General features: G+C 69.9%; 48 protein-coding genes and 1 pseudogene (1 of these 49 running past the window's edge). 14 read left to right on the top strand and 35 right to left on the bottom strand.

The genetic code is table 11. The features are described 5' to 3' along the window. The 6 genes from OU415_RS16720 to OU415_RS16695 all read right to left on the bottom strand — a co-directional run. Nucleotides 1-1,562: the 5' portion of an AAA family ATPase gene (locus tag OU415_RS16720; RefSeq protein ID WP_270949733.1), read on the bottom strand. It extends 355 nt beyond the left edge of the window; the window shows 1,562 of its 1,917 coding nt (coding positions 1-1,562); it begins with the start codon at nucleotides 1,560-1,562; its stop codon lies beyond the left edge, outside the window. Further along, a complete protein-coding gene (locus OU415_RS16715) occupies nucleotides 1,559-4,228 on the bottom strand; it encodes a tetratricopeptide repeat protein (protein WP_270949732.1) in 2,670 nt (889 codons plus the stop codon). Before OU415_RS16715 ends, OU415_RS16720 begins: the two co-directional genes overlap by 4 nt. A gap of 87 nt (nucleotides 4,229-4,315) precedes the next feature. Beyond that, nucleotides 4,316-6,322 (bottom strand): CHAT domain-containing protein, encoded by a 2,007-nt coding sequence (locus OU415_RS16710; protein WP_270949731.1) that lies wholly within the window; start codon nucleotides 6,320-6,322, stop codon nucleotides 4,316-4,318. Next, nucleotides 6,312-6,704, bottom strand: coding sequence for an effector-associated constant component EACC1 (locus tag OU415_RS16705; protein WP_270949730.1), 393 nt, complete (start codon nucleotides 6,702-6,704; stop codon nucleotides 6,312-6,314). The genes OU415_RS16710 and OU415_RS16705 overlap by 11 nt, the downstream gene beginning before the upstream one ends. A 113-nt stretch (nucleotides 6,705-6,817) precedes the next feature. Then, the gene (locus tag OU415_RS16700; protein WP_270949729.1) at nucleotides 6,818-7,360 is read right to left on the bottom strand and encodes a kinase; all 543 of its coding nucleotides are present in this window, start codon (nucleotides 7,358-7,360) and stop codon (nucleotides 6,818-6,820) included. Nucleotides 7,361-7,462: 102 nt separating this feature from the next. Continuing rightward, nucleotides 7,463-8,740 carry a M20 family metallo-hydrolase gene (locus tag OU415_RS16695; RefSeq protein WP_270949728.1) on the bottom strand — a complete coding sequence of 426 codons (1,278 nt, stop codon included), beginning with the start codon at nucleotides 8,738-8,740 and terminating at the stop codon, nucleotides 7,463-7,465. A 350-nt stretch (nucleotides 8,741-9,090) separates the two neighbouring features. Between OU415_RS16695 and OU415_RS16690 the strand changes: the two genes are divergently transcribed. The 4 genes from OU415_RS16690 to OU415_RS16675 all read left to right on the top strand — a co-directional run bounded on the left by OU415_RS16690 (nucleotide 9,091) and on the right by OU415_RS16675 (nucleotide 15,189). Then, complete coding sequence (locus OU415_RS16690) at nucleotides 9,091-10,140, top strand: LacI family DNA-binding transcriptional regulator (protein ID WP_270949727.1); 1,050 nt, start codon at nucleotides 9,091-9,093, stop codon at nucleotides 10,138-10,140. A 422-nt stretch (nucleotides 10,141-10,562) separates the two neighbouring features. Continuing rightward, entirely contained in the window at nucleotides 10,563-13,481 is a 2,919-nt protein-coding gene (locus OU415_RS16685) for an FAD-binding and (Fe-S)-binding domain-containing protein (RefSeq protein WP_270949726.1), read from the top strand. Nucleotides 13,482-13,588: 107 nt separating this feature from the next. Continuing rightward, the gene (locus OU415_RS16680; RefSeq protein ID WP_270949725.1) at nucleotides 13,589-14,932 is read left to right on the top strand and encodes a TRAP transporter large permease subunit; all 1,344 of its coding nucleotides are present in this window, start codon (nucleotides 13,589-13,591) and stop codon (nucleotides 14,930-14,932) included. Nucleotides 14,933-14,943: 11 nt separating this feature from the next. Then, nucleotides 14,944-15,189 (top strand): hypothetical protein, encoded by a 246-nt coding sequence (locus OU415_RS16675; protein WP_270949724.1) that lies wholly within the window; start codon nucleotides 14,944-14,946, stop codon nucleotides 15,187-15,189. 65 nt (nucleotides 15,190-15,254) lie between these two features. On the opposite strand, the gene OU415_RS16670 is transcribed toward OU415_RS16675, so the two are convergent. The 14 genes from OU415_RS16670 to OU415_RS16605 all read right to left on the bottom strand — a co-directional run bounded on the left by OU415_RS16670 (nucleotide 15,255) and on the right by OU415_RS16605 (nucleotide 29,306). Further along, nucleotides 15,255-15,968, bottom strand: coding sequence for a GntR family transcriptional regulator (locus OU415_RS16670; protein ID WP_270949723.1), 714 nt, complete (start codon nucleotides 15,966-15,968; stop codon nucleotides 15,255-15,257). Nucleotides 15,969-16,243: 275 nt separating this feature from the next. Next, nucleotides 16,244-16,744: a quercetin 2,3-dioxygenase gene (locus OU415_RS16665; RefSeq protein WP_270949722.1), complete on the bottom strand. Its 501-nt coding sequence runs from the start codon at nucleotides 16,742-16,744 to the stop codon at nucleotides 16,244-16,246. A gap of 33 nt (nucleotides 16,745-16,777) precedes the next feature. Then, nucleotides 16,778-18,001 carry a beta-ketoacyl synthase N-terminal-like domain-containing protein gene (locus OU415_RS16660; RefSeq protein WP_270949721.1) on the bottom strand — a complete coding sequence of 408 codons (1,224 nt, stop codon included), beginning with the start codon at nucleotides 17,999-18,001 and terminating at the stop codon, nucleotides 16,778-16,780. Next, complete coding sequence (locus OU415_RS16655; RefSeq protein WP_270949720.1) at nucleotides 17,998-19,716, bottom strand: polyketide synthase; 1,719 nt, start codon at nucleotides 19,714-19,716, stop codon at nucleotides 17,998-18,000. Before OU415_RS16655 ends, OU415_RS16660 begins: the two co-directional genes overlap by 4 nt. Next, on the bottom strand, nucleotides 19,713-20,462 hold the full coding sequence (locus tag OU415_RS16650; protein ID WP_270949719.1) for a polyketide synthase: 750 nt from the start codon (nucleotides 20,460-20,462) through the stop codon (nucleotides 19,713-19,715). Before OU415_RS16650 ends, OU415_RS16655 begins: the two co-directional genes overlap by 4 nt. Beyond that, nucleotides 20,459-21,205: an enoyl-CoA hydratase/isomerase family protein gene (locus tag OU415_RS16645; RefSeq protein WP_270949718.1), complete on the bottom strand. Its 747-nt coding sequence runs from the start codon at nucleotides 21,203-21,205 to the stop codon at nucleotides 20,459-20,461. Before OU415_RS16645 ends, OU415_RS16650 begins: the two co-directional genes overlap by 4 nt. After that, nucleotides 21,193-22,428 carry a hydroxymethylglutaryl-CoA synthase family protein gene (locus OU415_RS16640; RefSeq protein ID WP_270949717.1) on the bottom strand — a complete coding sequence of 412 codons (1,236 nt, stop codon included), beginning with the start codon at nucleotides 22,426-22,428 and terminating at the stop codon, nucleotides 21,193-21,195. Before OU415_RS16640 ends, OU415_RS16645 begins: the two co-directional genes overlap by 13 nt. Before the next feature lie 56 nt (nucleotides 22,429-22,484). Further along, nucleotides 22,485-22,742 carry a phosphopantetheine-binding protein gene (locus OU415_RS16635; RefSeq protein WP_270949716.1) on the bottom strand — a complete coding sequence of 86 codons (258 nt, stop codon included), beginning with the start codon at nucleotides 22,740-22,742 and terminating at the stop codon, nucleotides 22,485-22,487. Nucleotides 22,743-22,750: 8 nt separating this feature from the next. Beyond that, entirely contained in the window at nucleotides 22,751-22,996 is a 246-nt protein-coding gene (locus tag OU415_RS16630; RefSeq protein WP_270949715.1) for an acyl carrier protein, read from the bottom strand. Nucleotides 22,997-23,263: 267 nt separating this feature from the next. Continuing rightward, nucleotides 23,264-24,277 (bottom strand): 3-oxoacyl-ACP synthase III family protein, encoded by a 1,014-nt coding sequence (locus OU415_RS16625; protein ID WP_270949714.1) that lies wholly within the window; start codon nucleotides 24,275-24,277, stop codon nucleotides 23,264-23,266. Then, the gene (locus tag OU415_RS16620; RefSeq protein ID WP_270949713.1) at nucleotides 24,274-24,915 is read right to left on the bottom strand and encodes an SRPBCC family protein; all 642 of its coding nucleotides are present in this window, start codon (nucleotides 24,913-24,915) and stop codon (nucleotides 24,274-24,276) included. The genes OU415_RS16625 and OU415_RS16620 overlap by 4 nt, the downstream gene beginning before the upstream one ends. Further along, nucleotides 24,912-26,585 carry a thiamine pyrophosphate-binding protein gene (locus OU415_RS16615; RefSeq protein ID WP_270949712.1) on the bottom strand — a complete coding sequence of 558 codons (1,674 nt, stop codon included), beginning with the start codon at nucleotides 26,583-26,585 and terminating at the stop codon, nucleotides 24,912-24,914. Before OU415_RS16615 ends, OU415_RS16620 begins: the two co-directional genes overlap by 4 nt. Then, nucleotides 26,572-27,762 carry a valine--pyruvate transaminase gene (locus OU415_RS16610; RefSeq protein ID WP_270949711.1) on the bottom strand — a complete coding sequence of 397 codons (1,191 nt, stop codon included), beginning with the start codon at nucleotides 27,760-27,762 and terminating at the stop codon, nucleotides 26,572-26,574. Before OU415_RS16610 ends, OU415_RS16615 begins: the two co-directional genes overlap by 14 nt. Next, nucleotides 27,759-29,306 carry a coproporphyrinogen-III oxidase family protein gene (locus OU415_RS16605; RefSeq protein ID WP_270949710.1) on the bottom strand — a complete coding sequence of 516 codons (1,548 nt, stop codon included), beginning with the start codon at nucleotides 29,304-29,306 and terminating at the stop codon, nucleotides 27,759-27,761. Before OU415_RS16605 ends, OU415_RS16610 begins: the two co-directional genes overlap by 4 nt. Nucleotides 29,307-29,995: 689 nt before the next feature. Between OU415_RS16605 and OU415_RS16600 the strand changes: the two genes are divergently transcribed. From OU415_RS16600 to OU415_RS16590, 3 genes are all read left to right on the top strand, one after another. After that, on the top strand, nucleotides 29,996-31,279 hold the full coding sequence (locus OU415_RS16600) for a cytochrome P450 (RefSeq protein ID WP_270949709.1): 1,284 nt from the start codon (nucleotides 29,996-29,998) through the stop codon (nucleotides 31,277-31,279). Nucleotides 31,280-31,365: 86 nt separating this feature from the next. Further along, the gene (locus OU415_RS16595; RefSeq protein ID WP_270949708.1) at nucleotides 31,366-32,733 is read left to right on the top strand and encodes an NAD(P)-binding protein; all 1,368 of its coding nucleotides are present in this window, start codon (nucleotides 31,366-31,368) and stop codon (nucleotides 32,731-32,733) included. 124 nt (nucleotides 32,734-32,857) lie between these two features. Then, complete coding sequence (locus tag OU415_RS16590) at nucleotides 32,858-33,724, top strand: NmrA family NAD(P)-binding protein (protein ID WP_270949707.1); 867 nt, start codon at nucleotides 32,858-32,860, stop codon at nucleotides 33,722-33,724. A 3-nt stretch (nucleotides 33,725-33,727) separates the two neighbouring features. Here OU415_RS16590 and OU415_RS16585 read toward each other — a convergent pair whose 3' ends face one another. The 6 genes from OU415_RS16585 to OU415_RS16560 all read right to left on the bottom strand — a co-directional run bounded on the left by OU415_RS16585 (nucleotide 33,728) and on the right by OU415_RS16560 (nucleotide 41,153). After that, a complete protein-coding gene (locus OU415_RS16585) occupies nucleotides 33,728-34,669 on the bottom strand; it encodes a hypothetical protein (protein WP_270949706.1) in 942 nt (313 codons plus the stop codon). Nucleotides 34,670-34,699: 30 nt separating this feature from the next. After that, nucleotides 34,700-35,392 (bottom strand): DUF4386 domain-containing protein, encoded by a 693-nt coding sequence (locus tag OU415_RS16580; protein ID WP_270949704.1) that lies wholly within the window; start codon nucleotides 35,390-35,392, stop codon nucleotides 34,700-34,702. Nucleotides 35,393-35,514: 122 nt separating this feature from the next. After that, nucleotides 35,515-35,997: a MarR family winged helix-turn-helix transcriptional regulator gene (locus OU415_RS16575; RefSeq protein WP_270949702.1), complete on the bottom strand. Its 483-nt coding sequence runs from the start codon at nucleotides 35,995-35,997 to the stop codon at nucleotides 35,515-35,517. Between the two features lie 61 nt (nucleotides 35,998-36,058). Continuing rightward, the gene (abc-f, locus tag OU415_RS16570; protein ID WP_270949701.1) at nucleotides 36,059-37,651 is read right to left on the bottom strand and encodes a ribosomal protection-like ABC-F family protein; all 1,593 of its coding nucleotides are present in this window, start codon (nucleotides 37,649-37,651) and stop codon (nucleotides 36,059-36,061) included. 204 nt (nucleotides 37,652-37,855) lie between these two features. Next, nucleotides 37,856-39,364, bottom strand: a complete 1,509-nt coding sequence (locus OU415_RS16565; RefSeq protein WP_270949699.1) for an NCS1 family nucleobase:cation symporter-1 — start codon at nucleotides 39,362-39,364, stop codon at nucleotides 37,856-37,858. A gap of 295 nt (nucleotides 39,365-39,659) precedes the next feature. Continuing rightward, nucleotides 39,660-41,153 (bottom strand): MFS transporter, encoded by a 1,494-nt coding sequence (locus OU415_RS16560; RefSeq protein ID WP_270949697.1) that lies wholly within the window; start codon nucleotides 41,151-41,153, stop codon nucleotides 39,660-39,662. Nucleotides 41,154-41,244: 91 nt separating this feature from the next. Here OU415_RS16560 and OU415_RS16555 point away from each other — a divergent pair, with 91 nt between their 5' ends. Next, the gene (locus tag OU415_RS16555) at nucleotides 41,245-41,793 is read left to right on the top strand and encodes a TetR/AcrR family transcriptional regulator (protein WP_270949696.1); all 549 of its coding nucleotides are present in this window, start codon (nucleotides 41,245-41,247) and stop codon (nucleotides 41,791-41,793) included. Between the two features lie 65 nt (nucleotides 41,794-41,858). On the opposite strand, the gene OU415_RS16550 is transcribed toward OU415_RS16555, so the two are convergent. Both OU415_RS16550 and OU415_RS16545 read right to left on the bottom strand, forming a co-directional pair. Then, nucleotides 41,859-43,391 carry a purine-cytosine permease family protein gene (locus OU415_RS16550; protein WP_270949695.1) on the bottom strand — a complete coding sequence of 511 codons (1,533 nt, stop codon included), beginning with the start codon at nucleotides 43,389-43,391 and terminating at the stop codon, nucleotides 41,859-41,861. Nucleotides 43,392-43,681: 290 nt separating this feature from the next. Then, nucleotides 43,682-43,996 carry a hypothetical protein gene (locus OU415_RS16545; protein WP_270949694.1) on the bottom strand — a complete coding sequence of 105 codons (315 nt, stop codon included), beginning with the start codon at nucleotides 43,994-43,996 and terminating at the stop codon, nucleotides 43,682-43,684. 483 nt (nucleotides 43,997-44,479) lie between these two features. On the opposite strand from OU415_RS16545, the gene OU415_RS16540 reads away from it, so the two are divergent. The 4 genes from OU415_RS16540 (at nucleotide 44,480) to OU415_RS16525 (ending at nucleotide 48,057) form a co-directional block, all read left to right on the top strand. Continuing rightward, a complete protein-coding gene (locus OU415_RS16540; RefSeq protein WP_270949692.1) occupies nucleotides 44,480-45,331 on the top strand; it encodes a hypothetical protein in 852 nt (283 codons plus the stop codon). A gap of 258 nt (nucleotides 45,332-45,589) precedes the next feature. Beyond that, complete coding sequence (locus OU415_RS16535) at nucleotides 45,590-45,964, top strand: hypothetical protein (protein ID WP_270949690.1); 375 nt, start codon at nucleotides 45,590-45,592, stop codon at nucleotides 45,962-45,964. A gap of 98 nt (nucleotides 45,965-46,062) precedes the next feature. Then, nucleotides 46,063-47,379: a hypothetical protein gene (locus OU415_RS16530; RefSeq protein ID WP_270949688.1), complete on the top strand. Its 1,317-nt coding sequence runs from the start codon at nucleotides 46,063-46,065 to the stop codon at nucleotides 47,377-47,379. A gap of 240 nt (nucleotides 47,380-47,619) precedes the next feature. Next, nucleotides 47,620-48,057, top strand: a complete 438-nt coding sequence (locus tag OU415_RS16525) for a hypothetical protein (protein ID WP_270949687.1) — start codon at nucleotides 47,620-47,622, stop codon at nucleotides 48,055-48,057. Here the strand turns inward: OU415_RS16525 and OU415_RS16520 are convergent. The 7 genes and pseudogenes from OU415_RS16520 to OU415_RS16490 all read right to left on the bottom strand — a co-directional run. Further along, a complete protein-coding gene (locus tag OU415_RS16520; protein WP_270949686.1) occupies nucleotides 48,048-49,466 on the bottom strand; it encodes a selenium-binding protein SBP56-related protein in 1,419 nt (472 codons plus the stop codon). The two genes, OU415_RS16525 and OU415_RS16520, sit on opposite strands and share 10 nt — an antisense overlap. A gap of 63 nt (nucleotides 49,467-49,529) precedes the next feature. Beyond that, on the bottom strand, nucleotides 49,530-50,048 hold the full coding sequence (locus OU415_RS16515) for a DinB family protein (protein WP_270949684.1): 519 nt from the start codon (nucleotides 50,046-50,048) through the stop codon (nucleotides 49,530-49,532). 55 nt (nucleotides 50,049-50,103) lie between these two features. Then, complete coding sequence (locus tag OU415_RS16510; protein WP_270949683.1) at nucleotides 50,104-51,849, bottom strand: sensor histidine kinase; 1,746 nt, start codon at nucleotides 51,847-51,849, stop codon at nucleotides 50,104-50,106. Between the two features lie 40 nt (nucleotides 51,850-51,889). Beyond that, nucleotides 51,890-52,528, bottom strand: coding sequence for a response regulator (locus tag OU415_RS16505; protein ID WP_270949682.1), 639 nt, complete (start codon nucleotides 52,526-52,528; stop codon nucleotides 51,890-51,892). 40 nt (nucleotides 52,529-52,568) lie between these two features. Then, nucleotides 52,569-52,994: an FHA domain-containing protein gene (locus OU415_RS16500; protein WP_270949681.1), complete on the bottom strand. Its 426-nt coding sequence runs from the start codon at nucleotides 52,992-52,994 to the stop codon at nucleotides 52,569-52,571. 219 nt (nucleotides 52,995-53,213) lie between these two features. Next, nucleotides 53,214-53,354, bottom strand: a complete 141-nt coding sequence (locus OU415_RS16495) for a nucleoside triphosphate pyrophosphohydrolase family protein (protein ID WP_270949679.1) — start codon at nucleotides 53,352-53,354, stop codon at nucleotides 53,214-53,216. Between the two features lie 46 nt (nucleotides 53,355-53,400). After that, nucleotides 53,401-53,895: pseudogene (locus OU415_RS16490) on the bottom strand (N-acetyltransferase family protein); the annotation flags it as partial. A gap of 249 nt (nucleotides 53,896-54,144) precedes the next feature. Here OU415_RS16490 and OU415_RS16485 point away from each other — a divergent pair. Both OU415_RS16485 and OU415_RS16480 read left to right on the top strand, forming a co-directional pair. After that, nucleotides 54,145-55,842 (top strand): serine/threonine-protein kinase, encoded by a 1,698-nt coding sequence (locus OU415_RS16485; RefSeq protein ID WP_270949678.1) that lies wholly within the window; start codon nucleotides 54,145-54,147, stop codon nucleotides 55,840-55,842. Between the two features lie 125 nt (nucleotides 55,843-55,967). Then, nucleotides 55,968-57,617 (top strand): DUF222 domain-containing protein, encoded by a 1,650-nt coding sequence (locus OU415_RS16480; RefSeq protein ID WP_270949677.1) that lies wholly within the window; start codon nucleotides 55,968-55,970, stop codon nucleotides 57,615-57,617. Nucleotides 57,618-57,671 lie beyond the last annotated feature (54 nt).

Here is a 57,671-nt window from a genome sequence, read left to right as displayed (position 1 = left end):
TCGCGGATCTCGGACTCCGCCGCGTCGTCCAGTCGGCCGTCCTCGACCGACGCGGCCGGTGGCGCGACTTCGGACCCCAGGTTGGAGGTGAGGACGACGACGCAGCCGCGTCCGTCGCGGGTCGGGCCGGCCGGGTCGTCGATCAGCCCTTCGTCGAGGAAGCGCAGCAGCGCGGGCCAGACGTCCTCGTGCGCCTTCTCGATCTCGTCGAACAGCACCACGCTCAGCGGCTTGTCCCGCAGCCCGTTGGTCAGCTTCCCCTCCCCGTAGCCGACGTAGCCGGGTGGTGCGCCGATGAACACGTTGAGGCTCTCCTTGGTGGCGAACTGCCCCATCTCCAGCATCAGCAGGTGCTCGTCGGATCCGTAGACGACGCGGGCGAGTTCCTTGGCCAGCTCGGTCTTGCCGCTGCCGCTCGGCCCGAGGAACAGCAGCACCGCGGCCGGGCCGCGATCCCGCGGGAACCCGAACCGGAGGCGCTTGATCCACGGGAGGATCCGGGCGACGGCGTGGTCCTGCCCGAGGATCCGCTCCCGCAGCCGGTCACCGATCTCCGCCACCGGGGTGAGCTGCTCGTCGACGTCGTCTTCGTCGGCGGGCTCGGCGTGTTCGAGGTAGTCCCGCAGCTTGGCCGGGTCGAGCCCGCGGCCCGCGAGCCAGTCGGCGATCACACCGCGCTCCTGGGCCACGGCTGCGCGGGCGATGTTGACCTCCCCGGGCTTGGCGCCGAAGCGGGCCGCGCCGGCGACCGCCTGCTTGAGCACCTCGACCACAGCCGGGTACAGGGTCTCCCCGCTCAGCTCCGGACGGTCGACCCGCTTGGCCGCAGGACGGCGGAGCTGCAGCGCCAAGGCGCTGTGGACCTCGCGCAGCGGGTCGATTCCCTGGAACTGCAAGGCGTTCTGCAGCATCCCGCTGTCGATCCCGACCAGCGCGTAGAGCAGGTGCAGCACGGTGGCCCGCCGGCAGCCCAGCGCCGCCATCTCCTCGCGCAGCAGGGTCAGCACCCGCTTGCCCGAGCCGTCGAAGGCCTCGCTCTGCAGCACGCCGGTGGTCGGGTCGAAAAGTTCGGCTGGTGAGGACGCACGCCCCAAGTCCTTCAGCCGCCCCAGGAATTGCTCGAAGGCCTCGTCCGAGCCAGCGATGGCCACCAGCAGCGGACGGGCTTGCGGCACGAGGTCGAGCAGGGTCAGGACGAACAAGCCCTCCCCCGCCCGGACGGTCCCCGATGCGTTGGCGCGCTGCGCGAAGAGGTCGAGCAGCTGGCGCGACGCCTCGGACATCGCTTCCGCGCCGGTTCCGGTCGGCATCCCGGGTTCCCGGTCCTCGTCGAGCGCTCGGCCGTAGAGGAGCTCGCAGAACCGGGTGGGATCGACCCCGCGCGGCCGGAAGAACGTCGTGTGCAGGATCGTCCCGCTGCCTCGGGCGAGGAGTGCCAGGAAGTGCGCCGGTTCGACGAACCGGCACCCGGTCTCGGCGGCCTCGGCGGCCAGCTCCGAGCCGTCGCCGAGCACCGCGGCGAGCTCGGGTTCGACGTCCACGCCCCAAGCGTCGGTGATCATGCCGGCTCCTGGAGGAGGGTGCGGGCCTGGTCGATGTCGCGCAGCGCCCGGCGGATGTCCCGTTCCGAGCTGCGGACCGCCCGTCTGGCGTAGGCGATGCCCATCGCGCGGCGCACCTCCGGGTTGGCGAGATCAGCGAGTTCGTCCGGCAGGTGGCCGTCGATGACCGCGTCGAGGTTCCCGGTGCGCAGCCTGGCCTCCGTCGCCGCCAGGTAGCCCGCCACGGGCGCGCAGGGCAGCGTTAGGAGGTCTTCCTCGATTCCGCCGTAGGCGGCCAGGAATTCCCCGTCCTCCCCGAGGGCATCGGCGATCAGGCACCGAATCGCCGGGTGCGCGACGGGCTGGGTTTCGAGCGCTCGTCGGGCATGTCGGGCACCGAGCTCGCGCTGCTGCGGGTCCGCGGCGAAAACCGAGAGGAGACCCGATAAGAGCCTCACCGCGCCGGATCGGGAGTCGTCCTCCATCGTCGGCAGCGGGGGCGCTTCTGCGGCCGATTCGGGGTGGAGCAGCAGTTTCGCCGTCCCAGCCCAGAACGCGAGCACCGGGTCGTCGGCCTCGGAGCGCAGTTCTTCTTCCAGCGCAACCAGTTCCGCTCTGGCCGAGCCGCCTGGTTCGGCGAGGCAGAACTCCCTGATCAGGCGGGAAGCGCGCACGGACAGCGCCGCCCGGACCAGATCCGGATCCCCGTCGGCGGCCCACCTCTGCAGGGCTTCGCCGACGGCGTCTTCGCCTGCCTCGACGGCACGCCGCGCGACGAGCAGCCTCAGCACAGGATCGGCCGGTCCCGGGTCGAGCAACGCCCGCAGCGGCTCACCTGTCACGCCGTCGAGGCAATCCCGGACCACCAGCAGCGGAGCCGCCCAGGTCCGTTCGAGAGAACTGCTGTCCAGCAACGGTTCTGGCGGAATCTCCGCCCCGTCGTAGCGCTGGCGCAGCCACACCCTCGCCAACCGGGCAGCCGCGACCGGGTCCTCCGGCCGGTTCGTCAGCGCCTGGCGGTACCGCCGGGTCGCCTCGGTGACCTCGCCTTTCACCTCGTGCAGCCGCCCCAGCATCCGGTGCCCTGCCGCGGCATAAGCCCCGGCGGCCGCTTCCCTGCCCGCGAAGCCGTCCACCAGGCGCTCCGCTTCCTGCACCTCGCCGCTGCGTCCGGCGAGGAGGGCGGCGAGGTAGTCCGCCGAAGCCGGACGTGGCGCTGAGATCGTCTCCAGAAGCTGCGCCGCCTCGGTGGTTTCCCCTGCTGCGACGGCGAGCAGACCGAGCTGCGCTCTTGCTTCGCGTGCTTTGACTCCGTGCGCGCAGCGCTGGAGGAACTCCGCAGCTTGCCGCGTCTGACCGGCGTGCGCGAAGGTCACGCCTTCCCAGTAGTCCAGGAGGGGCTCGTAGCGCAGTCGTACGAGACGTGCCACCAAACCTCGGCCGGTGAGCCCAGGTCTCGCACGTGCGAACCATTCGAGCGCTGCATCGGTCTGACCTGCTCGCAGCGCCAGCCGGGCTTCCAAGTAGCCGCGCTCGACCGCCTGCTCCTGGGCGGCCACCCGCTGGAGGCACCCGTCGACCGGCCACCACGGGCAAGGACTGGGTTCCGAGCGGGATGCCGCCGCTGCCGTCGACGAGTCCTCGCTCAAGGCGATCCGCAGTTCGACGAGCCGTCCCCAGGCCGTCCCGTCGGTGAAGCGAGCGCCGAAGTCGGTTAGCTGTGCCGGCAACGCCCGTGCGACCTCGTCCGATAACAGTGGGCGTAAGTCCTGCACGTTCCCCAGGCGCTGCCAGATCAAGGCCGGCTGCCCCCGCTCGGGCGCGTGATCGGACAGGACGGCAGTGGCCTCGTCCTCGGCGTACCGCAGGCGGCCGCACAACCACTGCCCCCAGGCACAACCCTCGAGCGCGGTCTGCTGGACGCGAGGCGGTCCCCCGTGTATCGCGGCTGCTAACACGGATTTCAACGCGGACAACTGCGGGATCGTGCGGACCAGGGACCCGCTGGCTTCCCCGAGCACCGCACCGAACTCGACGTCCTGGACGGGGCGATCATCCCGCAAGCACTCGAACACCCCTGCCACGAAGCGGAAGAACCGGAAGTCCTGGGCGAAGTGCGCATCGACGGCCGCGCTGGACAGGCACCGGCCGAGCGAAGCCGGGTCGCCGAAAGCAGCAGCGCAGGCCGCGCCGAGCAGCACAGGCGGCCAGCTTCCGGCGGGCGCGGTCGCACCAGCCGCGAGATACCTGGAGGCCAGCCCGAACTGCCCGGTCTGCATGGCGTACACCGCGAGGTTGTAGAAACCCCAGGGCAGTGCGCCCGCGACCTGCATCAGCCGACCGGTCAGCTGCGCGACGTGGGCGATCAGCTCCCACGAGGCTCCCGGCACGATCCGGAGCACCGGCTCCAACGCGCGGGTGGCCACCTCGAACGCCTCCGCGGCGTACCGACCGTCCCGGTACCGCTCGAGCAGGGCAACGCACCTGCTGGCGTCGGACAACGTCTGCGTGGCCATGACGGCAGCGACCGCCGCGAGGGTTTCGGCGGTTTCATCGCCGACGGCACCGGGATGGTTCAGCTCCTGCAGCGCGTCGTTCGCACGTCCGTCCTGGAGGGCGGCCAACGCCCGGCGAGCTCGGCGCTGCCGCACGAGTCGCCACTGCCCGCGTTTCGTCGCTGATGCCATGACGAAGCCTCACCGCTCGTGTTCCACGTCACAACCACCCTCCGCGCGAACTCTACTTGTCCGGGACGACGACTTCGCCGATGTTCCTCATTCCCGGTCCGGCCGGCGGAGGTCCTCGATCAGCCGCACGCCGTCGACACCGAGTCCTTCCAGCACTTTTCGGGCTCCGGACGCCTCATCGGCCAGCAGCGCGAGCAGCAGTGAGACCTCATCGGCGGGTGCTCCGGTCGCGGCGGGCTTGGCCGTGCCCAACGCCGTGAGCGAGCGCTCGGAGAAGTGCTTGCGGCGCGGCGTCGGGGACGAAAGCGCGCGGACAGCCCGCTTTCCGACGTCCCCCTGCTTCTCCAGCGCGGCGCGCAGCACGGCGCTGCCTGCGATTCCGAACCCCTGCAGGAAGGTGTCCGAACCGATGGCAGTGCGCCTCCCGGCAGCGAGCAGGAGTGCCGCGCGGAGGGCCCGGACAGCGGAATCGTCGAAGGCGTCGGTGCGCAACCGCCCGTCGTCGTCGAAGCACTGCGCGGCCAGACCCGACGAGGTTCGCGTCGGCGCCTGCTGCGACTCGGCGCGCGCGCTGTCCGGCGGGAGCAACTGCTGCAACGACACGTTGATGATCTCCAGCAGCCGGGCCGAGCTACCGCCGCCGGTCTCGACGTACGCGGCGGCGATGTCCTGCGGGGTCACCATGGAACGGCCGTCGGCCGAGGCGATCTCCTTGGCCTTGACCAGCGCCGCCTCCACGCTGTCGGACCGCTGCACGTCGGGCGCTCGGCCGTTGGTGCTGCCCGGGCGCGCGTCCACCCCCACATCCGCCCCGATCACGCCGTAGAGCGTCGCGGTCAGGACCGCCAGGTTGGTCGATCCGATGGTGCGCCGCATGGACGGCTGCAGTTCCGGGCACGTGACCAGCCCGAAGAGGAGGTCCGTCGAGGTGACGATGCCCTTGGCCGCGGCGTTGACGCGGTCCAGCAGCTCGACCGCCTCGGGCGAGTACTCCCCCCGCTCCTGCACCCGCGGACGGGCCGGCGCCGGGTTCCGGCCGGTGATGTGCACGCTCGGATTGCCGTAGAGCAGGAAGGACGCCCACGCGCAGTCCGGCTCGCTGAGCACCGCGCGCCGGGCTTCCCGCATCGCCGAACCGGCCGTCTTGTCGTCCAGCAGCTCCCGGTAGAAGGTCTCGGCGAACCGCTTCGCGCTCTCCTCCCCCACTTCGGCACGGGTGCCGATCACGACCTTCGAGCCCAGGGTCATGAAGGACAGGCACAGGTTCGCGACCGGCCCGACGGCCTTGCATCCGTTGACGAAGACGACCGGGGGCGCGCCCACCACCGCAGCCGTCTCCAACGCGTGCTCGTCGAGCAAACGCCGCTGGTGGAGCAGCAGACCGCTCTTCGCGGGGTCCGAGCGGACGGTGACGTGGCCGCAGTAGTGCAGGAGGTCGTACTGGGTCGACGTGAGCTCGCGGACCACGTTCGCCAGCGTCGCCTTGGACCCCCGCAGCACCGTGCACTCGGCGCCGCGCGCGGTGAACCACTCGGCAACGCGCGCGGCTTCGTGGCTGGCCGCGGGCAGGTCCTCGAGCGGGTCACCGATGATCAGCGCCTTCTCGACCGGGCCGATCTCGCGGCCGGGGTGGGGCGAGGTCCGCACCACCGAGCCCTGGCCGAGGTCGTGGGTGAGCCCGAGGAAGTCGGTCCCGTCGTGGAGCAGCTCCCACGGCACGAGGGTCTCGTTGCTCCGCACCATCAACGGGCCTTGCGACTCGCGGACCTTCGTGATGAGCGCGGGCTCGTCGGTGCCCTTCACCGGGCGGAAGAGCTGGCTGTACAGCGTCTGACCGGTCCTGACCAGCTCGTCGCGGAGGTCCGACCCGCTGGACGGCGTCCCGCCGAGGGATGCGTCGAGCGCCGATTTGAGAATCCCGTCGATCTCCTCGCACAGATCGCGCACCAGGCTCTGGCTGACGACCAGCGAGTACTCCTGTTCCAGCGCACCGAATTCGGTCCCGCCGGAAGTCCGCAGCTCGTAGCGGTAGCGAGTGCCGCCGTCCTCCTCGCTGACCGTGACGCTCAGGACCGCGAGCGGGTCATCGCTCATGGTCGGCCCGGCCTTCGCGCCCGTCGATGAGCTTCTGCAGCGCTTCGAGCTCCGCCGGGGTCGGCACCTCGCTGAGCGTCACGGTGACGCCGTCGACCGTCAAGGTGAGCGTTTTATCGGTTTCGTCCCGCTTCTTCTTCCGCTGCCAGCCCTGCATGACCTGGATCGCCGCGGCGAAGGTTCCGGCGAACTGCACGACCAGCCCGATGATGTCGACGGCCGCCGACCGGCGCCCGGGCTCGGGCTGGTCGACGTCGACCTCGTCGGCCCGAACGGCTCCGGCGTCCAGCAACGCATCCCGCAGGTCACCGCGGAGCCGCAGCGCGTCCTTCCGGCGCTCGGCAGCCTGCAACCTCACCTCGAACTCCAGAACCGGGCTCATAGCCGGAGATCTTCCCAGAGGAACACCCCCGATCGCACCAAGTTCAGCCAGGTCGATCACGACTCATCACGAGCACCAGCCCTCGAACCCGCGCAGGTGCACGTGAATAACATTCACGACTTGGTCGCGTTGCGGGGTTGCTCGCCGAAGGCTTCGGCGAGGATTCGGTGGGTGGTCTGCTCCAGGCTGGAGGTCTCCGGGATGACTTGTTCGGCGGGCAACCGGAGGACGTCGTGCTCCCGGTACCAGGCTCGCATTTCTTCGGGACCGAACTCGGCGGCCTTCGGTCGGGTTTCGTGGCGGCGGAGGGTTTCCTCGAACGAGACGTCGAGGTAGTAGAACGCGGTGGTGCCGCGGTGATCTCGTGCGAGCTGGGTCAGCATCGTCGCGTAGCGCTGGGCGGTGAGGATCCCCTCGACGATCACGTGGTATCCGCAGTCGAGGGCGTATCGCGCGACGGTGCTGATCAGACCGATGTTGAAACCGTTGGCCACATCGCGTTCTTTCAGCACCGTCCGCCGCATCACGTCTTGCGGGACCAGCGCGCACGTTCGCCCCAGCGCCTCTCGCACCGCCGTCGCGACGGAGCTCTTGCCGCTACCCGAGTTCCCCCGGATCACCACCAAGCGCGTCCGCGAAGAGCCGACCAATCCCATTCACCGGAGACTAGCGATCCCTGCCGGCGATGACGACCGGCATCCCGGTACATCTCTCCATTGTGGACTCTTTCTCCGGAGGGCGAGGGCGGGCAGGTGCGCTCACCGGCTGGCCGCGAAGCCGTTGTCCACAGTGGTCTCCTGGTCCATGCGGACCAGGGTGGTCGCGAGCAGGTGGACGCCGGTGGCGATCTGGTCCGCGTCGGTCCACTCCTCGGGGCAGTGGCTGCGGCCTTCCCGGGAGGGCACGAAGATCATCCCGGCCGGGCAGCGGGCCGCCAGGTGCGCGGCGTCGTGGCCGGCGCCGCTCGGCATCGCCATCCACGGGAGGCCGAGTTCGTCGGCGGCGGCCGACGTCAGGTTCTGCACGGACGGATTCGTCGGGACGACCGGGTTGTCCACGGTCCAGTCGATCAGCACTTCGACACCGTTCTCGGCGCTCTCCCTGGCGATCTCCTCGACGATCCGCCGACGGACACCGGACAGCCAGACCTGGTCCTCGCTGCGGAACTCGGCCGCCAGGCGCGTCCGGCCGGGCACCACGTTCTCCGCACCCGGTTCGACCAGCAGATCACCGCAGGTGGCGACCGCAGCACCAGGCCCCGCGCACCCCTCGCGCTCGACGGTCAGCACCGTCCTGGCGGCTGCGACCAACGCGTCCCGCCGATCGTCCATCCGCCGGGTCCCCGCGTGGTCGGACCGGCCGGTGAACGTGGCGAGGAAGCGCTCGATGCCGACGATCGCGGTGACGATCCCGATGCCGACACCGCGCTGCTCCAGCGTCGGCCCCTGCTCGATGTGCAGTTCGAGGTAACCGTGCAGCGGTTTCGTCGCCCAGGTCGGCGTGAGCATCCCGCCGGGGTCCAGCCCGAAGGACGTCGCCACGTCGCCGAGCCGATTGCCGCCCGCGTCCACCCGATCCAGGTTCTCCGTCGTGAGCACCCCGGTGGCCGCCTGGCTGCCGAGGCAGCTGCCGCTGTAGGGGTTGGACTCCTCGCCGAGGAAGTCGACGACGAGGAGGTCGTGGTCGAGCCGGGTCCCCGTTTCCCGCAGCCGCCGCGCGACCTCGATGCCGCCGAGCACCCCCACGATCCCGTCGAACCGCCCGCCGCCCTGGACGGTGTCCGTGTGCGAGCCGGTGACCAGCGGCGCGCCACCGTGCCGCCCCGGAAGCCGACCGACGATGTTGCCCGCGGGATCGACGGTGACCTCCAGCCCGGCGTCGCGCATCCGGCCGCGCACCCAGTCCCGGGCCGCCCGGTACGGCTCGCTGAAGACCCGGCGCGTCCAGCCGTCCGAATCCGGCTCGGTCAGCCGCGCGAGATCGTGCAGATCGGACCACAGCCGTTCGTGGTCTGGCGCCAGCAGTTCGACGTTCACTCGATCACCTCCAGTGAGGCTTTTCCATCCTGCTCGGGCAGCGACCGCGAAGCACGACCGGCACCGCGCGGCGAGGGTCGCATGCGCCGCAGGCGCATAACCCACCCTCGCAACCGGCACCGCCGCGGGTTCTCAGCGTTCGCCTGGCGAGGACGGCCAAGCCGCCGTGTATTGGCATACATCAGGGTTGGCACCCGCAGACCAGGCGGGCGCTGAGGTTCCGCCACCCGCACCGCCACGCAAAACGAGGATGGAAAACCCTCAGTGCACCCAAACGTTTGCCCCAAACGTTTGGGTGACTATGCTGGTCTTGTCCGCCAGGAGTCAAGGGGCTGGGTAGAGTTCCTCCGATGTCGACGCAAGACGCGCCTCGCGGAGCGCCGCTCAAGCCGCGCCGCCCCGCGACGTTGCGCGCCATCGCGGAGGCCGTCGGAAGCCACTCCTCGACGGTTTCCCGCGTGCTCAACGGAACGGCGCAGGAGCGGCGCGCGGCAGCCTCACCGGAACTCGCCGAGCGGATCCGCCAGATCGCCGAGGAGCTCGACTACCGGCCCAATCCGCACGCGGCCAGTTTGCGCACCCGGCGGAGCGGCTTGATCGGCGTGCTCGTCCCGCGCCTGTCGGACCTCGTGCTCGCCATGGTCTACGAGGGGATCCACGCCGCAGCAGCGGATGCCGGCCTGTCGACGTTCGTGACCAACACCGACGACCTCGCGCAGCGGCAGCGATCCGCGGCCGACGTGATGCTCGCCCGCCGCGTCGACGGGATGATCTTCGGCGACGCCCACCTCGACAGCGAGTTCCTCACCGAGTTCGCCGATCGGGGCGTCCCGTTCGTGCTGGTCAACAGGTGGTCGGGCAGCTTCCCGGCCGCGACCTGCGACGACTACCTCGGCGGCCGGCTGGTCGCGGAGCACTTCCTGGACCGCGGCTTCGAGCGCGCCGCGTTGCTGGCCGGGCCGGAGTTCGCGAGCACGGCCCGCGACCGCACGGCCGGATTCCTCGACCGCTACCGGGAAGCGGGCATCGAGGTGCCCGAGAACCGGATCGTCCGGGCAGGTCTCGACGTCGCGGAGGGCCACCGGGGCGCCGACGAGCTGCTAGCCCGCGGCCCGGCGCCGGACGCGATCTTCGCCGTCAACGACTTCGCCGCGATCGGCGCGATCGGGTCCCTGCGCGACCACGGCATCCGAGCGGGCGAAGACCTGGCGGTCGCCGGCTACCACGACACCCCGCTGGCCGCCGAACTGCCGATCCCGCTGACCTCGGTGCGGACCCCGGTGAAGCAGATGGGCAAGGCCGCCGTCGACATGCTCGCGCGGGCCATGGCCGGGGATGAGCCGGAATCCGTGCGCCTCCCCCCGACCCTGGTGATCAGAGCCTCCACCGACCCGAGCTGAGCACGGGTTATCAGCCGCTGACCTTTGCGCGCCTCGCGCCCTTGCTCGTGATCGCCTGCCTTCTCTCGCTCTGACCGGATTGCGTCGCGGCACCCAACGCACTGGAACCGCGCACACCGGACGGCAGGTCCACTTCGGACTGCTCGATCGCGGATCCGTTCCAGGAGGCGGATTTGCGCATCAACTCGACCAGCGGTCCTTCGACCGCTGCTGCCGCGGCGTTTCAGCGGGCGCACGTCGGCGCGGTCCGGGCAGGGGGACGTGGCCGAGCTGGGATCACGAACCGCGTGGTTGCCAACCTCCACGAGTAACATGTTACTGTCCTGCCGCCGGTGACTTCCCCCACGATTCGAGTCGGGCGCCCTCCGCGCAGGCCCGCCTGCGGACGTCACCACCGATCACCCCCGAAGGGAGAGACCGCGGTGACGACAGCGTCCAACGAGGACATCCGCGCGCGCTTGCGGACCGACCGCGCCGCGCTGGGCGCATACGTTTCCGACGCCTCGATCTTCCGCCGCGTCCCCCGAGCTGTCCTCGAACCCCGGACCCGCGCTGAGATCCGGGCCGGGGTGCGCATCGCGCAGGAGGAGGGGTGGCCGATCACCGTCCGCGGCGGCGGCACCTCGGTGGCCGGGAACGGGATCGGCGAGGGCCTGATCATCGACACCTCGAGGCACTTCAACCGCATCCTCGAAATCGACCCGGAGGCGCGCACCGCCCGGATCGAACCCGGCGTCGTCTGCGACGCCCTGCGCGAGGCGGCGGCTCCCCACGGCCTCACCTACGGACCGGACCCCTCGACCCACAGCCGGTGCACCGTCGGCGGCATGATCGCCAACAACGCCTGCGGATCCCACTCGCTCGCCTGGGGAACTGCCGCGGACAACGTCGTCGAGCTCACCGTCATGCGCGCCGACGGCGAGCTGGTCACGTTGAAGCGAGGCGGGACGAGCGATCCCGAACTCGACCGGGCCCTCCTTCGCTTGCGGGACGAGAACCTCGCGCTGCTGCGCACCACCCTGGGTCGATTCCCCCGGCAGGTCTCCGGGTACGGGCTGCACCACCTGCTCCCGGAGAACGGCTTCGACACGGCCAAGGCCTTCGCCGGCTCCGAGGGAACCCTGGGCATCATCGTCGAGGCCGTCGTCCAGCTCGTCCCCGTGCCGGAGGCCACCGCCCTGGCCGTCCTCGCTTTCCCCACCGTCTTCGACGCTGCCGCGGCCGCGCCGCTGACCCGGCGCAACGGCGTGGTGACCTCCGAGGGCATGGGCGGAGACCTCCTCGACGTGCTGCGGATCAGCCAGGGCCGCGATGCCGGTGACATCCTCCCGGGCGGTGTCGGTGATCCGCGCCCGGCAGGTGGCTGGCTCTACTGCGAGACGACCGGCGAGACGGCCGAAGACGCCCGGATGCGCGCCGAGGAACTCGTGGCCGAATTCGATTCGCACCCCCAGCACCGCACCGTGGACGCGGTGATCGTTTCCGATCCGGTCGAGATGCGGAAGCTCTGGCGGATCCGGGAATCCGCGGCGGGTCTCGTCACGCGCCTGCCCGACGGCGGCGAGGCCTGGCCGAACTGGGAGGACTCCGCCGTGCCGCCCGAGCAGCTCGCCGACTACCTCCGCGATCTCTACGCCCTGCTGGACGAGCACGGTCTGCGGGGCATCCCGTTCGGGCACTTCGGCGAAGGCTGCGTCCACATCCGCATCTCCTTCGAGCTCGGCACCGAGGACGGCCTCGATGTCTTCCGGGCCTTCATGTCCGATGCCGCCGCCACCGTCGCGGCCCACGGCGGTTCGCTCTCCGGCGAGCACGGCGACGGTCGGGCTCGGTCCGCTCTGCTGCCGCACATGTACCCGCCCGAGGCGCTCGCGGCCTTCGCCGCGTTCAAAACGGCCTTCGATCCGGACTGCGCCCTCAACCCGGGTGTGCTCGTCGACCCCGATGCCGTCGACGTCGGGATCCGCCCGGCACCGGGGCAGCGAAGCAAGGAGTTCGTCCCCGTGCACGCGCTCAGCCGCGACCGGGGCTCACTCGTCAACGCCGTCAACCGATGCGTGGGCGTCGGCGCCTGCCGCTCGGACGAGGGGGCGATGTGCCCCTCCTTCCAGATCACCCGCGACGAGGTGCACAGCACTCGCGGCCGAGCCCGCATCCTCTCCGAGATGTTCCGCGGCGACCTCCACCCGGAGGGCACCGGCTCGGAGGACGTCAAGGACGCGCTCGATCTGTGCCTCTCGTGCCGGGCGTGCGCCTCCGAATGCCCCGTCAACGTGGACATGGCCACTTACAAGTCGGAGTTCCTCCACCAGCACTACGCGGGTCGGCGCCGCCCCATGGCCCACTACTCGATGGGTTGGCTGCCGCTCACCAGCAGGGTTCTGCACCTCATCCCCGGCGCCGCGCGAGCGGTCAACGCCCTCCTGTCCATCCGCCCCGTGGAGAAGGCCGTCATGCGGCTCGGCGGCGTCGACGCCAGCCGCTCGATGATCCGCTTCTCCCCGCGCAGCTTCCAGTCCCTGTCGAAATCACGGCGGTTCCGCGCCGAGCAGCAACCGACAGGTTCGACGTCGACCAGCGAGCAGCGCGTCTCCCGCGGAACGGTGGTGCTCTGGCCGGACAGCTTCACCAACCACCTGGACGCGAACGTGGCCGCCGACGCCCATGCCGTCCTCACCGCGCTCGGCTACGACGTGATCGTTCCCCGCGGATTCCTCTGCTGCGGGCTGACCTGGCACTCGACCGGCCAACTCGCGCGAACGCAGCAGGTCCTCGCCCGCACCCTGAAGTCGCTGGACGCGTGGATCGACGGCCGCACCCCCGTCGTCGTCCTCGAACCGTCCTGCGCATCGATGCTCACCGAAGAGGCCCCCGAACTCCTCGCCGCCGACCCGCGCTCGCACCGGCTGGCCGCGCAGGTCGTCACGCTCGGCGACGTCGTCGCCAGGCACGTCGACGACGCGGACTGGCCCTTCGGGGAACTGCCGATCCCGGCCCTCTCCCAGGTCCACTGCCACGAGCGCTCCCGCCGCGGCCACGGAGGCACCGGGACGACGTTGGCCCGTCTCGGCGTCGCGGAGTCCCAGATCGAGACCGGTTGTTGCGGGCTGGCAGGCAACTGGGGGTTCGAACCCGGTCATGCCGATCTCTCCCGCAGCCTCGCCGAGCGGGAACTGCTCCCGCGCATCCGCGAACTCGACGGGGAGGCCGTCGTGCTCGCCGATGGCTACTCCTGCCGCACGCAGATCCGCGAGGGCCTGGCCGACGGGGCCCGCGGCGCGGATCAGAAGCAGGGGCTCCACCTCGCCCAACTGCTCCGTCGAGCACTCGGCACCCGCTAGCCACCGCGCGGTGGCCTCAGCACCCGACGACCACAAGCTCCACCGGGCACACCCCCGGCACCCCGCTCAGCGCTGAGCGGCTGAACCGAAGAAACAGGTGAAACACGATGGGCATCCTCGCGCTGCTGGTCTTCATCGCTGTCACCGTCGTGATGAACGTCCCGCTCCGGAGACCGATCTCCGAGTCCCTGCTCGTAGCCCTCCTGGCCACCGCGCTCGTCGGCGGCAAGGACGCGCTGTCGCTGCTGTGGACCGGAGTCTGGGACGCGCTCGACAACGACGTGACCTTCGCCGGCATGGCATTCGTCTTCATGGGCGTGATCGTCTCGGCCACGGGCCTCATCGAACGGCTCATCCAGATCTTCAACTCCGTCTTCGGCCGCCTGCGCGGCGGAGCGGCCTACGTCTCGACGGCAGGATCCGCGGCCATCGGACTCGTCGCCGGATCGACCGCGGGCAACGCCGCCACCGTCGGTTCGGTGACGATCCCGTGGATGAAGGAGAACGGCTGGTCGCGTGCGCGGGCCGCCACCCTCGTGGCCGGCAACTCCGGTCTCGGCGTCGCGCTGCCGCCGAACTCGACCATGTTCATCATCCTGGCGACGCCGGCCGCCGTCGGCGTGAGCGCCGGTGACGTCTACGTCTCGCTGTTCGTCGCCGGCGCCTACTGCGTGCTCTACCGCATGCTCGTCGTCTTCATCTGGACCCGCCGCGACGGCATCGAGCGCACCGACTCCCGCCACCTCGCACCCTTCCGCAGGGCGCTGGCGAGCGGGTGGACGTCGATGACGATCTTCGCCGGCATCCTCATCCCCGTGCTGCTCACCTTCGGGCCGCTGTTCAACTTGCTGGAGTCCGAAGCCCGGATCGGCGAAGCGGCCATGGGAGAGATCTCCATCATCGTCTGGGTGCCGATCCTCATCTCCCTGATCGCGCTCGTCGAGGGCCGCAAGCGCCTGCGCGGCAACTGGGGACACCTCCGCCGGGCGATCCGAGCGGAAGCACCGCAGTTCGCCACGGTGGGCATTTCCCTCTTCGCCGCCCTGGCCGCCTCGAACATCATGAGCGAGCTCGGAGTCGGACCGCAGCTGTCCGAAACGCTGGCCCAGATGGACCTGCCCAAACCACTGCTCGTCCTCGTCGTCTGCCTCACCGCGGTCCTGGTGGCCACGCCGCTGTCCTCGACGGCTACGGCAGCGGCCATCGCCGCTCCGGCGGTCATCGCCCTGGGCACCGTCGACGTCCCGGCCGTCGTGGCCATCTGCGCGATCCTGGTGTGCACCTCGACCGAGGGCGCCTCCCCACCGGTGGGCGCACCCATCTACCTGGCCTCCGGCATGGCCGAGGTCAACCCCCAGAAGACGTTCGTCCCGCTCATCATCTGGTTCGTCGTCCCCGTCATCGCCATCGGGTGGCTCATCGCCATGGGCTGGCTGCCGATTCCGAGCTGAGAGGATCCGCTGTGAAGAAGGCCCTCGAATTCATCTTCTGGATCGCCCTCGTCGCTTTCCTCGCGCTTGGCTCGCTCATCGTGCTCGGCCAACTGCTCGGCGTCGTCGCCCTCAGCCCCGGGCTCGTCGAGGGTGCCGCGTCCACGCTCAACTGGTCGGCGTTCAGCTCAGCGACGGCCTGCGCGCTGGCCGCCTTCGCACTGCAGTACTTCCCGAAGGAGAAGTCGACCGACGGGCCCGGCGCCGAGCAGTCGTGAGCGTCCCGCCGCCGCGGTGTCCGGGCCGAGCGGATCCGGACACCGCAGCGCGCAGGACGAGCGGATCAGGAGTCGAAACCGGTCCTCAACCGGGTCCAGAGCTCCTGGGGGTCCTCAGACCGCTCCGCGTAGCGCAGCGCTTGACCGACCAACAGCACGGCAGTCGCTTCGAGGTGGTCCCGCATCGCCTGCGCTGCGCCAGGGCCGTCGCCGGCGAGGATCGCATCGATGATCGGATCGTGTTCGCCGATGATGTCGGAGTACTCCCGGCTCCGGCCGGCCGTCGAAGCCCCGAGCAGTCGGGTCGAAACCCGCAGCTGATCGACGATCCGGTGACCGCGCCGCATGCTGCCGGCCTCGAGCACGATGCCGTGCAGTTCCTGGTCGACGGCGAAGAAGCGCGTCTCCTCGTCCTGCTCGGCGGCCTCGCACATCTGCCGGCGCAGTTCCGCCGCCTCGGCGGTGAAGGACTCGTCGGCGTACAGGGCGGCGCGATGGGCGGCCGGGACTTCGAGGGCGAGGCGGATGGAGAAGATCTCCGCGACGTCCTCGGGCGTGGTGGGGATGATCTGGAAGCCGCGGTTGCGCACGAAGCGGATGAGACCGGCCTCCTCCAACCGCAGGAGGCCTTCGCGGACCGGCGAACGCGAGACGCCGAGCTCGTCGGAGAGCTGGTAGACGCTGTACCACTCCTGCGGACGCATCGTGCCTTCGATGACGGCGGAGCGCACGTGCTCCATGACGACTTCGGTGAGGCTCGGCCCTCTACCCGTGCTCATGATGTTCCCGTCCGGCCTCGGCGCCGGATGCGGAGCAGCGATCACGGGCCAGCGGCTCTTGCGTCTGCGGCTACCGGACCATCGTATCGCTGCGGAGCCGATTCGCCGGGGCACCCCGGGTTCGCGCCGAGCGCAACGCCGAACGGCGCGGGGGAGCTCACCCCGTCGTACGGGCAACCTCATCGAACTGTCCAAAGTGGAAGCGCTACGCCCGCCGAGCTCGCCGGAAACGCCCTTGCCGGAACGGCATTTCCGGCGATCTCGATCCCGGGTCGTCAGGCGGGTTCGCCTGGTGGGGGCAGTTGGACTTCGAGGCCGTGCTGGGGCGCCAGGGTCATCGCCCGGTGGAGTTGTTCTTCGGACATCGGCTGCGGAGGCACTCCTGGTTCGGCCTTGTCGCCGACGCCTGCGAAGTAGCGGTCCATGCCGCCCGGGGTGTACATCGTCAGGGTCTTGCCCGGGTGGACTCCGATGTTGCGGAGGCTGTGGACCGTTCCCCTCGGGACGAAGACGAAGTCCCCCGGGCCCGCCTGGAAGGTTTGGCCACCGCTGAAGAACTCCAGGTCACCGGCCAGGACGTAGATGCCTTCGTCCTCGTGGGCGTGGATGTGCGGGGGCGGGCCGTCGCCGGGTGGGACCGAGACCTCCATCAGGCTCAGGGAGCCTCCGGTGTTCTCCTTCGTCGCCTTCAGCGTGTAGATGTCCGCGCCGATCCACACCGACTCCCCTTCGTCGGCGGGCACGTGCAGGAGTCCCTTCGGGGCATTGCTGGTCACTCGACCTCCATGGTTCGACGTGAGTTGTCGCGCTCAGCTGCGCAGGACGATCGCGGCGTTGATCCCGCTGAAGGCGACGCTGTTGGACACCGCCAGCCGGATCGGTGCCGCCTTGGCGGCCTGACCCACCAGGGGCAGGTCTTCATCGATGGGTTCGTGCAGGTTCGGGTTGCCGTGGACGAATCCGCCGCGCAGTTGCAGCGCGGTGGCGATCAGCTCCTGCAACCCCGCTGCGGTCAGGCAGTGCCCCACCAGCGGTTTCGTGGAGTTGACCAGGGGTGCGGAGCCGAAGACCTCGGTGAGGGCGTGGGCCTCCGCGGTGTCGCCGGCCTTCGATCCGGTGCCGTGGGCGTTGACGTAGTCGACCTCGTGCGGCCGGACTCGGGCCGATGCGAGCGCGGCGCGCAGTGCGGCGGCTTGGCCCGCCGGGTTCGGATCGGTGCCGCGGCGGGCGTCGAGGCGTTGGCCCCAGCCCGCGATCGACGCCAGGGGGCGCACTCGCGCGCGGCTCTCGAGCACGATCGCTGCCGCGCCTTGGCCGTGGACGAAGCCGCGTCGTTGCGCATCGAACGGGCGGCAGAGCTGCCGCGGAGCCACCTCCTCGTCCGGTGCGGCCATCGCGCCGCTGTCGCGGAAGGCGCGGAGCTCAGCAGCGGACAGCTCCGCCACCGGTGCCACCACCAGGCAGGAGTCGACCTCGCCCGCGGCGACCAGGCGAGCGCCGAGGATCGCGGCGACCGTGCTGCTGGCCGAGGCAGCGCCGGCTGTCCAGCCCTCGCCCGCGACGCCGGTCGCTTCGCTGACCGTCCCGACGACGTCGGTGTCCAGGTGGGTGAGGACGTGCGAGGGCCGCAGGCTGCTCGGTCGGTCGTGGAATCCGCGCAGGGCCTCGGCGTGGTAGCCGAGCGCGAGGTTGTTGCCCGCCACGATCAGAGCGGTGTTCTCCCGATCCTCGAGCCCGGCCGAACGCAACGCCTCTTCCGCGACGCACGCGGCGGTCTGCCCGGGCAGGGCGGATCGGCGGGTCGCGCGTTGGAGCCGGGCCGCTGCGTCGGGGGCGTCGTGCAGATGGCGCTGCGTCCAGGCCGCGACGGAGAACCCGTCGAGCTGCGCGGCGACTCCCGCCCTGGACTCGGCGGGCAGGTCGACCGCGCGCACCCCGCTCCGGCCCTCGCGCAGGGCCGCGGTGAAGCCGTCCAGGTCGTCGGCGACGGAGTTGAGCACGCTCGCGCCGGTGATCAGGACCTCGCGCCTCACCGGGCGACCTTGCGGGTCTTCGGGGCGATCCCGTAGGGCGTGCGGAGGAACGGGTAGCCGGGCAGTCGCACGCGGCGGCGCGGCGGGTGGTGCCACAGCTTCGACCAGTCGATCTCCCCGCCGCCCAGCCATTCCCGGACTCGCGGATCGGTTTCCTCCGGTGCGTCAACGCCTTCCGCGATCAGCACGAGCCCGGCGCGCAGTTCCTCGTTCGTGCTCGCTCGCACCACCGCTCGGGCGGTGAGGTGGTCGCGGCCGGTTTGCAGCGTCCACGCGGTGGCGGTCGGTTCCGGAGCCGTCGGACCGGCGACGAACTCGGCGAGCCTGGCGGCGACCCGGCGCAGCGCGTCGTCATCGGTACCGCTGATCGGGAACACCATCGACGTCCCACCCCAGGAGCCGTCCGGCGAGTCCGCGGCGGGTGGTTCCTCCAGCACCACGTGGGCGTTCGACCCGCCGATGCCGAAGGAGCTGACGCCCAGCCTCCGGGGAGCATCACCGGGTTCCCACGGCACGCTGCCCTGCGCCACCTCGGCCGGCTGGTCGTGGATCTCCAGATCCCCGTCCATGCCGAGGATCCCGGCGCCGGTGGGGATCGCCCCGTTGCCCAGGACCAGCACCGCCTTGGCCAGGCTCGCCGTGCCCGCAGCGCCCTCCAGGTGACCGATGACGGCCTTCACAGTGCCGATCCACAACCGCTCGCCCGGTCCCGCGAAGCGCACCGGCCCCGCTGCGTGCTCGCGGACCAGTTCGCGCAGACCGTTGAGCTCCTCGACGTCCAACTTCGTCCCGGGCGCGTGGGCTTCGAGGTAGCCCAGCGACGCCGGGTCCACGTCGCCCTGCGCGAGCGTCCGGCGCAGCAGCCGGGCTTGGGAACCGCTGTCGGTCTTGACCAGTCCGCCGGCCCGGCCGTCGTGGTTGGCCGCCGCGCCCCGGATGATCGCCAGCACCGGGTCACCTGCCTCCAGCGCGTCGTCGAGCCGCTTGACCACGAAGCACAGCACGCCTTCCCCGCGCACGTACCCGTTGGCGTCGTCGGAGAACGGGCGGCACGTCCCCGTCGGCGACAACGCACCCATGTGCGCCAGCGCTCCGGTGAGCCATCCCGAGGCGTAGACGTTGGAGCCGCCGACGATGGCGGTGTCGAAGTCGCCCGCGCGCAGCCCGGAAGCAGCCAGCGCCAGCGCGCTCAGGCCGCTGGAGCAGGCGGTGTCGACCGTGATGCTGGGGCCGCGCAGGTCGAAGAAGTTCGAGACCCGGTTCGACAGGTAGGCGGCGATGCTGCCGGTCAGCGAGTAGCGGTCCAGCACGCCGGTGCTGATCATCCCGTCCCGGAAGTCGCTCGTGGACGAACCGACGAACACCCCGACCTCCTGGCCGCGCAGGCTGCTCGGCGCGATGCCCGCCGACTCCAGCGCCCGCCAGGTGGTCTCCAGCAGCAGCCGCTGCTGCGGGTCCATCCACACCGCCATCCGCCCGACCACGTCGAAGAACCCGGCGTCGAAGGTGTCCACATCGGACACGAGAGCGGCGGTCAGCCCGCCTTCCCCGGCCACCTCGGCGTCGTAGCCGACGAGGCGTTCGGCGGGGACCGGTCCCATCGCGGGACGGCCGGCCAGCAGCGTCTCCCAGAACTCGTCGACGTCGTCACCGCCCGGCACCCGGCAGGACATCCCCACGATCGCCAACGGAGCCAACTGCGCATTCTTGGTCACCGGGCTATCTCCTCTGCTCGTCCGTACCGCTGCTTGACCAGCCGCCGGAAATCGGCGGAACCCCAAGCCTTTTCGTGCCTGCCGACCTCGACCTCGATCGCGGCGTCGCCCGCGGCCAGCGCCTGCTCGGCGAACTGGCCTTTGAGCAGCTCCAACGCGTACCGCGGCGCCCGCGCCATCCCACGCGCCAGCTCGAGCGCGGTGTCGAACACCGACTCGTGCGGCACGACCTTCACCGGCGCCGAGCGGGCGCGGAGCTCAGCTCCCGCGTAGCCGCGAGCGGTCAGCAGCATCTCGGTGCCGAGAGTGTGCCCGAGTCGGCTCGGCAGCAGCCAGGTCGTGCCGTACTCCGGGACCAGGCCGTAGTTCAGGAAGTTCGCCGCGTAGCGGGAGCGCTCGGAGAGCACCGGCACGTCGGCGTACAGGCCGAAGCTGAGCCCGCCGCCGATGGCGTGGCCCTGCATCGCCGCGACCACCGGCAGCGGGCAGTGCGGGAAGGCCCGGACGAACGGTTCGACGTCGGCGCGCTCGTCGGTCAGCAGGTACTCGCGACTGGCACCGGCGGCGAACACCGCGGGCAGGCCAGCAGCGACGATCACGTGCACCGCGGGGTCGGACACCGCCTCGGCCAGCGCGGCCGGGACGGCTTCGACCAGGGCGGACGAGATCGCGTTGCCGCCCCGGGAATCGGCCACGGTGACCACCGCGACGCGGCCGTCGATCTCGACCGTCACGAGATCGCTCACAGCAACCCCTCCTCGCGCAGCCGCTGCACCCGGGAACGCACGCCCGGATCGGTGACCGCTCGTTCGAACATGCGGTGCGCGTGGTCGAAGTAGTCCTCCGGCAGCGGATCGAGAATCCGGTGGCAGGACTTGAGATCGCCAACTGCTTCAGGCCTCGGCATGCGCCGCAGTGCGCGCAGGATCCGCCGCAGCGCCTCTTCCGGTTCTTCCACCACTTCGTCGGCCAAACCGAGCGCGTGGGCCTCGGCGGCGTCGAGCTCGTCAGCCAGGACCGATCTGCGGAACACCTCCCGCGTGCCGATCCGGGCCGAGACGAACGGGGTGATCAGCGCCGGTACCAGGCCGATCAGCAGTTCGGTGAGGCGGAAGCGCGCGTTCGGCCCGGCCAGCACGAAGTCGCAGCTGCTCGCCAGCCCCACCCCGCCGCCCGTCGCGCGGCCGTCCACCACCGCGACGGTCACCAGCGGACTGGTAGCCAGCCCGGACAGCAGTTCCCACAAAGCCCTTCCGTCCACGGCCGTCCAGGAACCTGGAGACTCCACTATGGACAGATCGATTCCGGAGCAGAAGGAGTCCCCTTCTGCGGTCAGGACGACCGCACAGCAACCCGGTGTCCGCTCCGCGATGCGAAGGCCGCCGAGCAGCTCGCCCACCACATCACCGCGCAAGGCGTTGCCCGCTTCCGGACGGCACAACCGCAGCCGCGCGCAAGCACCGCTGATCTCCACGCTCACTGGAGCCATCGGTATTCCCTGCGGTAGTCGGCGACCGAGGCCAGCACCGCTCTCGGACGCCCACCGGTTCCCCAGCTCTCCAGCTCCGCACCGTCGACCTCGCCGTGCTCGGCGCCGAACCCGACGGCCTGCGCCCGGTCCACGGCCGCGTCGTAGTCCTCGACGGTCAGCCTGGTGCGGTCCGCGAGTTCGCGCTCCAGCCCGGTTCCGGCGACCAGCTGCCGCGCACCGGGCACGACTTCACCGGCGAGGAACTCCGAGGCGCACCCGGATCCGTAGCTGAACACGCCCACCGACAGCCGCTCCTCGGTCGGCGCCGCGGCGATCGCGCTGATCAGCGCCAGCAGAGTCGTTCCGGAGTAGATGTTGCCGACCTGCTCGGGGAACCGCAGCGAGGGCGCCACCCGGCGTGCGAAGTCCTCTTGCTCACCACCCCGGCCCAGGTCGGACAGCTTGCGCACGCCGGTGCGGTGCGCGCCGCGGACCATCCCCGGGAACGGGGTGTGCATCGCCAGCAGGTCGTAGGACTCGACGAAGTCGACCCCCGGCTTGCGCGCGGCGTGGTCGGCGAACGCGCCCAGCAGGCAGTCCAGGTAGGCCATCAGGGACAGGTCGGTGTCCATCACGTCGACGTCCGGCGCCGGGCGGAAGAAGTCGGGCGTCTCGTAGCCGTAGCAACCGGAGGTGCCCAGCTCCAGCTCGACGATCCGGGGCTCCTCCCCGACCAGCACCGCCACCGCCGCGGCGCCCTGCGCGGGCTCCATGTACGAGCCCCGGGTCGGCACCGGCGTGTCCGAGGCGATCACCAGCGCCCGGCTGCCCGGTTCGGCGGCCACCACCGACGCCGCCAGCTGCAGGGCCGCGACACCGCCGTGGCAGGCCTGCTTGACCTCGAACAACCGGCACTGCCGCGGCAGGTCCAGCAGGCGGTGCACGTGCGTGCTCGCCGCCTTCGACAGGTCCAGCGGCGACTCGGTGGCCACCACCAGCGTCCGGATGCTCCGGCGTTCGGCGTCGGTGAGCGCGTCGACGACCGGCCGGGCCGCGGTGGCCGCCATCGCCACGATGTCCTCACCGGGGGCGGCCACGCTCTTGCGCCGCAACCCCAGGTTGCCGATCCGCGCCGAGTCGAGACCGCGAGCGGCGAACAGGTCCTCGGTCTCCAGGTAGGCGCTGCCGCAGTAGGCGCCCACCGCGTCGATGCCCACCCGATGCGCGTTTCCGAAGTTCATCTGTGCTTTCCTTCCGACCCGGGTGCCGCCCCGCCCCAGGAGGCGAGGCGGCCCGGTCACGGTTCGTTCGCGTTGGCGTTCGCCAGCAGCACGTCGACCAGGCCGCCGATGTCGTGCACTCCGGCGAAGGTCTCGGAGTTCAGCTCCAGCCCCATCGCGTCGAGCGATCCGACGACCACGTCCATCCGGTCCAGCGAGTCGCAGCCCAGGTCGGTCATGCTGCGGTCCTCGCCGATCTCGGCAGGGTCGATGTCCGGGCGCACCGACAGGATGTTCGCGCGCACCACCGCGAAGACCTCTTCCCTGGTCAGCACGGCATCCCCTACGCGTTCGCGGCGAGGTGCTTGACGAACGCCTCGGGCGTGCCGTGCTCGTAGAGGGATTCGACGGTCTCGGCGACGCCGAGCTCGGACTTGATCATCGCGACGTACTCCACCGCGAGGATGGAGTCCAGGCCCAGCTCGGTGAAGCTGGTCGACATGTCGATCTTGCTCACCTCCACGTAGAGCACCTCGGCCAGCAACGCCAGCGCCGTGCTCTCCACGGAGGTCTTGGTCTCCCCGCTCATCCGGTTCCCTTCCACATGAGGTTTTTCCACCCTCGTTTTGCGTAGCGGTGCAAGTAGCGGAACCTCAGCGCCCGCCTGGACTCCGGGTGCCCGACTTTATGTATGCCAATACACGGCAGTCGGGCCGTCCTCGCCAGGCGAACGCTGAGAACCCGCGGCGGTGCCAGCTGCGAGGGTGGGCTATGCGCCTGACGGCGCATGCGACCCTCACCGCGCGGCGCCGTTCGTGCTTCGCGGTCGCAGACCGGACAAGATGGAAAGGGCTCACTAGTTCCCGCCCTGCCACCTGATCGCGGCGCACGCCGACATCTCCCCCGCTCCGGCGAATCCGGCGAGCACCACCAGCGATCCGGGCGCGATCCGGTCGGCCCGCAGCGCGTGGTCGAGGCTGACCGGCACGCCGGCGCCGAAGAGGTTCCCGTAGGAGTCGAAGGTGTCGAAGTGCTTGGCCGGGTCGATGCCCAGGTCCCGCGACCAGTTCCGCAGCAGCAGCCGGTTCGGCTGGTTGGTGATCAGCAGGTCGACGTCGGCCACGTCGTGCTCGATGCGGCCGAGCACCTCGCGGACCACCTCGGGCACGATCTTGGTGCCGCGCTCGATGACGTTCTGCGCCTTGGTGTTGTCGAACCCGACGTCCATCTCCGCGGTGCCCGGTTCCCAGTACAGCCGGCCGTCGGCGAGGGTGATGTTGACGTCCGGCGCGAACTCCGGGTGGTGCTGCACCTTCGTGGCCAGGATCGGCGATTCGTCCGACGCCGCCACCAGCGCCACCGCCGCACCGTCGCCCGGCACCGACGCGTGCGCCGAGGTCCGCACGCCGGGCTGGGTGAAGATCTTGCCCGCGTTCTGCGACACGCACAGCAGCGCGGTCCTGGCCCCCTGCTCCTGGAGCACCTTGCGCGCCAGGTCGAGCATGTGCGGGAACACCACGCAGTGCCCGTTGTGGAGGTCCACTATGGACTCCGGCTGCGCACCGAGCCGTCGCGCGACCTCCGCGCCCGAGCCCAGGAACGGCACGTCCGGGAGCGCGTTGTAGGTGATGAGGACGTCGACGTCGCGGAGCACGCCGGTTCCGTGCCGCTCCGCCAGCGCGTGCGCGGCCTGCTCGATGAGGTCGGCCCCGGTCTGCTCCCGCGAGGCGTACCGGCGGAACTCCGGCGCCCGGAACATCGGGTTGCGCAGCAGCGGGTCGTCCGGCCGCGAGTACTGCTCGAAGTACTCGCGGCCGACCTGGTCCGGCGGCTGGTAGCTGGCGACGTCGATCAGGCTGACCGGCTTCACCGCACGACCCCCGGCACGATCGGGATCCCGTTGCGGTGCCGGTGTTCGAGGATGGCCTTGGTGTTGTCCATCTCGATGCGGTGGCCGGCGTTGAAGTACCGCCACAGCTCGCCGACCCACACCCGGTCCGGGCCGGGCGACTTCTCCGGGTACGGGTTCTCGGCGTAGTACGGGTGGTGGCAGTTGGTCATCATCACCACCGACCCCGGCTTCTTGAGCACCAGCTCGGCGGGCAGGACGCGGAAGAGGTAGATCATCCACAGGTCCTCGCCCTGGTCCCAGGCGGCGTGGTAGTCGATGGTCATCGCGTCCGGGTTGGACTCGATGCGCAGGAAGATCCGGGTCATCTCGTCCACCCGGTCCCAGCCCACGTGCAGCCCGGTGTCGTCGACCGGCTGCAGGCCCCGCACGCTGAAGGTGTACTCCTCCTGGCTGTGCACGTCGGCCAGGTAGTCGAACACGTCGCGGGGCGGGCAGTCGATGTAGGTGTGCAGGGTGCAGAAGTCCCCGTAGACCTCCTCGTGCGGGTAGGAGTCCTTGGTGGCCTTCTTGGCCTGCTCGACGATCTCGGCCATGGACCGGGTCTCGCAGCGGGCCAGCCCTGGGATCTCGGCCAGTTCTTCGTCGGAAACCCTCACTTCGGCGATGTCCTCTCGGTCGAATCATCGGTCGGCACGAACGGCAGGTAGGGCGGCATCTCGTCGGGGCGCATCTCGACCGACACCAGCGACGGACCGGTGGTGCTCCCGGCCAGGAAGGCCCGCAGCTCGTCGAGGGTCCGGACGGTCCGCGCCCGGATGGACGGGAACATCGCGGCGATCCCCGCGCCGATGTCGCTGTCCCGGAAGGCGTTGTAGGTGTGCTCGCCGTCGTAGAACAGCTCCTCGCGCGACTTGCAGGCCGCGTGCGAGTTGTTGTTGAAGATCACGAAGGTGACCGGCAGGTCGTGCTCGACCGCGGTGTGCACCTCCATGCCGTGCATGTAGAACGAGCCGTCGCCGGCCAGCACGAAGGTGCGCCGCCCGGTGGCGAACGCCGCGCCGATCCCGGCGCCGAAGCTGAAGCCCATGCCACCCATGCCCAGCGCGAGCAGGTAGCGGCCGCGGGCGGGCGCCGGGAGGAAGTGCAGCACGCCGCACCCGGTGTTGCCCGCGTCGGAGACCACGACCGCGTCGTCCGGCACCGCGTCGGCGATCGTCCCGACGACCTCGCGCAGCGCGATCCGGTCTCCTTCGGTGCGCTCGTGCGGCAGGAAGTCCAGCCCGTCGTGCGGCGGTGTTGCCGGTGCTTCCCCGGACAGCTGCTGGACGGCCGACCGCAAGCTCGCCCGCAGCTCACCGGTTTCCAGCAGCGCCTCGTCCCCGACGTGGGGAGCCTGCCGGTCGAAGCAGACGATCTCCGTGCCCTGCAACGAAGCTTCGAGCCCGGCTCGAGCCACTTGCGGGAACCTCGTACCCACCAGGACGAGGGTCCGCGCGCGGTCCAGGCAGTGCCGCACGCTGGGATGCCCGTTCGCACCGGCCACCCCGACGAACCGCGGGTCGTGGTTGTCGAAGACGTCCTTGGCGTCCGGTTCCACCGCCACCCACGCACCGAGGCGCTCGGCCAAGCCCGCCAGCTCCGCACGCGCGTCCACGCGCACCACGCCCGAACCGGCCACGATCAACGTCGGCCCGCCGCTCCGAGCCGCTTCCAGCGCCCGCAGCACCTGTCGGTCGAGTTCGCCGGGTTCCTCCTCCTCGACCGGGAGGTCCACCGGTTCCAGCTCGGTCACCGCCTGCTGGACGTCCTTCGGGATCAGCAGAACGGCAGGCCCCCGCTCGCGCTCGGCGGCGTGCATCGCGCGCGGCAGCAGGTCGGCGATCTCGTCCGGTTTCTCCACCCGGGCGCAGAACCGCGACACCGCGGCGAACAGCGCCGGACCGTTCAGCGAGCCGTTGAGCCCGCTCTGGTCCTGGAACGCACCGCGTCCCTCCAGCGAGGTCGGCGGCTGCCCGATCAGGGCGAGCAGCGGAACCCCGGACGCGTAGGCTTCGCCGAGCGCCGGAACGAGGTTGAGCGCCCCGCCGCCGGAGGTGGCCGCGACCACGGCCAGGCGGTTGCTCGCCCGGTGGTAGCCCTCGGCCATCGCCCCGGCGGAGAACTCGTGCTTGCCGACGACCCCGGTCACCCGGCCGGAGCCGTGGGAGATCGCGTCGTAGAGGTCTTCGACGTTGGCCCCGTGCACGCCGAAGACGTGCCGCACACCGGCGGAGTCGAGGTGGTCGACGATGCGGTCCACGACCCGCTTGCGCTCAGCGTCCGGCATTGACCACCTCCGCGAGGATCCCGAGGCCCTGCTCGATCTCGGTGTGCGTCGCGGTCACCCCGATGCGCACCGACCGGCGCGCGTGCGGCTCGCCGTGCAGGTGCGGCAGGTAGAACGGGGCGGACGGGGCGATGAGCACACCGCGGTCCTTCAGCTCGTGGAACAGCTCCGAAGTGGACGTCTCGAGCTCCGGCAGGTGCAGCCAGCGGAACTGCCCGCCGTCGGAGGCGTGCAACCGGAACGGCACCTGCAACCGCGCGTCCAGGACTTCCCGGATGAGCTGGTGGCGCTGCCGGTAGCTCTCGCGCAGATCGCGGTGGCACAGCTCGAGGTACCGGTCGTCGCGCAGCAGGATCAGCACGGCCAGCTGCACCAGCTGCGGCGGGAACGTGGCGACCTGCGACTGGAACCCGCCGAACAGCTCGATCAGCGGTTCCGGCGCGATCACGAAGCCCAGCCGCTCCCCGGCCAGCGCGGCCTTCGAGAAGCTCTGGACCAGCACCACGTTGTCCGCCCACGGCATCCCGAGCTCGCGGAAGGCCAGCCCCGGAACCACCGGGGCGTACGCGTTGTCGACCACCAGCAGCGCCCCGACCTCGGCGCATTCCCGGGCCAGTTCGGCCAGCGCCTCGTCGGAGATCACGTTCCCTGCGGGGTTGCTGGGCCGCGAGACCACCACCGCACCGACGTCGCTGCTCAGCGCACCGCGCGGCGGGACGTAGCGGAACTCGTCGTCGCCCTCGGTCACCACCTCGGCCGGCACCATGTCGTAGGCGACGTCGCGGTGCGTCAGGTATCCGGGGTACTCCGGCCCGAACAGCACCACCTTCTTGCCCCGGTCGGCCATCAGCTCCGAGATGTAGTGGAAGGCGGCCTGCGCGCCGGGCGTGATCAGCACGTTCGCACCCGACACCGGCAGCGAGAACCGCTCGGCGTAGCGGCCCGCGAGCTGCTCGCGCAGTTCCGGGTCCCCGTGCACACCGTGGTACCGGGTGACGCGGCTGGTGAAGCTCGGATCCGCCACGGCGGCGCGGAAGGCCTCCCGCACGGCGTCGGAAATCGCGGGCAGCTCCAGCGGCATGCCGGTCGCCAGGTTGTGCCAGCCCTGGTCCACGGCCAGCAGGTACGGGACGACGTCCTGCCACTTCTCGATCGGCGGGGCGCTGACCGCGGTCATGAGCGCGCCCCGTCCCGGTAGCGGTCGGCGATCCCGCCCGGCAGGTCGAGCCGGCCGATCGGCGAGTAGTCGTAGCGGTCCACCGGGTCCTGCGAGGGCGAGACGATCAGCTCGTTGGCCCCGGCCACGTACGAGGTGATCTCCTCGCTGGCGAACAGGTAGCCGATGCCGTCGACGAAGGTGCAGCCCAGATCCGTCAGGTTCATCTGCGCGCCCTCGACCGAGACCAGTCCGAGGTCGCTCAGCCTGCCGATCTCGGGGGCGAACAACTCCCCCGCGTCGATGCCGTAGCGCTGCTGCAGCACGTCGAAGTTCACGCCGCCGGAGCGGATGCCGAACATGATCGCGCGGCGCACCCGTTCCTCGTCGGGCAGCGTGTGGCCCCGCCACACCGGCGCCTTGCCCGCGCTGATGGCGTCCATGTACTGCTGGTTGTCGCACACGTTGTAGTACTGGGTGCCGCCGATGTAGCCGAAGCCGCTGACCCCGAGCGCGACCAGGTTGTCCTCCTCGATGGAGTCGAACTTGTTCTGCTGCTGCTGGGAGTGCACCTTGCCCTTGGCGTAGTAGAAGACCGGCCCGCGCACGAATCCGGCCGCGTCGAGGACGTACTCGGCCATGTAGTGCATGCGCAGCCGGTCCGCCGCATCCGGGAACAGCTCCGGGTTGCGCATGTACTGGCGGGTGATCGGATCGGACCGCTTGAACATCAGCGGGAAGATGTTGAACTTCTCGATCCCGGCGTCCATCAGCTCGACGATCGTGTCGTACCAGTTGCGCAGGTTCTGCAGCGGCAGCCCGAAGATCAGGTCGACGTTGAGGTTGTGGATGTCGCGCTGGTCCAGCAGCTCCAGCAGCCGGTACACCTCGGCCCGGCCGTGCCCGCGGTTGAGCTTGGTCAGCACGTCCTCGTCCATCGACTGGATGCCGAAGACCCAGCGGTTGACCCCGCCGGCGGCGATGGCGTCCAGCCGGTCCTCGTAGTCGGGCTGGCGCACCACGCCGGGGTGCAGCTCGAAGGTGATCTCGGTGTCCGGGCGGGTCCGGACGTTCTTCCACAGGTGCTCGAACAACCGGTTGATCTGCGGCGCCTTCAGGTAGGAGGGGGTGCCGCCGCCGAAGTAGATCGACGAGGCGTTCAGCCCCTCCGGCGACTCGGCCGAAACCCGTTGCTGCACCCCGGAGATGTCGTCCAGCAGTGCCCCGACGTAGCGGTCCACCCAGGAGTCGGCGGCGTTGATCTCCTTGTAGAAGTGGCAGAACGTGCAGTACTGCTCGCAGAACGGGATGTGCAGGTAGACGTTCTGGGAGCTGGTGACGTCCCGGAACACCTCGTGCTCATCGATGTCGTGCAGGAACTTCAGCGGCGGGTAGGTGCCGACGAGGTAGTACTCCAGGGGCGTGCGGTACACGCCCGCGGCGCGCAGGTCGTCCAGCGCGATCGCGCGGACCTGCTGGTCTGCGTACTCCACCGCCTCGGCGAAGCTGGGCAGGATTCGGTCGCCGCGCGCACCCGGAGCGCTCGGCTGGTTCTGTTCCCGCACTGGGTCTCTCCTCCGGCCAGGTCGCCCAGGCCTGTCTGCGTGTCGACTCCCGAACGTCAAGAACGGCAAAAACCACGCCTTGACACTTCCGCGGAACTGGAATCCGCATTGCTGCTGTCGGCGCACCGCTTTTCGCACTATTACCAGTACGCATTTCAACATTCGTCACGACAAATGCCATCGCCCGCGCACTAGCACCGCGCCGCGCCATTCCATCGGCCGAACGGACTAATCCACTCCGAACCGCCGAACCGTACGATCTTGAAGCTTCTCCACTTCGGGCAAAGGACCCCCAGAAACCCGACAAAAATTGACACAACTCCAGAACGGAGGACGATAACCCCAGGTCACGGGCACACTCGTCCGCCGTCGCCCATCAGTACCAATGGTTCCGCGAGCACCGACCAACGATTTCGTTTAAAAGCGAACTACCGGTCGACGCGGGTGCCGGAAGCGGCCCCCGAAGCGGCTCATCAACGCCCCGAAGCCTATGCACGGCTTCTCGCGATAGTCAACAAGGATTGCGACACACACCGCCGCCCAGGAATTTCCATCCCGATCTTGACAGTCGGACCGTTCACTCGGCAGTGTGAATGGACCGCGTGATCTGGTCGTGACCTGAGCGCGCGGACTTCTCCGGACGCATTCGAGCTGTCCGGATCGATCGCGTGGGGACAAGGGAGCTATACGTGGATCCAAGCCGTTCCGGCGCCGGCTGCCCCGCGTCGCGGATCGCGGCGGAATTCGACCCGTTCGGCGACGCCTACCAGGAAGATCCGGCGGCGCTGCTGGCTGCGGCGCGCGCCGAGGAGCCGGTCTTCTACAGCCCGGAGCTCGACCACTGGGTGGTGACCCGCTACCGCGACGTCAAGGAGTTCTTCCGCGACACCAAGAGGTTCTCCGCCTCGAACGCGCTGGAGCCGATCACCCCGCTCGGGGAGAAGGCGCGCGCTCGGCTCGCGGAGTACGACTTCGCACCCGGTCCGGTGCTGGTCAACGAGGACGAACCGGTGCACATGCGGCGCCGCAAGCGCCTCGCGCCGCCGCTGGCCGCCGAAGAGGTGGCCAAGCTGGAGGGCCGCATCCGGGACCTGGTCAGCAGCTACGTCGACGCGTTCGTCGCCCGCGGCACCGCCGACCTCATCGACGACCTGCTGTGGGAGGTCCCGGCGATCGTCGGCCTGCTGGTGTGCGGCGTGCCGGACGAGGACATCGACCGGGCCCGGCACTACACCATCAAGATGGGCATGTTCACCTGGGGAAAGCCCACCGAGGAGCACCAGGTCGAGATCGCCGACCAGGTCGGTCAGTGGTGGCGGCTGTCCGGGCAGCTGGTGGACCGGCTCAAGCGCGAGGGCGGCCAGGGCTGGGTGCCCACCGCCATCGACGTGCACCGCGACGACCCGGAGCTGGTCGACGACAACCACCTGCAGAACATGATGATGAGCGGCCTGGTCGCCGCCCACGAAACCACCACCAACGCCACCGCGAACGCGCTGCGATTCCTGCTGTCCCAACGGGATTCGTGGGAAGAGCTGTGCGCGGACCCGGCGCTGATCCCGAACGCGGTCGAGGAGTGCCTGCGCTTCCGCGCATCGGTGCAGTGCTGGCGGCGCAAGGCGCTGGTGGACGTCGAGGTCGAGGGCGTCACCATCCCGGCAGGCAGCCGCGTGCTGCTGGTGATCGGCTCCGGCAACCACGACGAGACGGTCTTCGACAACCCGCAGGAGCTCGACATCCACCGGCCGAACGCCAAGCGCCACCTCGCCTTCGGCATGGGCGCGCACGCGTGCATCGGCGCCCCGCTGGCCCGGCTGGAGATGCGGATCATCCTCGAAGAGCTCACCCGCCGGCTGCCGCACATGCGGCTGGTCGACGGCCAGGACTTCGGCTACCTGCACAACGCGTCCTTCCACGGCCCGCGCCACCTGCGCGTCGAGTGGGAGCCGGCGGACAACCCCGTCGACGCCTGACCTTCCCGCGGAAAACCCCGCATCCTTCCCGAAAACCCCGGGCGCACCACGAGATCCGGGCGGTCGGACATCACACGAGGAGCATCATGGCAGCACGTATCGCGGTCGTCGGTGGCGGCGTCGGCGGGTTGAGCAGCGCGATCCTGCTGGCCCGCCGCGGGTTCGAGGTGGAGGTCTTCGAACGCGACGCTCCCCCGCCTGCCGACCTGGCCGACGTGCAGAGCTGGCCGCGCCCCGGCGCACCGCAGTCCCACCACCCGCACGTCTACCTGGGCCTGTTCCGCCGCCTGCTGCGGGAGAACCTGCCCGACGTGCTTCGGGACATGCACGACCACGGCGTGGACGAGCTGCCGTTCAGCGGCATCCGCGGCCCCGTCGAGCCGGGTGACGAGGACCTGGTGATGATGGCGGCACGGCGCAACACGCTGGAGTGGGCGCTGCACCGCGCAGTGGCCGGGGAAAGCCGGATCCGGCTCCACTCCGGCGTTTCCGCGCAGCTCGCCGAGCCGGTGGACGGGGTGCTCACCGGGGTGCGCACCGCCGCGGGCGTGGTGGACTTCGACGTCGTCATCGACGCCACGGGTGCGCGGTCCAAGGTCGGCCAGCAGTACCTGGAAACGGTGTCGGAAGCCGAGTGCGGCAAGGTCTACAACAGCCGCTTCTACGCTCTGCGCGACGGTGTGCAGCGGCCGCCGCTGCAGCACGGTTCGGTCACCGTCGTCGACGGTCTCGGCTACGGTGCGGCGCTGTTCGCCCACGACTGCGGGGTCTTCTCCATCGACATCGGCCGGTTGCCGGAGGACGAGGCGCTGAAGAAGCTGCGCGATCCGGACGCCTTCGACCGCGTGGTGGCGCTGTTCGACAAGTTCGCGCCGTGGTTCGCCGCCGGCAACGCCACGCCGATCAGCGACGTGGTTCCGATGCCCGGGCTGCGCAACGTGCTGCGCACCCTCAAACCCGACGCACCGAGGGGCTACTTCCCGCTCGGCGACCGCGTGTGCCTGACGGACCCGACGTTCGGCCGCGGCCTGGCGCTGGCCCTCGCGCACGCCGTGCGGCTCGCCGAAACCTTCAGCACCGCCGACGGCGACCTGACCCGACTCAACGCGCGAACCACCCGGGAACAGGTGGAATTCGTCCGCCCCTGGTTCGACGACGTGGTCGTCCAGGACGTGGCGCGCACCTCGCTGTGGCGCGCGGCGGTCAAGGGCGAGTCGTGGCAGGACCTGCTCGCCGACGCGCCGCCGAACCCGTTCCTGATGATCGACGCGGAGGAGCACGACCCCGAGCTGGGGCTGGCCGCCCGCCGCTACGTGAGCATGCTGACCAGGACCGTCGACACCACCGAGGTGTACGAGCGGATCCAGGCCATCATGGAGCTCTCGGAGGCAGGAGAGCAGGCGGCGTCGACCGCACCGACCTACACCGACGTCCTCGCAGCACTGGACGCCTGACCGCTGCGCGTCGGCGCTCACCCGCGCCGGCGCGCAGAATTTCCTTGCACCAGCCCGGATCAGCCCTCGAGCGGCGCCGGTGATACCACGTCGGCCGGTCGGCCGACCGCGAGAGGACGATGGAATGCACGCACTGCTCGGAGCGACCGGCCTGGTCGGCGGACAGGTGGCAGCAGCGCTGCGCAGGCGGGGTCTGCCGGTGCGCGCGCTGGTCCGCGATGCCGGCCGAGGTCGCGGGCTCGAGGAGCTGGGCTGCGAGCTGGCGGTCGCGGACATCGACGACGTCGACACGCTGGTCGCCGCCTGGACCGGGGTGGACAGCGCGTTCGTCATGCTGCCGACGTACTACGACTCCCCGGACGTCCTGGCCACCTACGACCAGCAGATCGGCAAGATCGTCCGCGCCTTGGAGATCGCCGGGCCACCGCACGTCGTCGCGTTGTCCGCGGAAGGCTCCGAGATCCCGGAGGGCACCGGGCTGATCCTCACCACGCGGGCGTTCGAGACGGCGCTGCGCGGAACCGGGTTGCCGACCACGGTCGTGCGCTGCCCGCTGTTCATGGAGAACTTCCGCTACGGGGTCGAACCCGCTCGCGAGCACGGCGTCCTCCCCAGCTTCCTCGTCCCGCTCGAGCAAAAACACCGCATGGTCTCGGCGGTCGACGTCGGCGAGGCGATCGCGGACGCCCTCGCCGACCCGGCGGATTCCCCGCGGACCCGGTTCGTCGCCGCCCCGCACCAGTACTCCCCCGTCGACGTCGCCGGAGCGCTTTCGTCCCTTCTGGACAGACCCGTCCAGGCGGTCGAGGTACCGCGCGGCGAATGGCACGACCAGATGACCGGCATCTCGGGTTGCAGCGCCGACGCAGCCCGCCTGCTCACCGACATGTACGACAGCTTCAACGCGGGCAAGCTCGGCGTCGAACCCGGAGCGGGCAAGGAGATCACCGGCCCCACCACCCTCGAGAAAGCCCTCGCCCACGTCCTGTGAAACCTATTCGGCGCAGTTCGGCCGGTGGAGTGCTCGTAGCGCGAGACCGAACGCGATGATCAGCAGCGCCGTACCCGCCAGCGCGAAAACCGTTGCCACGACCGGAGCTGCGCTCACGGGCAGCGGTCGGACCCCGGCGAGCACCTCCACGACCACGATGCCGGCGAAGAGCACGTACCCGGAGCTGGCCAGCCGGACGAGGGCGAGGCGGGATCGTTCGGGGCACTCGGCGAACGACAGCATCCAGGCCAGGAACGGCAGGACGAGCACGCCGTGCATGGTGGCGGCGTGCCCGGGCTTGATACCCGCGGTGAAGGCGAAAGCGCCGTCGACGTCACCGCCGACGCGGGAGAGGACCATGCCGCGGGCGAGCATGTACACCCCGAGCGCGAGCGCGACCATCAGGGAGGCGAAACCGACCCGCAGCGCCAACCGCATGCTGGGCGGGATGCCGGGATCCGGGCGCCACACCAGGACGGTCGCCGTGGCGAGCGTGGCGACGAGGGCCACCCCGCCACCGGCGGCTCCCGCGGAGAGCAACCCCGCGCCAGCTCCGGTGACCCCGAAGTGCGACGGCATGCCCCGCCACGCCTGCACTGTGATCATGCCGACCTCCGCAGCGCAGGCACCTGCGAACACAGCCAGCAGCACCGCCCGGTCGCGGGAGCGACCCGACGCGAACGAAAGCACCCAGGTCACCGTGGCCAGCGTCAGCCCGAAGGACAGTCCGAAGGTGGCCGGCTTGCGCCACGACACCGGTCCGCTCCAGGAACCGCCGGTCACGAGCAGGACGCCGAGGTGGAACAGGCCGCTGCAGATCAAGACCGCGGCGAGCAGGTAGCAAGCGCGCTCGATCCAGGTTCGGCGCAGGACCGCGTCGGCGAGCGAGCGCGCCATCCTCGCCGCCGTCGACGTGGTGCTACGCCCTCGATCGTTGCCCGACATGCCCTCTCCCTCCTGCTGGTCGCCGCTGGGTCACTGGTGGCGCGACCGGCGGGTGAGCGGCAACGTCGCGGCGGCGACGACCAGCCAGATGAGTCCGCCGAAGCGGACGACCGGCAGCAGGTAGGCGAAGCCGTCGACGACCAGGGCGAGCGAGGAGAGCGCCCCGGCTGCGGCGAGCACGAGTCCGGCCCAGCTCACGGCGCGCGGCAGCAGCCCGGCCAGCAGACCCGGCACCGAAACCCCCGCCATGAGCAGCGCGAACATCACGGAGTAGGCCGGACCACCGGCGAGGAACGAGAGATCGGCCAAGGCCCGGGCCAGCGCCGGGCCGGTGTCCGCCGCCAGTCGGCTGCTGCTCCAGCTGAACATCGCGCTGAGCACCAGGGCGTTGGCGGCCAGCACCCCGCCTACGAGGGTGATCGCCGAACCGGGCGCGGTGATGCCCAGCGCCCGCAGCCGCCGGTAGAGCACAGCAGCGGTCAGCGCCAGCGGCACCCCGGAAGCGAAGAGCAGGAACGCACCGAGCTGGATGGTGCCGCTGCGTCCCTGGACGTAGTCGAGGACTTCCGCTCCCGACGCGTCGGGGTGCGGCGTGGACCTGTTGACCACGACGTAGGCGATGGTCAGCACGGCGAAGGCCAGCACCGGTGCCAGCAGTGGTGGGCCGCTCTGAGGGCGACGCGCGGAGTGCTCGGTGCGCTGTGCGTCCGGGTTGGCTGTCATGGCATCTCCTCCAGCTTCCATGTACAGCCTAGAATGATTACAAAACGGAACGATTGTCAAGGCGTCATCATTCGAGACCGGCACGTTCAGGAGTGCGCGGCCCGTCGTTCAACGGCGGATCGTCAGGTTCGGACGGACTTGTACCCCGGGTGGACGCCGGGCGAGAGGCCCTGGTCGCTGGCGATCCGGCCGAGCAGCGCGGCGAGCTGTTCGCGTTCGTCATCCGCGAGCGCCCGGCACAGCACGTCCTCGCTGCGGCGAGCGGCGGCGCCCAACTTCCCCAGCACTTCCGAGCCCTGCTCGGTCAGGTGGAGCGCGTGCAGGCGGCGATCGTCCGGGTTGCGGCGGCGTTCGATCAGCCCGCGCTCCTCCAGCTTGTCGGCGAACGGCACGAACCGGCTCGGCGGCATGCCCAGGTCGTCGGCGAGTTCGCGTTGGCTGCGCCCCGGCTTCCTGGCGAGCATCCAGAGCAGCCCGGCTTGCGGCGGCGTGAGCTCCAAGTCCTCGATGCTCGAGGCGAAGGTGGCGGCCGCATGCGTTCCCAGCTGCGCCAACAAGAATCCGACTCCGCTCGGCAGCCGGTGCGGCTCCTGCTTCTTGCCCATGCACACATGCTAGACGAGAGGTGAACTATATACAGCGAGCAATCATTCTTGTTAATAATAATTACTGCATAGCACGTCGAGCGCCTCGCCAACGGCGCCGCAGCTGACGATCGTGGCTGACGATCACGAGCGCTCCCCGGTAGTCGGCCAAGGCGGTTTCCAGCTCCTCGACGAGGTCGGGCGACAGGTGGTTGGTGGGCTCGTCGAGCAGCAGCACGTCCGCCGGCTCGCTGACCAGCCGAGCCAGCGCGAGCCGCTGCCGCTGACCGCTGGACAGGTTCTCCACGCGCGTCGTGAGCTGCGCACTGGCGAAAAGCCCCAGGGACAGCAGCCGTTCGGCGTGCTCGGCGGGTTCTCCGGGGAGTCCACTGGCGAAAGCTGCCAGCAGCGTCTCGCCGGGCACGGCGGGGTCCGGTTCCTGGGCGAGGTAACCGATCCTGCCGCTGCGGGTGACGGTGCCGCGGTCCGGAGCGAGGTCCCCGGCCAGCACGCGCAGCAAGGTGGTCTTGCCCGCGCCGTTCGGGCCGGTGATCAGCAGCCGCTCCCCCGCGGCCAGCGCGACGCTGGTCCGCGCGAGGCGGCCCGCGACGGCGATGTCGGTGGCGTCGAGAACAGCTCCGCGCACGTCGCCGGCCTGCGGTGCGGCGGTGAAGCTCAGCCGTTCCGGTGGCACCGGCACCGGATCCGCGAGCAGGCGGCGAAGCCGTTCCTCGGCGTTGCGGACGCGGCTGGCCAGCGACCGCTGCACCCTTCCGCCCGCCCGGTCGTAGGCCATCTTGTTGTTGTCCTGCATGGCCCGCCCCGGAGCGACGTTGCGCGCGCTGGTGGCCGCGACCTCCCGGAGCCGGTCGGTTTCGGCCTCCCACTGCGCACGGTCCTGGACCCACCGCTCCCGCGCAGCCGCCTTCTCCGCGCGGAATCCCGCGTAACCGTTGCCGTACCGGACAACGCGATGCCGGTCCGCGTCGACCTCGAGCAGGCTGGTCGCGACCCGCTCGAGGAAGACCCGGTCGTGCGACACCGCCACCGTGGTGCCGCGCCGGGCTCGCAGGTGCTGTTCCAACCAGTCCAGGGCGTCGTCGTCCAGGTGGTTGGTCGGCTCGTCCAGCAGCAACACCTCGGGCCCGGCTGCCAGCACGGCGGCCAGGCGCAACCGGACCTGTTCGCCACCGGACAAGCCGCCGACGGCGCGGTCGCGATCCACCAGCCCGAGACCCAGACCGTGCAGCGCCCGCTCCACCCTGGCGTCGGCGTCGTAGCCGCCCCGGAGTTCGAAGGTGGTCGTCAGCTCGCCGTACTCGGCCAACCCGGCTTCGTCGCCCGCGGCAATCGCGGCTTCCAGCCCGCGCATCCGCTGCTCGATGGCGCGCAATTCGCCCAAGGACCGGTCGATGACGTGCTGGACGGTCAGCTGCGGCGGCAGCCGCTCGTCCTGCGCGAGGTACCCGACACCGCCCTCGGCGCGGACGAGGACCTCTCCCCCATCGGGCCGCTCGCGTCCGGCGAACAGGCGCAGCAGGGTGGACTTCCCGGACCCGTTCTCGCCGATGATCCCGGTGCGCTCACCCGCGGCGAGCGAGCAGGTCACCGCGTCGAGGACGGGCCTGCCGTGGAAGGACTTGCTGACCGCGAGCGCGGTGATCTGCGTTGGCATGCACGAACTCCGAAGCATTCGAGGGCGACGCGGCCATCGGGGACCGCAGGGCGGGACGAACGCTTCGAAGGAGCATCGGCGACCTCACTAGTGCGACGACTGGTGCACTAATGAGACAACCACGGCCTCACCTCACGAGCAACCGGTTTTTCAAGGAAGCGGCGGAAGACCATCGCGAGCGCGCACTGCATCCACAATGGAGTGTCAATGCCGGCGGTCGGGTTCAGCGGTGGAACCGTCCACCGCCTGGACCGAAGACACGTCGTGCGAATCCCCGGAGCCCTCGGCGGCAGGCGATCGACGCATCGCGGCGAAGTACGCGAGCCCCGAGAGGACCACACCGATGGGCCACGAAAAGGCCGCGACGGCCGAGAAAGCCGGGACCAGCGCGATCACGGCCGCGATGACCGCAGTCGGCACGAGCACCGCGATGGCCGTGCGGTTGACGCCGCGCACGTAGTGGTACTCGCCGGACTCGTCGACCTTGTACAAGGAGTCGATCAGCACCCGTCCGCGGCGGATCAGGAAGTAGTCCACCGCCATGATGCCGAACAGCGGCCCCAGCAGGGCGCCGAGCCCGCCGAGGAAGTAGTTCACCACGATCGGGCTGGAGTAGAGCTTCCACGGCATCACGAGCAGCGCGAGCACCGCGCTGATCAGGCCACCGCGCTTGAAGGTGATGTGCTTGGGCCAGATGTTCGCGAGGTCGTACGCCGGCGAGACGAAGTTGAGGACGACGTTCACGCCGATCGTCGCGATGATGAACATGACAGCGCCGATCACGAGGACGGCGGTGTTGGGCACCCTGGCGATGATCAGCGCGGGGTCGGTGATCGTGGTGCCGAAGACGGTCACCGCACCCACCGTGGTGGCGATGCTCACCGCGGAGAAGGCGATGAAGTTGACCGGAATTCCCCAGAAGGTGCCCCACCGAACCGAACCCCGGCTCTTGCCGAACCGCGTGAAGTCGCAGTAGTTCAGCGTCATCGTCGCGTACGTGGCGACGAGCAGGAACGCTCCGCCGAGCACGACCAGGGTGGTGTTGCCCTCGACCGGCTGCACCGACAGGTTCATCGGCAGGTTCCAGCCGGCCTGGGCGAACAACCACACCGCCATCCCGAGCATGACGACCCAGATCAAGGGGCCGGCCCAGTCCTGGAAGCGCCGCACGGCCTCCATGCCCCTGGTCACGACGAACAGCTGCAGGACCCAGAGCAGCAGGAAGCACGCCCACCCGAGCAGGGACAGCCCCAGGAAGGACCGGTCCTGCCAGGCGCTCAAGCCCGGATCGATCCGGAGCAGCAGCACGACCACGGCCAGCGACGCCAAGTAGGTCTGGATGCCGTACCACGCGATCGCGATGACGGCGCGGATCAGGGCCGGCAGGTTGGCACCCCAGACGCCGAAGCTGATCCTGGCCATCACCGGGAACGGGATCCCGGTCTCGACCCCCATCCGCCCGGCCAGGAGGAGTCCGGAGTAGAGCACCGCGATGCCGATGGTGATGGAGATCAGGACCTGCCACGCGGTGAGGCCCAGGGCGAACATCCCGGCGACGAACGTGTAGGTGCCGATGTTGTGGATCGCCGACATCCACACGGCGAAGTAGTTGTACGAGTTCCACCGGCGCTCGGTCGCTGGAGCGAGATCTTCGTTGTACAGGCGCCCCTCGGGATCGAGCGCGGCGAGGTGCGGGTGAGCGGGTTCGGGCATGTCACACTCCATCAGGGGGACCAGCAGGCAGGCGGTGCGCTGGCTGTTGGTCTGGCGCCACCAGTGGGCTCGGAGGCGGGGCGGACGGTGTGCCGACCGATCCGGCGAGCTGCGACTAATGGAATACGGTATACCAAGAATGCGGTGTCGCAGATCACCTGTCAATCCCCGGCTCCGAACCCGCCTGACCTGCGGCGCAACCCGATCTCCCGCGGCTCGCGGACGGCAGCCGGAACAGGTTCGGAAATTCCCGGCAGGGGTGGCGATTTCACGCGAAACCACCACCCCGCTCAGGTCATCGGCGGGAGAGGACCCACCAGGCCTGGAAGGCCGCGAAGGCGAGCACCACCGCGCCGACCACGCTCGTCACGTGCACGCCGTAGGTGAAGGCGTGCGCTGCCGAGTCGCGGAGGGCCGCCGCCTGCTCCACCGGCAGATCACCCGCCACCGACAGCGCGCCGCCCAGGGTGTCGCGAGCGGCGTCCACAATGGATTCCGGCATGCCGGTCACGTCGACGCGCCCCCGGTAGGCCGCCGTCACGACGCTGCCGAGCACCGCGGTCCCCAGCGCCGCACCCAGTTCGTAGCCGGTTTCCGAGATCGCCGATGCCGCACCGGCGTTCTCCGGGGCCACCGTGTTCATGATCGCGTCGTTGGTCGCCGTTTCGGTGATGCCCGCACCGATGCCGACCACCATGAACGCCACCACGACCAGCCACGCACCGCCCTGCGGCGGGAGCAGCACCATCAGCAGGTAGCCCATCGCCGTCGCGAACATCGCCGCGCCCAGCAGCTCGGCCAAGCGGACCCGGCGGATCAGCCGGACCGCCACCAGCGAGCCGACCACCGACAGCCCGATGCCCGGCAGCAGCGCCAGACCCGCGCGCAGCGGAGTCATGCCCAGGACCAGCTGCAGGTACTGGGTCATGAAGAACAGCCCGCCGACCATCACGAACACCGCCAGCAGGTTGCTGGCCACCGCGACGCTGAAGCGCGGCTTGGCGAACAGGCCCAGGTCCAGCATCGGGTGCTCCAGCCGGCGCTGCCTGCGCACGAACACGTACCCGGCGACCAGCGCGACCGCCGCGGCGGGCAGCGCCAGCGACCCGCCACCGGCGAACTCCTTGACGCCGAAGACCAGCGCCAGCATGGCCAGCAGCGAGAGCCCCGCGCTGGGCAGGTCGTAGCGACCCGGCTGCGGGTTGCGCGATTCCGGGATCACCAGCGGGCCGACGACCAGCAGCAGCACCATCACCGGCAGGTTGATCAGGAACACCGATCCCCACCAGAAGCGCTCCAGCAGCAGCCCGCCCAGCAGCGGACCGAACGCGGCACCACCGGCGAAGGTCGCCGTCCAGGCGGCGATCGCGGTGGTCCGGGCGCGCGGGTCGGTGAAGATGTTGCGGATCAGCGACAGCGTCGACGGCATCAGCGTCGCGCCGGCCACGCCCAGCAGCGCCCGAGCGGCGATGAGCAGTTCGGCGTTGGGCGCGAACGCCGCCAGCGCCGAGGCCAGGCCGAACCCGGTCGCGCCGATCAGCAGCAGGCGGCGGCGCCCGATCCGGTCGCCGAGGGTGCCCATCGTGACCAGCAGCCCGGCGAGCATCAGCGAGTAGATGTCGACGATCCACAGCAGCTGACCGCCGGTCGGGCGCAGCTCCTCGCTGATGTGCGGCACGGCGAAGCTCAGCACCGTGTTGTCGACGGAGATCAGCAGGACAGGGAGCAGCAGCGCGGCGAGCGCGGTCCACTGCCCGCGGGAAGTACGAGGCGATTTCAGGTTGGTCATCTCTACACGGCCTTGGTCAATCTGCACCGTCCAGTCGGTACAGAATCCGTCCAGACGGTATAGTAACCGTCCAGCCGGTATAGTTCAAACCGTGGCAGCTTCCGACACCCGCGACCGCATCCTCGACGCGCTGCAGCGGATCTTGATCCGCAAGGGGACCGCGGCGGTGACCCTCGAATCGGTCGCCGCCGAAGCAGGCGTGTCCAAAGGCGGCCTGCTCTACCACTTCCGCTCCAAGCAGGCCATGCTGCAGGGCCTCACGCTGCGGCTCAGCGAGGAAGCCGAAGTCGAGTTCGAGCAGGCGACCAGGGACGGCGTCGACGTCGTCCGGTACTTCCTGGAGACCTCGCTGCCCGGCAGCGACGAGGAGATGGCCCTCTACTGGTCGGTCATCGCCGCGCTGCGCAGCGCCGAAGGCCTGAACGAAGCGGGCACCGAGGTGCTGGCCCGGGTGTTCGGCCGCTGGTCGGAACTGCTGACCGACTACATCGGCGACCCGGTGCTGGCCGAGATCGTGCGCATGGTCGGCGACGGCCTCTACCTGAGCGCCCTGTCCGGCCTGCCGAGCCCCGACCCGGACCTCATCAAGCAGGTCTTCGACCGCCTCCTGCACCAGGTCGCCGAAGCCCGAGGCGCCTGACCCCCACCTCGCGGGCGAACCGCAGTTTCAATTGAAACTGCGGCCCCACGACCGGACCGGGTCGGTCAGCGGGCGGTAGCCGCGGCCGGTTCGGGGTCGGCGACGATCGGCGGGACCGGGGTGTCCGCGCAGGGCACCCAGCGCGGGCCCTCCGGACCGAACACGCCGCGGGGTTCCGGGAAGGCCCAGAGCAGGCCGAAGTAGCCGATCGCCGCGAGGACCAGGGACAGCGGCAGGCTGATGTCCACCCCACCGGCCAGCTCGCCGAGCGGTCCGACCAGCTGGCCGGGGATGTTCACGAACGCCAGCGCGATGCCCGCCGACACCAGCCACGCGATCATGCCCCGCCAGTTCCAGCCGCGGTCGAACCAGTAGCGCCCACCCCGCTGCCGCCGGTTGAACACCTGCAGCGCGTCCGGGTCGTACCAACCCCGGCGGGTCAGGTAGCCGAGGATCATCACGATCATCCACGGTCCGGTGCAGGTCACGATCAGCACCGCGAAGGTGGAGATGCTCTGCACCAGGTTGAAGCCGAAGCGGCCGACGAAGATCAGCGCGATCGACCCCACGCCCACGAACACCGTGGCCTGGACCCGCGAGAACCTCGGGAACACGCTGGAGAAGTCCAGTCCCGTGCCGTACAGCGCGGTGGTGCCGGTCGACAGCCCGCCGATGAGCGCGATCAGGCACAGCGGCCCGAAGTACCAGCCCGGGGACACCGCGAGCAGACCACCGACGTAGTTCGGCGCTTCAGCGGCCAGGTACTCCGGCGCGGTCACGGCGATCACCGTGGCCGTCACCAGCCCGAACCCGAACGGGACGATGGTCGCCAGCTGCGCGAGCAGCGCCGCCCCCACCACGCGACCGCGCGGGGTGCTCGACGGGATGTAGCGCGACCAGTCCCCCAGGAACGCGCCGAAGGACATCGGGTTGGCCAGCACGATCAGCGCCGATCCGATGAACGACGCCCAGAACACCGGCCCCTCCGAGGTCAGCAGGGTTCCGGGGTAGGACGGGTCGAAACCGCCGCCGAAGGCGACCGCGCCGAGCACGAACAACGCGGTCGCGGCCACCACGGCGACCTTGTTCACCCAGAGCATGATCCGGAACCCGTAGATGCACACGACCAGGACCAGCACGGCGAAGATCGCGTACGCGACGGCGAAGGACGCGGGCGCCTCCGGAACGGCCAGCACGCGGCTCGCGGTGCCGACCAGCGCGTCCCCGGAGCTCCACACCGAGATCGCGAAGAAGGTGATCGCCGTGAGCAGGGACAGGAACGAGCCGACGACCCGCCCGTGCACGCCGAGGTGCGCCGACGACGAAACCGCGTTGTTGGTGCCGTTCGCCGTCCCGAACACTGCCATCGGGCACAGCACGAGCGCGCCGGCCACCAACCCCAGCACCGTGGCGGCCAGGCCCTGCCAGAACGACAGCCCGAACAGGATCGGGAACGCGCCGAGCACCGCGGTGGAGAAGGTGTTCGCGCCGCCGAAGCTCAGCCGGAACAGGTCGAGCGGTCGCGCCGTGCGCTCGGCGTCGGGGATCTGCTCGACACCGTTGGTCTCCACCCGCTTGACCGCCGGCGTGTCGCCCATCGGCTCGCCCCTCCCCTGCCGCGTGCCACTGATCAGCAAAGACTGAGGCACGACCTCGCGGCGCGGAATCGGCCGAAGCTCCAACGCCCGTTCACCCCGTTGGATGAACGCACAACACAACGGGACCCTCGGCGGGGATCGAGCACCGTCCACAGTGCACGACGGAGCGGACCGCTCGGGCGGGGCATGCCCGAGCGGTCCGCGTGGCGCGGTCGAGCGGAAGCCGCTTCGCGCTGCGATGGGACGAACACCGCAGCGCGTTCCGCCCACCGCACCACGTTCAGGTCAGGTCACCAGGGAATGCTGGGCCCGCCGTTGCCACCGACTCCGGGGCCACCGATGCCGAAGCCGCCGAAGCCGAAGCCACCCAGGCCACCGGGGCCGCCGGAGCCACCGCCGTTGCCGTCGCCGCCGGAGCCGCCGTCACCGCCGCCCTGACCGCCACCGGTTCCGCCGCCCTGACCGCCGTCGCCACCGTTGATCACGAAGTTGTCCCCGCCGCCGCTGTGCAGCGGGAAGGTCGACATGACCGTGCGTGCGGGCAGGAACTCGAGGCGCTGCTCGTCCAGTTCTTCGAAGCTCAACGGTCCAGTCTCATCGAACACCTGGTCCTCCTCTTGTCGCGCGGGCTCGGAATGCTCGGCGGAGATCGATGCCGGAACAAGGTCACAACAATCCCCCAGATCTCCTATCCAACACCCCAGTTTTCGTTGGCATCAGGACGCAGGGTAAGTGCCGGAAAGGGCCAGCGCAGTCCGAAATCAACACAATGCTCAGATCAATGGAAAATCCCTGTTCAACGATGCCATGGCGCGCCCGGACGACCTATTCGAAAAAATCTGGACGCACTACCTCAAATTCATTAGAACGCCATTTCCAAAACCATTGCCCAACACCGGCGGACGAAATGATCCGGAATTCCGGGAAGTCTCGCCACCCCGGCCGCAGAACAGCCGCCACCCAGGTGGGTGATCGCAGATCTTTCCCCCAACATCACCCTCCTGGCACCCACCACCACACGTCCATTCGGCCTAGACTTCCGCGCTGTTTGGCCTAGCCGTAACCACCTTCGGTAAGGAGCAGTGCCGATGCGCAATCGTCCACATCGGACCACGTGGGCCGAAACCCCCACCGCGAACTGCGACCCGACGTCGCGGGCCGACTCCGGGAGCTGGCGCTGGGCACCGCTGCCGAGCGCCGCGGTGCTCGCGGTGACCTTCAGCCTCGCAGCGATCCCGTCGGCTCAAGCCGCGCCGCCGTCCTGCACCCGGACCTCCAACGGCTCGGGAATGGACATCGTCTGCGACCGCGGCGTCCCGGAGGGAACCGTCGTCGAAGGCACCGACGGCAACGACCGGTTCTACCTCAACGGCGCCGTGGCGGGCACCATCAACGCCGGTGCCGGCGACGACCTCATCGTCGTGACCGGCCGCGCCGGCGGCGACGGGGGCAAGGGCGGCAACGGTCACCTCGGCGGCGGTGGCAGCACGAAGGCCAACGGCAGCGGCGGCGCGGGCAACGGCCGGACCGGCACCATCGTCAGCACCGGCATCGACGACATCACCGTCCAGGGCGGCAAAGGCGGTCGAGGTGGTCGCGGTGGCGACGGCGGATCCGCCTACGAGATGAGCGCCCGCGAAGCCGCGACCTCCGAGAACGAGGTCGAGGGCAGCGGCGGCAAGGGCGGAACCGGTGGAGCGGGCGGTGCGGCCAACATCGGCAACATCATGTCCCAGGACGGCGCTCGGGCCACGGTGAACACCATCAGCGGCACGGGCGGCGACGGCGGCGACGGCGGTACCGGTGGCGACGGGATCACCCCCGGCATCCCGGGGCTCCGCGGTCTCAACAGCATCGCCGACACCGGCGGCACGGGCGGCAACGGCGGCCCCGGCGGCCACCTCGCCGCGACACCCGGGACCGGTCGGCAGAACCCCTGAACACCTGGTCCCGCAACGGAAAACGGCCACCTGGCGGTGGTCTCGCACGACTCCGCGAACGAGCCATCCCCGACTCAACGCGCACGGCGGTCCCACGAGAGGCGCAATCCTAGCGGGTGATTCGAGGTGCATCCTCGGCCCGGTGCTTCTACGTTCTGCTCCGTGCGCCGGGAACGTGCCACTGGGGCGCGATCCTTGAGGGGGTGGCCTCGTTCCGGTTCTTCCGGTGGATTCACTGAGTTTGCGAAGGAGCACCTGATGCCACGAACCTCTGGACCGCTGAACGACGCCGAACTGGATGCCCAGCGCGTGGAGTTCCTCCCGGCGCGCACGGTCATGTCGACCTTCTGGCTTCCGTGGAACGGTACGGACGTCGTCGTCCTCGACCACCCGCACGACCACATCGATGCCTACGGGAACAACGACATCACGTCCACAGGGGACATCACCGGTGGTGACGGCGGCACCGGTGGCGGCACCGGTGGCGGTCAAGGCGGCGGCAACGGCGGCAACGGCGGTGACGGCGGCTCCGGCGGCGATGGCGGTAACGGTGGCGACGGTGGCGACGGCATCGGCGGCGACGGCATCGGTGGCAACGGCACCGGCGGCAACGGCGGTGGCAACCCGAGCTGACGTCGATGGTGCACCGGGCACGTGACGGTGCACCACGGGTCGGCGGGCGCGCGGTATCCCGTGCGCCCGCCGACCACCCAGCACTCCGAGGAGTCGTGATGGCCGCTGAGGGGCAAACCGGCGAACCCGCGGCCGAACTGCTCACCGTGCCGGCCCTCGTCGCGGGCACCGAACTGATCGGCCAGTACCAGGGCTCCGGCCACCGCGAGCCGCCCTACCTGGTCCGCCGCGTCGACGGCCAGATCCTCCAGCTCTCCCACCTGCTCTACCTCGTGGCGGGAGGACTCGATGGCCAGCGCAGCTACGCGCAGCTCGCGGACGAGCTCAGCACCGGCTGGGGCCGCGAGATCACCGCCGAGCAGGTGTCCTACCTCGTCGAAAACCGGTTGCGCCGCGCGGGAATCGTGGCGAGCGATTCCGCACCGGACGAGTCCGCTCCGCTGCCCAAGGGCCGGGATCGGTTGCTGGCGTTGAAGTTCCGGGTCGCGCTGGTTCCCGAGCACGTCGTCGCGGTGATCGCGCGGATCTTCCAACCCCTGTTCTGGCCACCGATCGTGGTCCTCGCGCTGGTCGCCTTCATCGCCGCCGAGACCTGGCTGGCGCTCCAGGGCGGTGTCGCCCAGCTGCTGGCGGGTGCGCGGGAGCTGATCGACCAGCCCGAGCAGGTCCTGCTGGTGCTCGGCGTGCTCATCGCCGCCGGGATCTTCCACGAGTGCGGGCACGTCGCGGCGTGCCGCTACGGCGGCGCGCGGCCGGGCGCGATGGGCGTCGGCATCTACCTGGTGTGGCCCGCGATGTACAGCACCGTCACCGATTCCTACCGGCTGAGCCGGGGAGGCCGGTTGCGCACCGATCTGGGCGGCGTCTACTTCAACGTGCTGGCCATGCTGGTGCTGATCGTCATCTTCACCCAGACCGGCCTGCCCTGGTTGCTGGTCGCGCTGGTGGTCTGGCAGGTGTCGACGGTCTGGCAGTTCGTGCCGTCGATCCGGCTGGACGGCTACTACATCCTCAGCGATCTGGTCGGCGTCCCGGACCTGTTCGACCGGATGGGCCCGGTCCTGCGCAGCATGCTGCCGGGGCGTCCGCCGCACCCCCGCGTCCGGGAGCTGAAACCGTGGGCCCGGTGGGTGATCACGGCCTGGGTGGTGCTGGTGATCCCCTGCCTGGCCTACTGGATCATCGGATTCCTGCTGCTCGCGCCGAGCGTGCTGCCCGTGGTGTGGGAAGCGCTGGGAACGCACTGGCACAGCGTGGGCAACGCCATCCGGACGGGTGATGCGGCAGCGGCCGTCGTCGGCGTCATGCGGATGCTCCTGCTGGTGCTGCCGTGGGCCGGGATCACGCTGGTGCTCTACAACCTCGGTCGCGGCGTGGCACGCCGCATCCGCCGCTCCAGGGCGGAGCTCCGGTAACTGCGTCAGCACCACGTCCGGACCACCGCTGTCCTCGTCCGGATCCCGTCAAGGCGAACGTCCGAGTCCGCCCCGGCGGGGTGTACTGGAGGAGTCGGCAGCAGGTCCGGCGAGGAGGTGTCACGGATGACGCACCTGCTGTGGGCCGTCGGATTGATCGTGCTCTTCCTGGGCGTGGCGTTGACGCTGCGCGGACTGACCAGGTGGCGGTGAGGCCACCTCCCGCAGGAGGCGGTGGTGATGCGTGAATCCGGTCCGCCCGTCGCCGGGGCCGCAACGGCCTCCGCGGTGGGATTCTTCGTGGCGGTCGCCGGAATGGTGCCCGCCGGAGCGGCGTCCTGGTGGTCGGGCGAGCCGGTCGCTGCGCTCGCCGTGCTGGGCATCGTCGTCCTCGGCTACGCGTGCGCGATCCGGAACCTCCCCGGCTCGCTGATGACGGCGCTGCTGTGCTGGATGTTTCTGAACAGCTTCGTGATCCACGCACACGGCGACCTGATCTGGGAAGGCTCCGCCGATCTGGCCCGGCTGGCAGCACTCGTCGGCGCAGCACTCATCGGCACAGCATGCGGCTGCGCAGCTGTCCGGTCGCACGAGCAGCCGGAACCGCAGATCCCGGCCACCCGACGTGCACCCGAGACCGAGCACATCCGAACGCTGGAACCGTTGAATCACGGGTAGCAGTACGAATCCGAGGAGGCGTCACCGCCTTCGAGGCGCACCTGGTGCACGCGCAACCCGCGGAACTGCTCCCCGTGCGGGAAGAACGCCTCGTCGACGGTGAGACCGCCGGTGCCCGGGTCGGTGTCGAGCTTGGCCAGCCAGGCGCCCACACCGTCGGGGTAGAACTGGTCGTCCCACGCGCCGTACAGCGAGTTCGTCAGGTAGATGCGGCGCCCGTCCCGGCTGACCTCCACCATCTGCGACCCGCCCGCCAGCGGCTCGGCAGGAGCAGCCGGGTGCGCGGCGCGAGCGGTGATGCCGCCGAGGCGGACCGATCCGGTCTCCCGCGGGTGCTCCGGGTCGGTGACGTCGAACTGCTTGAGCTCACCGGTCCCCCAACACGACACGTACAAGAACCGGTCGTCCACGGACAGGTTGATGTCGGTCACCAGCGGAGGAACCGCACCGAAGGGCCGCAGCACGGGCGGGAGCTGGTCGGCCGGTGCCGGTTCAGCGTGAACGGTGATCACCTTCTCCGCCCGCCACTCGTCATCGGCCCGGAACCACCGCCACACCGACGCCGACAGGTCCTCGGTGCTGACGACCACGCCGGCGAACCCCCAGGTGGCGTTCGGGTCGTGCGAAGGCCTCAGTTCGAGGACCATCTGGTGCTGCGCCCCGAGGTCGACGCGCTGGACGTGCCGTCCCTCGGCCAAATCCCAGAAGTGCAAGGCGTGCCCGTACTCGTTGCGCAGCAGCAGGTCGGGGTCGACGCCGTTCTCCAGCATCGACGGTGTGCCCCACTCACTGGTGATCATCGTGTTCCGGTTGAGGTGCCACCAGACGTCGTATGCCAGGCGCTGCGGTCCCCGGTCGACCTCCCAAGCGCGCACCACGTCGAAGGAGTCGTGGTCGAGCACCGCGATGCCGCCCGGACCGTCGGCTCCGTCGGCGGCACCGAGGCAGGACAGGTAGATCCCGTCCGGTCCGCAGTGCAGGGTGTGCGGCCGGGAGTAGCCCGCCTTGGCCGCGAGCTCCTCGGCCGCCACGGTCCGCACCAGCTTCGGGTGGCGGGGATCCGGGTGGGTGTCGAAGACGTGCAGGTTCGACGAACGGATCCCGGGGAGCAACAGGTAGCGGCGCCGCAGACCGCTGGTGTGGTGACCGGCGTGTGCGAAGGCGCTGCTGCAGGCGTTCCACCCGAAGTGGTGCAGCTCGTCGCCGCGGGTCGGCAGGTCGGTCCAGCCGACCACCTGCCCGAAGGTCGCCGACTCCGGATCGGTGTCGATCGCGGTGAGGGCATCTGGTCGCTCGGCGGTCCGGTCGAAGGCGACGACGTAGGCCAGGCGCTCCGCCGGGGCGGAGATGGCTTCCCCCGGGCTGCGGTAGAAGGTCGGATCGACGTCGCGCTCGGTTGCAGAGCTCATGGCTGCTCCTAAGCGAGGACGGTGTCCTCTCCCAGGGTGACCGACGCCAGGCGGTGCGGCGAGCTAGCCCGCTGCTCGTACCAGGCGGAGCTGCCCGATCTCGGCGACGTTCTTCATCAGCTCGGCGTTCACCCAGGCGACCATGTGCGCCACGGTCTTGTCCGGGTCGTCCGGCCACGGGAACGGCGCGGGTCCGTCCAGCTCCGCGTCGGTCAACCGGTCCAGCACCGAAGACCACTCGTCATGCAACCCGCGCAACCACCCGACCGCGGCTTCGTCACCGGGCCACCGGACGTCGATCCGCTCGGTCGGCGGCCTGCCCTGCGCGTGGTCGATGGTCACCGTCCACCACCAGCCGAGGTGCCAGGTGAGCCAGGCGATCGTGGGCGCCGGGATCGGATCGGGCTCGACCTCGGCGAAATCAGGTACCCAGCCGCCATCGGCACCGCGCCGCACCGTCCAGCAGACCGCGGCGGGCTCCCACCGGAAGTCCCCGGGAACCAGCTCGGCGAGGTGGACCTCGAACAGCGACCAGGTCAGGTCGAACTGCCAGCGCAGCAGTTCAGCACGCGATGCGGACACCTGCCGGATCATGGCACGGCCGACCGCCCGGGGGACAACGATTTTCGGTCGCGGCTCACCCGGGTGGGGCGCTGAGCGGAGCCGTCCACAGCACCCTGGTTCCACCGGTCGGCAACCGCTCCACCTTGCACCGGCCGCCCATCTGCACCGCTCGCTCGGCGAGGTTGTGCAGTCCGCTGTGCGCGACGGTGCTCTGGATCCCGACGCCGTTGTCGGTGACGTCGATGGTCAGGTCGTCGTCCAGCGAGATCGTCACCGACAGCTCCGACGCCCGGGCGTGCCGGACGGTGTTGCTCACCGCTTCCAGCACCACCGACTCGGCGTGCTCGGCCAGCCGCGACGGCAGCACGTCCAGCGGTCCGGACATGCGCATGGTGATCCGGATCGGGTTGTCCCCCACCACGTCGGTGACGACGCGCTGCACCCGGTTGCGGAAGCCGCTCGGGTGTTCGGCGGCGATCTGCAGGTCGAAGATGCTGGCGCGGAGGTCCTGGATCACTTCGTGCAGCTGGTCGATGTGCTCGGTCAACCGGTCCGCGACGCCGGTCGTCCGCGACGCCCGCCGCTGGGTTCCCTGCATGGCCATGCCGATGGCGAACAGTCGCTGGATGACGTGGTCGTGCAGTTCGCGGGCGATGCGGTCCCGGTCGGCCAGCACGTCCAGCTCGCGGCGCGCGGCCTGCGCCTCGGCCCACTGCAGCGCCAGCGCGGCCTGGTCGGCGAAGGACGACACCACCAGCAGCTGCTCCTCGTCGAACCCCTTGGACCCGGCCCGCCGCACAGCCAGCAGCACGCCGGAGATGGTGCCTTCAGCCCGCATCGGCACCGCGAGCGCCGGCCCGAGCTCGACCGCAGCACCCTCGACCGTGGACAGGCTGGGGACGTTGCGCGGCACCCGTTCCCGGAACACCTGCCCGGTGACCGAACCTTCGACCGGGATCGACCGCCCCACGAGGTCTTCGACGCCGACACCGGCCGAGACCGTCACCGTCAGCTCCTCCGTCTCGACGTCGTCGCCGGGCGTGGGCACCGCGAGCAACGCGTAGTCGGCCTGCGTCAGCTCGGACGCGCGCTCGGCGATCACTTGGAGAGCGTCGATCGGATCGGTGCCCGCCAGCAGTTCCGCGGTGATCTCACCGGTGGCGTCCAACCAGCGCTCGCGGCGGCGGACTTCCTCGAACAGCCGGGCGTTGTCCACCGCGATGCCGGCCGCGCCGGCCAACGCCTGCAGCACGACGTCGTCGTCCTCGGTGAAGGAGCCACCACCGAGCTTCTCGGTCAGGTACAACCTGCCGAAGACCTCCTGCCGGGCCCGGATCGGCACCCCGAGGAACGTGCGCATCGGCGGGTGGTTCGCGGGGAAGCCCACCGAAGCCGGATGTTCGGAGATGTCGTCCAGCCGCAGCGGTTTGTCGGCCTCGATGACCACCCCGAGGACGCCGTGCCCGGTCGGCAGGTGGCCGATGCGGTGGACGGTCTCCTCGTCGATGCCGTCGTAGATGAACCTGCCCAGCGTGCCGTCCGGCGCCAGCACTCCGATCGCGCCGTAGCGGGCGTCGACGAGGTCGATGGCGGTGCGCACGATGCGCCGCAGCACCGCGTCCAGCTCGAGTTCCGAGGAGATGGCGAGCACGGCCTCCAGCAGGACGTCCATCTGGTCCCGCAGACCGACGATCTCCTCGATGCGCGCCTGCACCTGGGACAGCAGCTCTTTGAGCCGCAACCGGGAAAGGGTGCCCACCACCGATGGCGCGGCCCCCTCCCGCAATTCCTCCGATCCAGGTGGGTCAGCCCTGCTCACAGCTCTACTCTGACAGGCCGCGCGGACCCCGGCGAGTGCTTCACGATTCCGGGTGGCGCAAACGGGTGGCCAGCACCGCCGCCTGGGTGCGGCTCTGCAGGCCGAGCTTGCTCAGCAGCCGCGACACGTAGTTCTTGACGGTCTTCTCGGCCAAGAACATCCGGTCCGCGATCTGCCGGTTCGTCATCCCCTGGCGGATGCAGTCCAGCAGGATCCGCTCCTGCCCGGTCAGGTCCGGCAGCTTCGAGGTGCCGTCCAGCTCCGCGCGCAACTTGTTCACCAGCGCGGCGGTCTCCTGCTCACCGAGCAACGGCTTGCCCGCACCGACCCGGCGCACGGCCGATGCCAGCTCCATCCCCTTGATGTTCTTCACGACGTAGCCCGCGGCCCCGGCCAGCATCGCGTCGAGCATGGCCTGCTTGTCCGTGAAGGAGGTCAGCATGAGGCACTGCAGCCCCGGAACGCGGGACCGCAGTTGCCTGCACAGCTCCACGCCGCTGCCGTCCGGCAGCCGAACGTCCAGCACAGCCACGTCGGGACCGATCGCGGGGATGCGGGCCAGCGCCTCACCGACCGAAGCGGCTTGCCCGACCACCGACAGGTCTTCCTCGGAATCGAGCAGGTCGACCAGCCCCACCCGCACGACCTCGTGGTCGTCGACCAGGAAAACGGTGGTCACACCAGCACCGCCCACATCTCCACTGTAGGAGCGATCGGCCTCAGCCGCCGGTGCGGAAGGTGAAGCGGGCCTTTCCGATCCACAGCTCGTCACCGTCACCGAGCTCGGCGATGTCCACCGGGCGCCGGTTGAGGTAGGTGCCGTTGAGCGAACCGCCGTCCACCACGACGTACCGGCCCTCGCGCAACCGCAGCTCGGCGTGCACGCGGGACACCGTCATGTCCTCGACCACGATGTCGCAGTCCCGATCCCGACCGATCGAGATGCGCGGTCCGTCGAGCGCGAAGCCGGTCCCCGCATCGGGTCCCCGGTTGATGACCAACCGGGGTCGCCCGCTCGACTCGGCGGAGCCGCGCGGCGCTGGAACGACCTGAGCGGTGGGCACGGACTCCAGCAGCGTCCGGATAGTCTGCTCGGCCTCCGCGACACCAGTGGTTGCGGACGCCTCGAACCGGGTGTCATCCATGGTCGTACTCCTCGCAGAAAGGCACGGGTATCGCCCGGACTGCCCCGACCAGGACTGGGCGACTACAGCCAGCATGCCGAACAACCACGCTCCGTGGCCAGGGCCTTCGTCCCTACTGCGCTGCTGAAGGCCGTGACGGTCGCCACTCCGCGCACGAAAGCGCGCAACCGGGCCGCAATCCGGCGAAGCGACCCCGCCAGCCGGCCGAGCGACCCCAGGTCACTCGGAGTAACGACCAGGGCTCCACACCAGCCACTTGTCGGCCACCGCAGCCTCCAAGTCGATCCCGTGGTGCCTGGCGAGCAGCAGCACCTGGCACACGACGTCGGCCAGCTCGGCATGGAAGTCGCCCAGTCGCACGCGGCCGAGGTTAGGAACACCCACTGACATGCTTCGCCCGATCAGGTCAGTCGTGCGCGCGACGGCGCTCCAGGAAGACGGTGTCGCGCCACACGCCGTGGTGCCGAGCGATGCGTTCGCGGATGCCGATGGTGCGGAACCCCGCCGTGTGGTGCAGGGCGAGACTGGCGCGGTTCTCCGGGAAGATCGAGGTCTGCAAGGTCCACAGCCCACCGGCGTCGGCAGCGGCGACCTGCTTGCGCACCAGCGCCTTGCCCACACCGCGTCCGCGGAAACCATCACCCACGTAGAGCGACGTCTCGGCGACACCGGCGTAGCACTCCCGGCTGGAGACCGGCGCCACGGCGGCCCAACCAGCGACCTCGCCGTCCACCACGGCAACCCACCGGTGGTGGGCGATCCACTTCTCCTCCAGCGCCTCGCGCCCCGGCACCTCGGTCTCGAAGGTGGCATCACCAGTGGCGATGCCCTCGCCGTAGATCCGACGCACCGCGGGCCAGTCGGCCTCCTCTAGCGCACGGACGATGACGTCATGGGGAAGACCACTCGTCGCCATCGTCCGAGTATCGCCCTACCGAGCCGACCGCCTCGATCCGCACCTGGGTTCGCGCGAAAATCAGCAAGACCACTGATGATTCGGAGCGGCTTCCGCCTCTTCCCCACCGGCGCCGGAACTCTCGCTGCATCCGTCGGCGGAGATCCGGGGAAATGCTGGCAGTCAGCGGATTCCTGGTGCCATGATCAGAGCCGATCGCATCGTGGTGATGCGCCGCCGACGGGAGGCGATTCGTTGCTGAGGCCCTTGCAACCGGACGATCCGCGCGAGGTCGGGCCGTACCGGTTGCGGAACCGGCTGGGACGCGGCGGGATGGGCCAGGTGTACCTCGGCGTGTCCCCGGGCGGCCGGCTGGTCGCGGTCAAGGTGGTGCGCCCCGAGCTCGCCGACGACGCGAACTTCCGGCGGCGGTTCGCGCGCGAGGTCACCGCCGCACGCGCCGTGGCGGGCTTCTACACCGCCCCGGTGGTCGACGCCGACCCCGACGCCGACCCGCCGTGGCTGGTCACGGCCTACATCTCCGGCCCCACGCTGCACGAAGCCGTGCAGCAGCAGGGGCCCCTTCCTCCGAGCGCGATCGGTGCCCTCGGAGCAGGTCTGGCCGAAGGGCTCGGGGCGATCCACGCCGGCGGCGTGGTGCACCGCGACCTCAAACCCGGCAACGTGATCCTGGCCGAGGACGGCCCTCGGATGATCGATTTCGGCATCGCCCGGGCGATGGACGAAACGCACACCGTGGACATCCTCGGAACGCCTCCGTTCATGTCCCCGGAGCAGGCGACCGGCGCCCAGGTCGGCGCACCTGGCGACGTGTTCTCCCTCGGCGCCCTGCTGGTGTTCGCCGCGACCGGCCAGAGCCCGTTCGGCGCCGGCCAGCCCCAGGCGATCCTGTACCGCGTCGTGCACGAGGAACCGGACCTGTCGGGCCTCTCCGAGCTGCCCGACGGGCTCACCGAGCTCATCGCCGCCTGCTTGGCCAAGGACCCGGAAGCCCGCCCGGAGGTCCCAGCCCTGCTCGACTCGCTGGCCGCCTTGAAGGGCGACACCCAGTGGTTGCCACCGGGAATCATCTCGATGATCACCGAGAACCGGACGGCCACCATCGCCGCGACCAAGGTCGACCCGCGAGCCGACCAGCCCCCTGCACCACCACCGACTCCCCCACCGGCCAAGCTGTCCTGGCTCCCCGCCCTCGCCTGGACCCTCGGCGCCTGCGCACTCGGCGTGCTGATCGTGCTCGCCGCGATCGACAGCAGTTCCGGCTCCGGCGGTTCAACACCGACCACAACAGCCGAGTCCGACACGTCGACTTCGGACTACTACGACACCGAAACGTCGTCCTCCGAAGACGAGACGACGACCGAAGAAACGACGACCGAGGAGACGACCACCACCGACGAGGAAACCCTCGACGACGAGTCGACCGACCAGACCCCGTTCACCCTGGACGCGTTCATGCCGGACGACTTCACCGACGACAGCGGCAGACACCACCAGTACGAAGCGGGCTCCACGAGACCGTGCACGGAATGGGCCTCCGAGGAGGTGGCATCGGTGCTGACCGACAACGGCTGCTCGGAGATGCTGGTGGCCAACTTCGTCGACGACGACTCGGAAATCCTGACGACGGTGTGGGTCTACCCGTTCGCCGACTACGACACCGCGGACACCGCCTACAACGCCCTCGACGCCCAGGACTTCATGCAGCTCGGCTGCTGGGACCCGAACTCCGGCCCCGGATCAGGGGTGTGCGACAACGACGTCACCGCCGCGGACGAGTGGCAGTACATCGGCCAGGACCACCGATACGTGATCGTGGCGCAGTCCAAGTGGATCGACCTGCGATCGGACGGATCGGGCGACGAACAGCTGAAGTCAGCGGCCAGCGAGGCCCGCAGCGCCGTCGGCCCGGACAACTACTACGGCAACTGACCAACCTTGAGTTCGTTTCACGTTGCGCCATAACGGTTTTCGCGTTTCAAACCATCTATGATCACCTGATCGTGCGACCGAAATTCGGTCGAATTCCTGTTCGGACCGTCGGCACAATGAATGGCATGACACCGTTGCTGACCACCCCGAACACGGCGCCCGACCCCGGTGCGCTCGTGCCCTCGGTTACGCCTGGGCCCGTCGGTGCCCCGCCGCGTGCCGCCGGGTCGCGGGTGGGCTCGATGGCGTCTTGCACGGAACTCACCGCCAGAATCCGCCAACTAGAGCGCGAAATCCGCCAGGCCCGAGTCGAGCAGTTGGAGCTGATCGCCGAGGCCGACCGGCGCCGCATTTTCGCCACCCAAGGCGCCCGTTCAACGCAGGTGTGGCTAAAGGGACTGCTGCACATCGATGGCTCCGACGCGAAAACCCGCGTCACTATCGCCAAAGCCACAACCCACCCCAACGACGCTCCGGAAGGGACAAACGCTGCCATCTCGGCTGAACTTCCCGCCACCGTCGAAGCATTGGCCAAAGGCGCACTCGACCTGAAGCACGCCTCGATCATCTCCCGCTGCGTGGGCGCACTGCCCGAACACGCGCGCCACCGAGCCGGCGAGGTCGAGAAGCTCCTGGTGAACAACGCGAGCCGAATGTGCCCGCGCGATCTGGCAAAACTCGCCGACCACGTCAAGCACACGCTCGACGGATCGGGCGCAGCCAAGGACGAGCAGGCCCAGCACGAGTCCCGAGAGCTGCACTACGCCACCGCCCTCGACGGCATGCTGGTCATCAAGGCACGCCTGGACAAGGAAACCGGCGCGAAGTTCGTCGAAGCCATCCGCCCGCTGTCCGCACCCCGCCCGGAGACCAACGGAGAAAAGGACCCCCGCACGCCGGCCCAGCGCAACGCCGACGGCCTGTCGGCAATGCTGGACGTCGTCCTGGAGTCCGACCACATGCCCCGAACCGGCGGCCAGCGCCCCCACCTGACCATCACCATCGACTACGACGACCTCAAGCAGCAAATCCCGACCAACACCCCGGGAATGCTGACCAGCACGGACCAACCCATCACCCCGGAAACGGTTCGCCGAATCGCCTGCGACAGCGAGGTCCTCCCGATGATGCTGGGAGGAGACAGCCTCCCGCTGGACGTCGGAACCGCACACCGAACCGCCCCGCCCCACATCCGAGCAGCCCTCCTGACCCGAGACGGAGCCTGCGCCTTCCCGGACTGCGACCGCCCACCGGGCACCCCGCAAGCCCACCACATCGTGCACTGGATCGACGGCGGACCCACCACTGTGGACAACATGGTGATGCTCTGCGCCCACCACCACAGAACAACCCACCAACAACACTGGCAAATCGACCTGCACAAAGGCCGACCGCTCTTCACCCCACCACCACCATCGACCCAACACGAACACCGCGCCCCGGCGGCAAAGCACTACCCGCCGCCTTCCGCGACGCCCTCCACAACTCCATACCCAAACCACGCCCCCCGGAGGAACCCCAATGAAACCCACCCACAGCAGGTGGACAACCCCAACCTGCCCAAAACCAGACAACCGCGGCTCAACCAACAACCCGCAACACGCCGAAGGCAACGAACACCCACCCCCCAATCCAAGAGCGCCAACCAACCACGAAGGGAACGGAAGAAAGTGCACCAGTCCACCCACACCGAACCCGACACCAGTCGCTCCCTCGAAGCCACCGCAGCCGACCCCGAAACCCGCCGTCCATCCCACACCGGGTCATCCCCGTGACAAAAAGCCAAACCGGGGCTGCGGCTTGGAAGTCAAGCCTGCAAACCCCGAAGG

The organism is Saccharopolyspora oryzae (assembly GCF_027853915.1).
Classification (GTDB): domain Bacteria; phylum Actinomycetota; class Actinomycetes; order Mycobacteriales; family Pseudonocardiaceae; genus Saccharopolyspora; species Saccharopolyspora oryzae.
Note: the sequence above shows the minus strand (reverse complement) of the source record. Positions and strands in the feature narration are given on the sequence as shown.

Bases quoted from the DNA above. Each gene is read 5' to 3' on its own strand.
- OU415_RS16715 (WP_270949732.1), bottom strand. From the start codon at position 4,228: ATGGCATCAGCGACGAAACGCGGGCAGTGGCGACTCGTGCGGCAGCGC.
- OU415_RS16595 (WP_270949708.1), top strand. From the start codon at position 31,366: ATGGCAGCACGTATCGCGGTCGTCGGTGGCGGCGTCGGCGGGTTGAGC.
- OU415_RS16615 (WP_270949712.1), bottom strand. From the start codon at position 26,585: ATGCCGGACGCTGAGCGCAAGCGGGTCGTGGACCGCATCGTCGACCAC.
- OU415_RS16710 (WP_270949731.1), bottom strand. From the start codon at position 6,322: ATGAGCGATGACCCGCTCGCGGTCCTGAGCGTCACGGTCAGCGAGGAG.
- OU415_RS16565 (WP_270949699.1), bottom strand. From the start codon at position 39,364: ATGCCCGAACCCGCTCACCCGCACCTCGCCGCGCTCGATCCCGAGGGG.
- OU415_RS16700 (WP_270949729.1), bottom strand. From the start codon at position 7,360: ATGGGATTGGTCGGCTCTTCGCGGACGCGCTTGGTGGTGATCCGGGGG.
- OU415_RS16630 (WP_270949715.1), bottom strand. From the start codon at position 22,996: ATGAGCGGGGAGACCAAGACCTCCGTGGAGAGCACGGCGCTGGCGTTG.
- abc-f (WP_270949701.1), bottom strand. From the start codon at position 37,651: ATGCCAACGCAGATCACCGCGCTCGCGGTCAGCAAGTCCTTCCACGGC.
- OU415_RS16705 (WP_270949730.1), bottom strand. From the start codon at position 6,704: ATGAGCCCGGTTCTGGAGTTCGAGGTGAGGTTGCAGGCTGCCGAGCGC.
- OU415_RS16520 (WP_270949686.1), bottom strand. From the start codon at position 49,466: ATGAGCTCTGCAACCGAGCGCGACGTCGATCCGACCTTCTACCGCAGC.
- OU415_RS16590 (WP_270949707.1), top strand. From the start codon at position 32,858: ATGCACGCACTGCTCGGAGCGACCGGCCTGGTCGGCGGACAGGTGGCA.
- OU415_RS16585 (WP_270949706.1), bottom strand. From the start codon at position 34,669: ATGTCGGGCAACGATCGAGGGCGTAGCACCACGTCGACGGCGGCGAGG.
- OU415_RS16500 (WP_270949681.1), bottom strand. From the start codon at position 52,994: ATGGATGACACCCGGTTCGAGGCGTCCGCAACCACTGGTGTCGCGGAG.
- OU415_RS16525 (WP_270949687.1), top strand. From the start codon at position 47,620: ATGCGTGAATCCGGTCCGCCCGTCGCCGGGGCCGCAACGGCCTCCGCG.
- OU415_RS16530 (WP_270949688.1), top strand. From the start codon at position 46,063: ATGGCCGCTGAGGGGCAAACCGGCGAACCCGCGGCCGAACTGCTCACC.
- OU415_RS16690 (WP_270949727.1), top strand. From the start codon at position 9,091: ATGTCGACGCAAGACGCGCCTCGCGGAGCGCCGCTCAAGCCGCGCCGC.
- OU415_RS16645 (WP_270949718.1), bottom strand. From the start codon at position 21,205: ATGGCTCCAGTGAGCGTGGAGATCAGCGGTGCTTGCGCGCGGCTGCGG.
- OU415_RS16580 (WP_270949704.1), bottom strand. From the start codon at position 35,392: ATGACAGCCAACCCGGACGCACAGCGCACCGAGCACTCCGCGCGTCGC.
- OU415_RS16540 (WP_270949692.1), top strand. From the start codon at position 44,480: ATGCGCAATCGTCCACATCGGACCACGTGGGCCGAAACCCCCACCGCG.
- OU415_RS16670 (WP_270949723.1), bottom strand. From the start codon at position 15,968: ATGAGCACGGGTAGAGGGCCGAGCCTCACCGAAGTCGTCATGGAGCAC.
- OU415_RS16575 (WP_270949702.1), bottom strand. From the start codon at position 35,997: ATGGGCAAGAAGCAGGAGCCGCACCGGCTGCCGAGCGGAGTCGGATTC.
- OU415_RS16535 (WP_270949690.1), top strand. From the start codon at position 45,590: ATGCCACGAACCTCTGGACCGCTGAACGACGCCGAACTGGATGCCCAG.
- OU415_RS16480 (WP_270949677.1), top strand. From the start codon at position 55,968: ATGACACCGTTGCTGACCACCCCGAACACGGCGCCCGACCCCGGTGCG.
- OU415_RS16550 (WP_270949695.1), bottom strand. From the start codon at position 43,391: ATGGGCGACACGCCGGCGGTCAAGCGGGTGGAGACCAACGGTGTCGAG.
- OU415_RS16680 (WP_270949725.1), top strand. From the start codon at position 13,589: ATGGGCATCCTCGCGCTGCTGGTCTTCATCGCTGTCACCGTCGTGATG.
- OU415_RS16610 (WP_270949711.1), bottom strand. From the start codon at position 27,762: ATGACCGCGGTCAGCGCCCCGCCGATCGAGAAGTGGCAGGACGTCGTC.
- OU415_RS16640 (WP_270949717.1), bottom strand. From the start codon at position 22,428: ATGAACTTCGGAAACGCGCATCGGGTGGGCATCGACGCGGTGGGCGCC.
- OU415_RS16560 (WP_270949697.1), bottom strand. From the start codon at position 41,153: ATGACCAACCTGAAATCGCCTCGTACTTCCCGCGGGCAGTGGACCGCG.